At 43.4% G+C, this 57,671-nt stretch carries 59 protein-coding genes and 4 tRNA genes (1 of these 63 running past the window's edge); 31 read left to right on the top strand and 32 right to left on the bottom strand.

Features of this window, described 5'->3' with window-relative positions; all coding sequences use genetic code 11:
* On the bottom strand, positions 1-458 hold the 5' portion of the coding sequence (locus tag VXQ11_RS14330; protein WP_064096398.1) for a nitroreductase. Its footprint begins 250 nt before the window's first position; only the first 458 of its 708 coding nucleotides appear in the window; it begins with the start codon at positions 456-458; its stop codon lies off the left edge, out of view.
* Positions 459-1,357: 899 nt separating this feature from the next.
* Between VXQ11_RS14330 and gltS the strand changes: the two genes are divergently transcribed.
* Both gltS and VXQ11_RS14320 read left to right on the top strand, forming a co-directional pair.
* Positions 1,358-2,596 (top strand): sodium/glutamate symporter, encoded by a 1,239-nt coding sequence (gene gltS, locus VXQ11_RS14325; RefSeq protein WP_416706322.1) that lies wholly within the window; start codon positions 1,358-1,360, stop codon positions 2,594-2,596.
* Positions 2,597-2,641: 45 nt separating this feature from the next.
* Positions 2,642-4,117: an alanine/glycine:cation symporter family protein gene (locus VXQ11_RS14320; protein WP_191730547.1), complete on the top strand. Its 1,476-nt coding sequence runs from the start codon at positions 2,642-2,644 to the stop codon at positions 4,115-4,117.
* Between the two features lie 54 nt (positions 4,118-4,171).
* Here the strand turns inward: VXQ11_RS14320 and chrA are convergent, their stop codons facing one another.
* Entirely contained in the window at positions 4,172-5,377 is a 1,206-nt protein-coding gene (chrA, locus tag VXQ11_RS14315) for a chromate efflux transporter (protein WP_416706321.1), read from the bottom strand.
* A gap of 123 nt (positions 5,378-5,500) precedes the next feature.
* Here chrA and VXQ11_RS14310 point away from each other — a divergent pair, with 123 nt between their 5' ends.
* The 7 genes from VXQ11_RS14310 to VXQ11_RS14280 all read left to right on the top strand — a co-directional run bounded on the left by VXQ11_RS14310 (position 5,501) and on the right by VXQ11_RS14280 (position 11,819).
* Positions 5,501-6,505 (top strand): patatin-like phospholipase family protein, encoded by a 1,005-nt coding sequence (locus VXQ11_RS14310; protein WP_416706320.1) that lies wholly within the window; start codon positions 5,501-5,503, stop codon positions 6,503-6,505.
* Positions 6,506-6,853: 348 nt separating this feature from the next.
* The gene (locus tag VXQ11_RS14305; RefSeq protein ID WP_171254955.1) at positions 6,854-7,030 is read left to right on the top strand and encodes a hypothetical protein; all 177 of its coding nucleotides are present in this window, start codon (positions 6,854-6,856) and stop codon (positions 7,028-7,030) included.
* Between the two features lie 285 nt (positions 7,031-7,315).
* A complete protein-coding gene (locus VXQ11_RS14300; protein WP_064096393.1) occupies positions 7,316-7,837 on the top strand; it encodes an acyl-CoA thioesterase in 522 nt (173 codons plus the stop codon).
* A 453-nt stretch (positions 7,838-8,290) separates the two neighbouring features.
* Entirely contained in the window at positions 8,291-8,854 is a 564-nt protein-coding gene (locus VXQ11_RS14295; RefSeq protein WP_416706319.1) for a TetR/AcrR family transcriptional regulator, read from the top strand.
* A 31-nt stretch (positions 8,855-8,885) separates the two neighbouring features.
* Positions 8,886-10,085, top strand: coding sequence for an MFS transporter (locus VXQ11_RS14290; RefSeq protein ID WP_416706318.1), 1,200 nt, complete (start codon positions 8,886-8,888; stop codon positions 10,083-10,085).
* Position 10,086: 1 nt separating this feature from the next.
* Positions 10,087-10,980, top strand: a complete 894-nt coding sequence (gene hcaR, locus VXQ11_RS14285; protein ID WP_064096390.1) for a DNA-binding transcriptional regulator HcaR — start codon at positions 10,087-10,089, stop codon at positions 10,978-10,980.
* A 224-nt stretch (positions 10,981-11,204) separates the two neighbouring features.
* The gene (locus VXQ11_RS14280) at positions 11,205-11,819 is read left to right on the top strand and encodes a glutathione S-transferase family protein (RefSeq protein WP_064102548.1); all 615 of its coding nucleotides are present in this window, start codon (positions 11,205-11,207) and stop codon (positions 11,817-11,819) included.
* A 193-nt stretch (positions 11,820-12,012) separates the two neighbouring features.
* Here VXQ11_RS14280 and VXQ11_RS14275 read toward each other — a convergent pair whose 3' ends face one another.
* On the bottom strand, positions 12,013-13,617 hold the full coding sequence (locus VXQ11_RS14275) for a bifunctional 3-(3-hydroxy-phenyl)propionate/3-hydroxycinnamic acid hydroxylase (protein WP_416706317.1): 1,605 nt from the start codon (positions 13,615-13,617) through the stop codon (positions 12,013-12,015).
* A 347-nt stretch (positions 13,618-13,964) separates the two neighbouring features.
* On the bottom strand, positions 13,965-14,210 hold the full coding sequence (locus VXQ11_RS14270; protein ID WP_064102455.1) for a hypothetical protein: 246 nt from the start codon (positions 14,208-14,210) through the stop codon (positions 13,965-13,967).
* 389 nt (positions 14,211-14,599) lie between these two features.
* On the opposite strand from VXQ11_RS14270, the gene VXQ11_RS14265 reads away from it, so the two are divergent.
* From VXQ11_RS14265 to VXQ11_RS14245, 5 genes are all read left to right on the top strand, one after another.
* Entirely contained in the window at positions 14,600-15,607 is a 1,008-nt protein-coding gene (locus tag VXQ11_RS14265) for a CobW family GTP-binding protein (RefSeq protein WP_416706316.1), read from the top strand.
* Between the two features lie 101 nt (positions 15,608-15,708).
* Complete coding sequence (locus tag VXQ11_RS14260) at positions 15,709-16,239, top strand: YaeQ family protein (RefSeq protein WP_064096386.1); 531 nt, start codon at positions 15,709-15,711, stop codon at positions 16,237-16,239.
* A gap of 87 nt (positions 16,240-16,326) precedes the next feature.
* On the top strand, positions 16,327-16,950 hold the full coding sequence (locus VXQ11_RS14255; protein WP_064096385.1) for an MgtC/SapB family protein: 624 nt from the start codon (positions 16,327-16,329) through the stop codon (positions 16,948-16,950).
* A gap of 85 nt (positions 16,951-17,035) precedes the next feature.
* Positions 17,036-17,374, top strand: coding sequence for an FKBP-type peptidyl-prolyl cis-trans isomerase (locus VXQ11_RS14250; RefSeq protein WP_004280661.1), 339 nt, complete (start codon positions 17,036-17,038; stop codon positions 17,372-17,374).
* Between the two features lie 231 nt (positions 17,375-17,605).
* Positions 17,606-19,417: a diguanylate cyclase domain-containing protein gene (locus VXQ11_RS14245; protein WP_416706326.1), complete on the top strand. Its 1,812-nt coding sequence runs from the start codon at positions 17,606-17,608 to the stop codon at positions 19,415-19,417.
* On the opposite strand, the gene VXQ11_RS14240 is transcribed toward VXQ11_RS14245, so the two are convergent.
* A complete protein-coding gene (locus tag VXQ11_RS14240; RefSeq protein ID WP_171486365.1) occupies positions 19,414-19,881 on the bottom strand; it encodes a GNAT family N-acetyltransferase in 468 nt (155 codons plus the stop codon). The genes VXQ11_RS14245 and VXQ11_RS14240 overlap by 4 nt on opposite strands.
* A 384-nt stretch (positions 19,882-20,265) precedes the next feature.
* Between VXQ11_RS14240 and VXQ11_RS14235 the strand changes: the two genes are divergently transcribed.
* The 3 genes from VXQ11_RS14235 to VXQ11_RS14225 all read left to right on the top strand — a co-directional run bounded on the left by VXQ11_RS14235 (position 20,266) and on the right by VXQ11_RS14225 (position 21,919).
* Positions 20,266-20,751 (top strand): hypothetical protein, encoded by a 486-nt coding sequence (locus VXQ11_RS14235; protein ID WP_416706315.1) that lies wholly within the window; start codon positions 20,266-20,268, stop codon positions 20,749-20,751.
* Positions 20,752-20,997: 246 nt separating this feature from the next.
* The gene (locus tag VXQ11_RS14230) at positions 20,998-21,273 is read left to right on the top strand and encodes a hypothetical protein (protein ID WP_416706314.1); all 276 of its coding nucleotides are present in this window, start codon (positions 20,998-21,000) and stop codon (positions 21,271-21,273) included.
* 148 nt (positions 21,274-21,421) lie between these two features.
* A complete protein-coding gene (locus VXQ11_RS14225; RefSeq protein WP_064096381.1) occupies positions 21,422-21,919 on the top strand; it encodes a DUF2505 family protein in 498 nt (165 codons plus the stop codon).
* Positions 21,920-22,033: 114 nt separating this feature from the next.
* On the opposite strand, the gene VXQ11_RS14220 is transcribed toward VXQ11_RS14225, so the two are convergent.
* The 9 genes from VXQ11_RS14220 to sdsA all read right to left on the bottom strand — a co-directional run bounded on the left by VXQ11_RS14220 (position 22,034) and on the right by sdsA (position 33,592).
* Positions 22,034-22,708 carry a DUF1345 domain-containing protein gene (locus VXQ11_RS14220; RefSeq protein ID WP_064096380.1) on the bottom strand — a complete coding sequence of 225 codons (675 nt, stop codon included), beginning with the start codon at positions 22,706-22,708 and terminating at the stop codon, positions 22,034-22,036.
* Between the two features lie 218 nt (positions 22,709-22,926).
* Positions 22,927-23,367: a YbjQ family protein gene (locus VXQ11_RS14215; protein WP_064102450.1), complete on the bottom strand. Its 441-nt coding sequence runs from the start codon at positions 23,365-23,367 to the stop codon at positions 22,927-22,929.
* 3 nt (positions 23,368-23,370) lie between these two features.
* A complete protein-coding gene (locus VXQ11_RS14210; RefSeq protein WP_416706313.1) occupies positions 23,371-23,727 on the bottom strand; it encodes a YbjQ family protein in 357 nt (118 codons plus the stop codon).
* Positions 23,728-23,833: 106 nt separating this feature from the next.
* Positions 23,834-25,306, bottom strand: coding sequence for a multidrug efflux RND transporter AdeIJK outer membrane channel subunit AdeK (adeK, locus tag VXQ11_RS14205; RefSeq protein WP_416706312.1), 1,473 nt, complete (start codon positions 25,304-25,306; stop codon positions 23,834-23,836).
* Entirely contained in the window at positions 25,306-28,482 is a 3,177-nt protein-coding gene (locus VXQ11_RS14200) for an efflux RND transporter permease subunit (protein WP_064096376.1), read from the bottom strand. The genes adeK and VXQ11_RS14200 overlap by 1 nt, the downstream gene beginning before the upstream one ends.
* Before the next feature lie 13 nt (positions 28,483-28,495).
* Complete coding sequence (locus tag VXQ11_RS14195; RefSeq protein WP_416706311.1) at positions 28,496-29,758, bottom strand: efflux RND transporter periplasmic adaptor subunit; 1,263 nt, start codon at positions 29,756-29,758, stop codon at positions 28,496-28,498.
* A 37-nt stretch (positions 29,759-29,795) separates the two neighbouring features.
* Positions 29,796-30,398, bottom strand: a complete 603-nt coding sequence (locus VXQ11_RS14190; protein ID WP_416681955.1) for a phosphatase PAP2 family protein — start codon at positions 30,396-30,398, stop codon at positions 29,796-29,798.
* Positions 30,399-30,556: 158 nt separating this feature from the next.
* Positions 30,557-32,599 (bottom strand): site-specific recombinase, encoded by a 2,043-nt coding sequence (locus VXQ11_RS14185; RefSeq protein WP_416706310.1) that lies wholly within the window; start codon positions 32,597-32,599, stop codon positions 30,557-30,559.
* A gap of 15 nt (positions 32,600-32,614) precedes the next feature.
* Positions 32,615-33,592: an All-trans-nonaprenyl-diphosphate synthase gene (gene sdsA / locus VXQ11_RS14180; protein WP_064096372.1), complete on the bottom strand. Its 978-nt coding sequence runs from the start codon at positions 33,590-33,592 to the stop codon at positions 32,615-32,617.
* 444 nt (positions 33,593-34,036) lie between these two features.
* Here sdsA and rplU point away from each other — a divergent pair, with 444 nt between their 5' ends.
* The 8 genes from rplU to VXQ11_RS14140 all read left to right on the top strand — a co-directional run bounded on the left by rplU (position 34,037) and on the right by VXQ11_RS14140 (position 40,387).
* Positions 34,037-34,348 carry a 50S ribosomal protein L21 gene (gene rplU, locus VXQ11_RS14175; protein ID WP_004651211.1) on the top strand — a complete coding sequence of 104 codons (312 nt, stop codon included), beginning with the start codon at positions 34,037-34,039 and terminating at the stop codon, positions 34,346-34,348.
* A gap of 19 nt (positions 34,349-34,367) precedes the next feature.
* Entirely contained in the window at positions 34,368-34,622 is a 255-nt protein-coding gene (gene rpmA / locus VXQ11_RS14170) for a 50S ribosomal protein L27 (RefSeq protein WP_004280639.1), read from the top strand.
* Between the two features lie 247 nt (positions 34,623-34,869).
* A complete protein-coding gene (gene lolA, locus VXQ11_RS14165; protein ID WP_416706309.1) occupies positions 34,870-35,565 on the top strand; it encodes an outer membrane lipoprotein chaperone LolA in 696 nt (231 codons plus the stop codon).
* 166 nt (positions 35,566-35,731) lie between these two features.
* Complete coding sequence (locus VXQ11_RS14160; protein WP_416681962.1) at positions 35,732-36,490, top strand: RsiV family protein; 759 nt, start codon at positions 35,732-35,734, stop codon at positions 36,488-36,490.
* A 100-nt stretch (positions 36,491-36,590) separates the two neighbouring features.
* Complete coding sequence (gene serS, locus VXQ11_RS14155) at positions 36,591-37,862, top strand: serine--tRNA ligase (RefSeq protein ID WP_064096369.1); 1,272 nt, start codon at positions 36,591-36,593, stop codon at positions 37,860-37,862.
* 75 nt (positions 37,863-37,937) lie between these two features.
* Positions 37,938-39,311: a siroheme synthase CysG gene (cysG, locus tag VXQ11_RS14150; protein ID WP_416706308.1), complete on the top strand. Its 1,374-nt coding sequence runs from the start codon at positions 37,938-37,940 to the stop codon at positions 39,309-39,311.
* A gap of 31 nt (positions 39,312-39,342) precedes the next feature.
* Complete coding sequence (locus VXQ11_RS14145; protein WP_064096367.1) at positions 39,343-39,819, top strand: tRNA (cytidine(34)-2'-O)-methyltransferase; 477 nt, start codon at positions 39,343-39,345, stop codon at positions 39,817-39,819.
* Positions 39,820-39,907: 88 nt separating this feature from the next.
* Complete coding sequence (locus VXQ11_RS14140) at positions 39,908-40,387, top strand: hypothetical protein (RefSeq protein ID WP_416706307.1); 480 nt, start codon at positions 39,908-39,910, stop codon at positions 40,385-40,387.
* Positions 40,388-40,455: 68 nt separating this feature from the next.
* Here the strand turns inward: VXQ11_RS14140 and VXQ11_RS14135 are convergent, their stop codons facing one another.
* The 6 genes from VXQ11_RS14135 to rpoD form a co-directional block, all read right to left on the bottom strand.
* Positions 40,456-41,844 (bottom strand): APC family permease, encoded by a 1,389-nt coding sequence (locus tag VXQ11_RS14135; RefSeq protein ID WP_064096365.1) that lies wholly within the window; start codon positions 41,842-41,844, stop codon positions 40,456-40,458.
* Positions 41,845-42,108: 264 nt separating this feature from the next.
* Entirely contained in the window at positions 42,109-43,293 is a 1,185-nt protein-coding gene (locus VXQ11_RS14130) for an iron-containing alcohol dehydrogenase (RefSeq protein WP_064096364.1), read from the bottom strand.
* Between the two features lies 1 nt (position 43,294).
* Positions 43,295-43,828 (bottom strand): hypothetical protein, encoded by a 534-nt coding sequence (locus VXQ11_RS14125; RefSeq protein ID WP_416681967.1) that lies wholly within the window; start codon positions 43,826-43,828, stop codon positions 43,295-43,297.
* A gap of 74 nt (positions 43,829-43,902) precedes the next feature.
* Positions 43,903-44,562, bottom strand: coding sequence for a lipoyl(octanoyl) transferase LipB (gene lipB, locus VXQ11_RS14120; protein ID WP_064096362.1), 660 nt, complete (start codon positions 44,560-44,562; stop codon positions 43,903-43,905).
* A gap of 149 nt (positions 44,563-44,711) precedes the next feature.
* Positions 44,712-44,999 carry a YbeD family protein gene (locus VXQ11_RS14115; protein ID WP_064096361.1) on the bottom strand — a complete coding sequence of 96 codons (288 nt, stop codon included), beginning with the start codon at positions 44,997-44,999 and terminating at the stop codon, positions 44,712-44,714.
* A gap of 114 nt (positions 45,000-45,113) precedes the next feature.
* Positions 45,114-47,027 carry an RNA polymerase sigma factor RpoD gene (gene rpoD / locus VXQ11_RS14110; protein ID WP_264753795.1) on the bottom strand — a complete coding sequence of 638 codons (1,914 nt, stop codon included), beginning with the start codon at positions 47,025-47,027 and terminating at the stop codon, positions 45,114-45,116.
* Positions 47,028-47,401: 374 nt separating this feature from the next.
* On the opposite strand from rpoD, the gene VXQ11_RS14105 reads away from it, so the two are divergent.
* Together VXQ11_RS14105 and VXQ11_RS14100 are read left to right on the top strand one after the other, a co-directional pair.
* Positions 47,402-47,608, top strand: a complete 207-nt coding sequence (locus tag VXQ11_RS14105; RefSeq protein WP_064096359.1) for a PA3496 family putative envelope integrity protein — start codon at positions 47,402-47,404, stop codon at positions 47,606-47,608.
* Positions 47,609-47,679: 71 nt separating this feature from the next.
* Entirely contained in the window at positions 47,680-48,204 is a 525-nt protein-coding gene (locus VXQ11_RS14100; protein ID WP_064096358.1) for a YecA family protein, read from the top strand.
* A 63-nt stretch (positions 48,205-48,267) separates the two neighbouring features.
* Here VXQ11_RS14100 and VXQ11_RS14095 read toward each other — a convergent pair whose 3' ends face one another.
* The 4 genes from VXQ11_RS14095 to VXQ11_RS14080 all read right to left on the bottom strand — a co-directional run bounded on the left by VXQ11_RS14095 (position 48,268) and on the right by VXQ11_RS14080 (position 50,852).
* The gene (locus VXQ11_RS14095) at positions 48,268-48,699 is read right to left on the bottom strand and encodes an ABZJ_00895 family protein (protein ID WP_144724353.1); all 432 of its coding nucleotides are present in this window, start codon (positions 48,697-48,699) and stop codon (positions 48,268-48,270) included.
* A gap of 29 nt (positions 48,700-48,728) precedes the next feature.
* Positions 48,729-49,346, bottom strand: coding sequence for a DedA family protein (locus VXQ11_RS14090; protein ID WP_064102442.1), 618 nt, complete (start codon positions 49,344-49,346; stop codon positions 48,729-48,731).
* A gap of 87 nt (positions 49,347-49,433) precedes the next feature.
* Positions 49,434-49,712, bottom strand: a complete 279-nt coding sequence (locus VXQ11_RS14085; RefSeq protein WP_416706306.1) for an FUSC family protein — start codon at positions 49,710-49,712, stop codon at positions 49,434-49,436.
* A gap of 207 nt (positions 49,713-49,919) precedes the next feature.
* A complete protein-coding gene (locus VXQ11_RS14080) occupies positions 49,920-50,852 on the bottom strand; it encodes a rhodanese-related sulfurtransferase (protein ID WP_005265894.1) in 933 nt (310 codons plus the stop codon).
* 188 nt (positions 50,853-51,040) lie between these two features.
* Between VXQ11_RS14080 and VXQ11_RS14075 the strand changes: the two genes are divergently transcribed.
* The 4 genes from VXQ11_RS14075 (at position 51,041) to VXQ11_RS14060 (ending at position 54,654) form a co-directional block, all read left to right on the top strand.
* A complete protein-coding gene (locus tag VXQ11_RS14075) occupies positions 51,041-51,526 on the top strand; it encodes a DUF1289 domain-containing protein (protein ID WP_416706325.1) in 486 nt (161 codons plus the stop codon).
* 45 nt (positions 51,527-51,571) lie between these two features.
* On the top strand, positions 51,572-52,183 hold the full coding sequence (locus VXQ11_RS14070) for a LysE family translocator (RefSeq protein ID WP_416706305.1): 612 nt from the start codon (positions 51,572-51,574) through the stop codon (positions 52,181-52,183).
* Positions 52,184-52,297: 114 nt separating this feature from the next.
* Positions 52,298-54,091 (top strand): DUF2157 domain-containing protein, encoded by a 1,794-nt coding sequence (locus VXQ11_RS14065; protein WP_416706304.1) that lies wholly within the window; start codon positions 52,298-52,300, stop codon positions 54,089-54,091.
* Positions 54,088-54,654: a GDYXXLXY domain-containing protein gene (locus tag VXQ11_RS14060; RefSeq protein WP_416706303.1), complete on the top strand. Its 567-nt coding sequence runs from the start codon at positions 54,088-54,090 to the stop codon at positions 54,652-54,654. The genes VXQ11_RS14065 and VXQ11_RS14060 overlap by 4 nt, the downstream gene beginning before the upstream one ends.
* Before the next feature lie 66 nt (positions 54,655-54,720).
* Here the strand turns inward: VXQ11_RS14060 and panD are convergent, their stop codons facing one another.
* From panD to VXQ11_RS14020, 8 genes are all read right to left on the bottom strand, one after another.
* Positions 54,721-55,101 carry an aspartate 1-decarboxylase gene (gene panD, locus VXQ11_RS14055; RefSeq protein ID WP_008307603.1) on the bottom strand — a complete coding sequence of 127 codons (381 nt, stop codon included), beginning with the start codon at positions 55,099-55,101 and terminating at the stop codon, positions 54,721-54,723.
* Positions 55,102-55,245: 144 nt separating this feature from the next.
* The gene (gene pth / locus VXQ11_RS14050; protein WP_416706302.1) at positions 55,246-55,827 is read right to left on the bottom strand and encodes an aminoacyl-tRNA hydrolase; all 582 of its coding nucleotides are present in this window, start codon (positions 55,825-55,827) and stop codon (positions 55,246-55,248) included.
* A 19-nt stretch (positions 55,828-55,846) separates the two neighbouring features.
* Entirely contained in the window at positions 55,847-56,143 is a 297-nt protein-coding gene (rplY, locus tag VXQ11_RS14045) for a 50S ribosomal protein L25 (protein ID WP_004645781.1), read from the bottom strand.
* A 98-nt stretch (positions 56,144-56,241) separates the two neighbouring features.
* Positions 56,242-57,195 carry a ribose-phosphate pyrophosphokinase gene (locus VXQ11_RS14040; protein WP_064096350.1) on the bottom strand — a complete coding sequence of 318 codons (954 nt, stop codon included), beginning with the start codon at positions 57,193-57,195 and terminating at the stop codon, positions 56,242-56,244.
* Between the two features lie 36 nt (positions 57,196-57,231).
* Positions 57,232-57,306: transfer RNA gene (locus tag VXQ11_RS14035), tRNA-Gln, on the bottom strand.
* 92 nt (positions 57,307-57,398) lie between these two features.
* Positions 57,399-57,473 (bottom strand) — tRNA-Gln (locus VXQ11_RS14030).
* Between the two features lie 19 nt (positions 57,474-57,492).
* Positions 57,493-57,567, bottom strand: a tRNA-Gln gene (locus tag VXQ11_RS14025).
* 26 nt (positions 57,568-57,593) lie between these two features.
* Positions 57,594-57,668: transfer RNA gene (locus VXQ11_RS14020), tRNA-Gln, on the bottom strand.
* Between the last annotated feature and the right edge of the window lie 3 nt (positions 57,669-57,671).

Genomic DNA, 57,671 nt, shown 5'->3' with positions numbered 1-57,671 from the left:
CCAATCGCCAAAGAACGATGGACAGTAAAGAACAGGCCGACAGGCGCATCAAATAGTTCAAAATTGCGTAACTGCTGACGTGCCATTTTTTCCTTTTCGCCTTTTTGAATGTTAAGCAAGCCATATAAACCCCAGCCATTTTCACGACGACGTTCAATAAATGGCGAGATCCATTGTTCAGGATAATAGGCAAAAGTTTCCTGATACTGCTGTGACAATTCCGGATTTGCATAGATTTGCATTTGTGCCTGACAGACACGTTGCACGATTTCATCGCGCTTTTTGCCAGTTACCACATACACTTTCCAGGGTTGGGTATTGGTGCCTGAAGGGGCACGGCTGGCAACGGCCAAAATCTCTTTTAAGGTGTCGGTATTCACGGGTGTATTTAAAAAAGCACGTACTGAATGACGAGAGGTAATGGTGTGATCTACCGCATGAACAAAATTTTGATCCATTGTAAAGTCCAGTCAAATATCCTTATTGAGTTGGCAATGACTATAAACTAAACAAACAGAAGGGGGGATAGGAAAAATTCATTGTTTACCGGCTGATAAAAATGATTTATCCAAAAAATAGCCAAAGAGCACTTATTTGGCCTTCCAAAATACGAGTTTAGTCCTCTAAATGATCAGAATAAAGATCGTTATGAAAATTGTCTTTAAGTGAAAAAAATAGCTTAAATCCCAAGTGTTTGAACAATTTAACAATAACAATTTCACACAGAGAACACATTTATTTTGCCTGAAAATCGAGTTAATTTAATTTCAGGATTCCGGTGTTATTCTGTTTTGAGTAAGAGACTAATATTTTTTTTGAATTAAAAGATAGTTTAATCTTCATATAAAAAATGAGAACTTATAATTATTTTTTATAGTTTTATTAACTATTGCTAATAAAAAACAATATAACGTTATACAAAGAAACAGCATAATGTACGACTTTTCATCTTAATTCATGCTTTGCATGATCAAGATCTGTTTGAAATAACGCTATTCCAGATGGCTTGAATGAAGCCTTTAGGTTGAAAGCACTCATCAATCAGTGAATGTTTTTTGAGCTTAAAACACAGTTTTTTTATTAGCATGTACGTCTGTTTGAAGATTGTCTGCAATTTTCCAAAAGACTGAGTATCGGAATAGAAATGGTGTTGCTTTTATAAATCTCTCATTTGTTGAATATGATCGTGACGATGATATTCATAAGTTTGAAAGAGATGATAAACGTTTTGTTTTCTAAAGGTCATAGATTAAATCCGGATGTAACGGATGCATATCTAATGAGAGAGCTAGACATATAGTCAACTCTACGACTTTTAGAATAATAAAAAATTCAGAATCATCTTGGGCAAAAAATTATGGATTTTACTTTTAACGCATTTTATACCCTGATTGCCGCAGTGATTGTTTTATTACTTGGGCGGTTCCTGGTTAATAAAATCGATTTTTTAAAGCGCTACAACATTCCTGAGCCGGTTGCAGGCGGTTTGGTTGCGGCGATCATCTCATTGCTGGTGCATTCACTGTGGGGATACAGCATCACCACCAGTGCAGAATTACAAACCAGTTTTATGCTGATTTTCTTTGCTTCGATTGGTCTGAGTGCCAACTTTTCCAAGTTGCGTGAAGGCGGGATCGGTCTGGTTATTTTCCTGTTTGCTGTTTCGGCTTTCATTATTTTGCAAAATGCGGTCGGCATGAGTCTGGCAACATTACTGGGTATTGACCCGTTGATTGGCCTGATTGCCGGTTCGATTACCTTAACCGGTGGTCATGGTACTGCAGGCGCATGGGGGGAGATTTTTGAAGTTGAACATGGCATTCAGGGTGCTTTGGCACTGGGGATGGCAAGTGCGACCTTTGGTTTGATTATCGGCGGTATTATTGGCGGACCATTGGCCAAATTACTGATCAATCGTCATAACCTGGCTACTGCACGTACCGATCAGCAGATCGAAAAGCGTGACAACACCCCAATGGATAGCACTTCAGAGGAATACGTACAATTTGAATATCCACATCGTCTGCGTCTGATCACTGCCGATAATGCTATTACCACATTGGGCCTGTTTGCAGGCTGTTTGGCTTTTGCAGAGTTTATGACAGGTTTCAGTAAAGGTACTGCTTTTGAACTGCCAACATTTGTCTGGGCATTGGGCGGCGGTGTACTCCTGCGTAATGTACTGGAAGGCATTTTCAAGGTTCAGATTTTTGATCGCGCGATTGATGTGTTTGGTAATGCGTCATTGTCACTGTATTTGGCGATGGCATTATTGTCGTTAAAGTTATGGCAATTGGCTGACCTTGCAGGACCACTCATGGTGATTCTGGGTGCGCAAACCATCACGATGGCTTTGTATGCAGCTTTCGTCACTTTCCGTATCATGGGCAAAAACTATGATGCTGCGGTACTTGCAGCGGGTCATTGTGGTTTTGGTATGGGTGCAACGCCAACAGCGGTTGCCAATATGCAGGCAATTACCAATATGTACGGTGCATCGCATAAAGCCTTCCTGATCGTGCCATTATGTGGCGCATTCTTTGTTGATTTGATCAATGCCACTGTTATTCAGATGATTTTGAAGTTTTTTGCATGATTTTTATGCTTGATACGATGAGTCATAGGCTCATAAGGACGTGACATGAATGATCAGTTAAATGAAACCTTGCTGGGCTGGATTAATGCCCTGAATGGCCCTTTATGGGACTTTTTGGTTGTGTTTCTGGTCGCAGTCGGTATTTTCTATACTGTAGCGACAGGTGCAGTTCAAATTCGCTTGTTCTGGCACAGTATGAAAGTGATGAAGGGCAGCCGTGGCAAGGTCAGAGATGCGCATGGTATTACGCCATTCCAGGCCTTTGTTACTGGTCTTGCTAGCCGGGTCGGGGTAGGTAATGTCGCGGGTGTTGCAATTGCAATTGCGATTGGCGGGCCGGGTGCCGTGTTCTGGATGTGGTTTACTGCCTTTCTGGGCATGAGCTCTGCTTTAGTTGAATCCTCACTGGCACAGCTGTTTAAAGTCAGGGATAGTAAGACCCAGCAATTCCGTGGTGGGCCTGCCTATTATATTACCCAAGGTTTGAAGCAGAAATGGCTGGGGATTGTCTTTGCGATTGCATTGATCACCACTTATGGCTTTGTATTCAATGCCGTTCAGGCCAATGCGATTATTGGGGCAACCTCTCATGCCTGGGGCTGGAATCAGGCCAATGTCATTTTACCATTGGGCGGATTTGATTTTGAAATTTCCTGGATTGGATTGGTTCTGGTCGTAATGACAGCCCTGATCATTTTTGGTGGAATCAAACGGATTGCTAAAGTCGCTGAACGCTTTGTACCGCTCATGGCGGTACTCTATCTGGCAGTGGCCCTGTATATTGCAGTAATCAATTACGATATCTTGCCATCGATTTTCCAGCTTATTTTCACTAAAGCCTTTGAGTTTGAAGCTGCTGCTGGCGGTTTCTTTGGTGCTATGGTATCTATGGCGATGATGATGGGCATTAAGCGTGGTCTGTTCTCTAACGAAGCCGGTATGGGTTCAGCACCGAATGCTGCTGCGGCATCTGATGCCAAGCATCCAGTGAATCAGGGTCTGATCCAAATGCTGGGTGTATTTGTTGATACCTTTGTGGTCTGCACATGTACCGCCATTATTATTCTGGTTTCAGGTGTATATGAAAATGCAGGCTTTGAAGGGGTGACTTTGACCCAGATGGCACTTGAAAGCCAGATTGGTGCCTGGGGTGATGATTTCCTGGCACTAATTCTGTTCCTGTTTGCCTATTCTTCGATTATTGGTAACTATGCTTATGCCGAAGGCAACGTTCAGTTCATCAATAACAATAGTTGGGTCATGTTGATTTTCCGCTTATTTGTATTGGTGATGGTGTATTTCGGTTCGATCGCGAGTGTGCCATTGATCTGGAATATGGCAGATCTGTTTATGGGCGTGATGGCAAGTATCAACCTGATCTCAATCCTGTTGCTGATGCCATTCCTGTTGATGCTTCTCAAAGACTATACCGGTCAGCTGAAGCGTGGTGTGAAGGAACCTGAATTTAAACTGGATAACCATCCTAAATTTAAAGACAAGGTTAAATCAGATATCTGGTAAGACTTGAAGCAAAAAGCCCCGAACATTCGGGGCTTTTTTATGCCAAAGTTTTATTTAGAAGAAATTTAAGTAACTTTGATAAAGCACGAAGCCGAAAATCAGGCTGAACCAGACTGGTAGTTTTGAACGTAGCAGGGTAATCATCACCGCGACAAAGACCAGATCGGAGCCATAACTAAAATAACGTTGTGAAAGATCCAGCAATAAATACAGTAACAGCCCCACCACTGCAGCATTGATGCCCATCACCGCCTGATGAATATGGCGCTGCTGCATCAGCCATGACCAGTAGGGTAAGGTGGCAAAAATCAGAAAAAATGAAGGTAAGAATATTGCACAGGTCGCTAGTACTGCATTCAGCCAGACATAAGGCGTCCAAGGCAGCAAAGCGCCAATATAACTGGCAAAACTGAATAAAGGCCCCGGCATCAGCTGGGCAAATGCGTAGCCAAGATCAAAAGATTGTGCACTGACTAAACCGGTTGTGACAAAGTCCTGATATAGCAAAGGCAGAATCACATGACCACCACCAAATACCAATGAACCGGTTTGATAGAAATTGGAAAAAAATAGCAGGTCTGATTCACCCCATAATTTTCCAGCTAAGGGGAGCAGAAAAAACGGCAAGATAAATGCCAGTAACCAATAGGGTGCAGCGGCAGATCGAATATATGGCGAGCTGATTGCCATTTTATTGATTTCTTTGGGTTTCAAATCTGATTGAAAAAAATGTCCCGCCAAGATTCCAGAGATCGCGCCCAATATAATCACCAGAATCTGGTTGAAACTCGTTGAGACCACCATCAGTAATACCACCGAGAGGATTAAGACCGCATATTGCCAGGTCGTTTTACAGAAGCTTCTTAGCATTTGCCAGAAAGCCCAGGCGATTACAGAAAATACAATTAACTGGATGGTATGAAAGCTGTTTGAGTTTAAAATATGAAAATAGCTTTGACCCAAGAGCGCTACCAAGGCCATCAGAATCATAGAGGGCAGGGTAAAACCCAGCCATGCAATCACGGCACCGCTATAGCCACGTTGCAGATAACCGATCGACAGCCCTACCTGACTGCTGCTCGGCCCAGGTAAAAGTTGCGCCAAAGCGACCAGTTGACTGTATTGGGTGTCATTCAGCCATTGCAGCTGGGTCACAAATTTTCGGTGAAAAAATATCAAATGTGCCGCTGGACCACCAAACGAAATGCAGCCCAGTTGCAGGAAAATCAGGAAAATCCGGTACAGCGAGGTCGAAGGCATATGGCTATAGGAAAAATGAAGATAAAGTAGCTGAACTGCATGACAGTTTAACGAAATTCTACAGACTATTTATGCATGTGTTTATACACTATGCTGCTTTAGATTAATGAGGACATTCTCTGCATGCAGAAATATGTGTTGAGTATGGTAATACTGGGTGTATTTGGCCTAAGTGGTTGCCAAACGACCCAAATGCCCGCCCCGTCGGCTACCAGTTCTCTGCAAGCTGCTGCGCAACGTGGAGAAGCACAGGCACGTCCAAATCAAATTGATTTTCAAAAGATCAAGCAGACCCAACAACGTCCAGTGATTGCTTTGGTTCTGGGCAGTGGCGGTGCGCGTGGTTATGCACATATTGGTGTGCTGGAAGTACTGGAACAAGCAGGTATTCAACCCGATTTTATTGTCGGAACCAGTGCGGGCAGCATCGTGGGCTCCCTTTATGCGAGTGGCAAGCCGGCGATTGAACTGCGCAATATTGCCTTAACGATGCGACCCAATGATGTCCGTGATATTAAACTGGCTAAAAAAGGCTTTTTTGATGGCAAAAAAGTTGAAGACTATGTCAATTTACAGGTCGATCAGATCCCGCTTGAAGCCATGAAAATCCCGATGTTTGTCGTAGCCACGGCACTTAAAGAAGGTAAAAAAGTGGTCTTTAACTATGGCAATACCGGACAGGCAGTACGGGCTTCAGTCTCGATTCCAAGTATGTTTATTCCAACCGTTATTCAAGGTAAAGAATATGTAGATGGTGGGCTGGTCAGCCCGGTACCGGTAGATGTGGCGCGTGATCTGGGAGCCGATATTGTGATTGCGGTGGATATTCTAGCACAGCCGATTCATACCGAAACCAGCAATGTCTGGGGGCTGTTTAATCAGAACATCAATATTATGCAGCAACATCTGGCGCATGAAGAATTAAAGCATGCAGATGTGGTGATTCAGCCAGATCTGCGTGAAAAAGGCCATATTTTTGATGTGCGTGGCAGAGAGTTGACCATGCAGGCGGGTATTGAGGCAGCTCAATTAAAGCTGATGGAAATTTCACAAGCCTATCAAAAACATGACTATGCCCGAGGGCACCGTATTCCGCAGTTTGTGGTTAAGGATCATTACTCCCAATAAAAATCTCTTACAAGAATTTTCTGAATATTGCCATTTTATCAAAGGAGAAGGTGGTGATATTCAGTACTAGGATTAAACATCATCAGCTTTAATAGCTTAGTAATTGTTATGAAAGATGAGATAAGTGCTGATGTCTATAAGTAGCTTTAACTTTTTATCAAATACAAAACTAATTTGAAATATAAGCTATTGAATTATAAATTTATTACTTTAAGATATAAGCTTTATTAATCCTGATTTCTAATTTTAACATTATTATTCGTATACTTAAGTTGATCAAAGATTCAAAAATTCCCCCGTTCATGCCAGAATGGAGTTAAAACAGAACACTCAGCAGATGTAGACAGCATGACACATATAGAAATTGGACATCAGGTCAAACTGGCACAATTCGAACATTATATTTTTACAGTAACAGCTGCCCATCAGGACGGTTCTTTCACTGTTGAAACCATCTTGGATGGCCAACAAATTTTGAGTTATCAAAATGTAGTTCAGGAAATGCTCAGACCACTAAAGCTTTAAATTTCTAATAATTTCCCTCTATTTTTTAAGTATTTGGTTTGATGGAGGGATAGTATGGATGATTCAATTACAGGCCTGTCAGCCCTTGGTTAAACAGGTATTGAATAATTTATACTTTGTTTTTAATTCACATTTTAAGCAATTAAATATATTTTTTTCTGTATGAACACATTTTCTATATCAATAATTATGATGCCCGATTTGCCGAATTGAACATTTTATTCACGTTAAAAACGCTATAATAATAAATGATAACCTTATCATTCAAAGAGTTCAAAGAAAACGATGGCCCCTTTAGATCAAATTGCAGCATTAGCAGATGACCAGTCAGAGTTAACGATGTCAGTTCTCATGACGCCAGATATGGCAAATTTTTCAGGTAATGTTCATGGTGGAACCATTCTGAAATTATTGGATCAGGTGGCGTATGCGTGTGCAAGTCGCTATTCGGGTAGTTATGTTGTGACCTTATCTGTAGACAAGGTGAATTTTAAAGAGCCAATTCATGTCGGTGAACTGGTAACATTTTTGGCCAGTGTTAACCATGTTGGTCGTACCTCAATGGAAATTGGTATTCGTGTAGAAGCACAGAATATTCAAAAGAGAACCGTGCGTCATACCAATAGCTGTTATTTCACGATGGTGGCAGTAGATGAGCATGGTAAACCCAAACAGATTCCAGCTTTAAACTTGAACAATGACTGGAAGCGTTGCCGTTTTGAGGCAGCCGAACAGCGCAAAATAGCGCGTTTACAAGAGAACCATCATCCCTCATGCAGCATTTATAAAAAGACCGCACAAAGTTAAATATAGAAATAACCTCTTAATCATTTATAGTGAATAACGTTGTTTTTCTTTTCAAATTCAATTGATGCAGTCTAGATGCTACTTTTGTTTCGGCAAAATAAAAAATGGAGCTTCGCAAGAAACCTGTCTTGCGGAGCAATACTCTTCGCTAAAAAACTGGTTTGCTAACATTCAGTTTTTTTAATCTGTCGTGAAAACCTCTATTTTCTGATTAAGTCCTGTCTCAAACACGGAAATGACGTTTCCATATATCTAATTTCTATCAGCAATTAAAATAATAAAAATCAGTCAATTTCTTTTCTTTTCTTTTCTTTTCTTTTCTTCCTTCTTCCTTTGAAGCTCTTTTTTTGCATCAATTTTAGTTTATGGCTGGAGCTTTATAACATTTTGCTCTAGTATAAAACGATACGTATCGTTTCGTTTTTTAAGGTTTTAAGGCTTAAGCAGAAAAATATGAGCAATGACGAGAGAAGTTCCCGACGACAGCAATGCATTTTACAGGCAGTCGCAGATGCACTGGCAGAATGTGAATATCATCAGCTGACCATTGAAGATGTGGCTGCACGCGCTGGCGTAGGCAAGTCCACGATTTATCGCTGGTGGAAGCATAAATCGGAACTGGTATTGGATACTTTCAAGCAACATACCGCTTCAGTATTTGAACTGGATACCTCCAAAAGTTTGAAAAGCAATCTTATTCAACAACTCGTTTTTTTATCAGAGGCACTGAATCATCCAGTAGGGCGGGCTTTACTGGTGGTCATTGCCAATCACCGGGAACTGGCAGGTGGATTTTTTCAGCAATATCTTTTACCTCGGCGACAACAGATTCATCAACTGATTCAGCAAGCGATTGAACGCGGAGAAATCCGTGCGGATTATCCTTTTGATTTGATGCTGGATACCTTGTACGGCCCGATTCATTACCAGATCATTTTTTTCAACCGCATTCCAGATGAACACTATATCCAGAATCTGGTCGAGTTGGTGCTGAATCCTGCTGCTGTTCAAGCCTGAGTTTGATCTTATTTCTTAAAAGTTGGTGATTATGTCAGTTAATGCTGAGCGTTTATGGAATCGCTCATTTATCCTGTGTTTATTTAATAATTTTTTCCTGTTCGTTTATTACTTTGCCTTGCTGACGGTTTTACCGATTTACATCATGAAAGATCTGGGTGGCTCAGTAAAAGAAGCTGGTCTGGCACTGACGCTATTCCTGGCTTCATCGATTGCCATTCGGCCATTTTCCGGCATGATCATTGAAAAGTTCGGAAAAAAAATCACCATGCGTAGTGCAGGCATAGTTTTTGCCTTATTTGCCTTTAGCTATTTACTGGTGGACAGCATGTGGTCGCTGTTAGTGGTGCGTTTTTTACATGGCATCTGGTTCAGTATTCTGACTACGGTAGCAGTACCCGTCGCCAATGAGTTTATTCCTGATCAGCGCAAAGGTGAGGGCATGGGTTATTTCGTCATGTCGACCAATCTGGGTGTAGTGTTTGGGCCCTTGCTGGCATTGACTGTCATTCAGATCACCAGTTTCAAGGTGTTATTTGGAGTTCTCGCCGTTATTATTTCTCTCGGGCTTATTTTCTGCTGGATGCTGAAAATTACAGAGTTACCTAAACGTGATGCCATAAGTAAAGAAAAGAATAGCCTGAGCTTGAAGGATATTCTGGAAGTCAAAGTTCTGGCAGTGAGTTTTGTCGCCTTGCTGACGGCTTTTGCCTACTCAGGTATCATGAGCTTTATTACCGCATTTAGTGAAACCAAGCAGCTGTTGGATTATACCAGTGTATTCTTTATTGTCTTTGCTGCCTCTATGCTGCTGGTTAGACCTTGGGTCGGGAAGATTTATGATCGTAAGGGACCAAGTGCTGTTATTTATCCTTCTTTTGTGTTTTTTGCTATTGGTCTGGTGATCGTCAGTCTGATTTCCAATCAATGGATATTGTGGTTGTCGGCAGTATTTATCGGCATTGGTTACGGTTCGCTGTTCCCATGTCTGCAGACGCTAGCGATTCAGTCGGTTGATACGCAGCGTATGGGACATGCAATTTCAACTTTCTTTACCCTGTTTGATCTGGGTTTGGCGATTGGTTCAGTAGTCATTGGAATATTGATTGCTTCTTGGGGCTTTGAAACCACCTATATATTAAGTGCTGTACTCGTCATGATGACAATATGGGTATATCGTCAGTATGTTGCCAAAAAGCGACATAAGCGCCCGGCAAGCTTGGAGTTATAAGATGGAATTAAGACATTTACGCTATTTCGTGACCGTGGCACAGGAGCTGAACTTTACCCGTGCTGCGGAAAAATTAAATACGGTACAGCCTTCGCTCAGCCAGCAAATCAAGGATCTGGAACGTGAGGTAGGCGTACAGTTGCTAGAGCGCAATAACCGTAAGGTGGGGCTGACTGAGGCTGGGCAGGCATTTTTAACAGAAGCCTTATTGAGTATTGAACATGCAGAGCGTGCTATACAGAGCGCTAGACAGATCGCAAATGCACAGCAGGATCAGTTGAATATCGGTTTCGTGCCGGTCGCTGAAATGAAAATCTTCCCCTATATCATGCCGAATATACGCGCACATTTCCCGAATATTAAAATTCATTTTCATAGCCTGACCGATGCCAGCCAGTTAAAGGCCTTAAAAAAAGGCGAGATTGATATTGCCTTTACCCGCTATGTCGATGAGTCTGATGAGCTGGAACATGTGCAAATTTTTAGTGAGCCGCTGGCCTTGATTATGCCCAAGGATTCACCGCTTGCCGAGCAGCGCCATGTGAGTATCAAGAGCTTTAATCATCAGGATTTTGTAATTAGTGATGAAGATGCTTCACCACAACTCCATAAAATCATCACTGACTTTTTCAAGCAATCCAAACTGAATGTGAATGTGGTCCAGCACTCAACCAATATCCTGCTCAATGTCAATCTGGTCGGGATGGGCGTGGGCTGGAGCCTGGTTCCGGCTTATGTGATCCCGTTATTGGGGGATAAAATTATCGTCAAAAATACCATTGAACCCTTGCCGATGATTAATCTGTATGCCAGTTATCGTAAAGGGCAGAAAAACGAGCTGCTTGAACTCATTTTAAAAATCCTGAAAGAACAGTTTTATATGGGTTTCTTTTAAAAAAGAAAGACCTGATAGCACAGCATGTTTTTAAACAGCAAAAAGGCTTCGGCAGATAAATCTGTCACATAATCGTTCTTCACAGGCTATCGAAGCACTTTATACTAGATTTTTTTTTTAACATGATATCTTTGATTTTTCTTGCATTGAGAGAAATCAAAGGCAGCCAATAAAAAAAAGTTGCATTAAAAAATTAAAATAACAGCAGAGGGTGAATAAAAATGATGAAGTTATATAGCAATCCCCAGTCCCGTGGCATGACTGTAATGCTTTTATTACAGGAGTTGGGCATTACAGACCAGGTTGAAATTATAAACGTACCTTATGAAAACATGCATCAGGCCGAATATTTAGCGATTAATCCCATGGGCAAAGTACCTTGTCTGGTCGATCAGGACGTGATAATTACTGAAGTTGCGGCCATCTTTACCTATCTGGCCGATAAATATATAGAAAAAGGTTTGGCACCGACTCTGGACGATCCCAAGCGCGGCGCTTATCTGAAATGGATGTTCTTTACTCATGGCCCTTTAACGGAATTTATGGATTTAAAAGGATTGGGCGTACCGGATGAACAGATTGAGCAAAGAACACGGAGCTTGAGCTTTGGTCATGCACAGAGCCTATTAGCCTTTCTCAAAAAAGGTATGCAAGAAGCCAATCCATATCTGCTGGGTGAGAAAATTTCAGCTGCAGATGTATTTCTGGGGTACTGGCTGATTTTTGCCATTTCTTTGAAAATATTGCCCTATCTGGATGAGTTCAAGCCCTTTATTCAGTTGCTGGCGCAGCGTGACTCAATGAAAGATATACCCTGGTTACAGAAAATCAATGCCTAAGTTCAATAAAAAAAAGTGTGGTTCATATATTTTCTGACAGACATGCTCTTTTTCTTGAATAATGAGACATTGACCTTAAAGAAAGCAACTTATAAACCAGCCCTATGCAAGAAAAATACACATAAAAAAAGACCACGCTTTCACGTGGTCAGACCTCTGAATATAATTCAGTAAATGTATTTTATGCTCGTAATTATTTTACATGTAGCTTTTTAAACAGCTGCTGGCTGATATGATCCAGTGTTTGTGGAATCGCCAAGGCTGCCACAAAACGGTCAGGTCGTAAAATAACGACTGACTCAGTGGTTCTACCGAACCAGCTGCGAATATCAGTGCCGATGTCACCAACGGTAATCACGCCTTCAAATTGCTTGCGGTTTTTATTGTCCAGTTGAACTTCGGGAATGACCTGAATAAATTTGACGTCTAATTTTTTCCAGACTTGCATGGTGGCATCCGAAATACCCCATTGCGGGTCTACACCCCAAGCAATAATTGCAAAATCATTAGCAATTACGTCATCCAGTAAAACTTTTTCACCTGACTCAAGTCTAACCTGTGGCTGGATAAACATCTTGCCGACTGGAGAGTTCTTGGCACCGTTACTCAAAAGTGCGCCGTCATGATATTTAGGCATCGGTTTAAAGCGCATTTCCAGCAGGTACTGTTTGATGGGTTTGATATAGTTCAGGGCATAGGCAATACCGTCACGGACAAAACCCTGCCATTTTTTCGGTGGTGCCAGTACATGGCCGGCCATAACGGAGAGATCAATCATGGCTTTGGCATGGTCTTTCCTCTCGATCTGGTAAGAATCCAACAGTTCAGCTGTCGCTTTGCCCTGAATGACCATTGCCATTTTCCAGGCCAGGTTAAAGGCATCACGCATACCGCTATTATAACCCTGTCCTTGCCATACCGGCATAATGTGCGCAGCATCACCGGCAAGCAAAATACGGTCGACACGGAATTTGTCAGCAATACGGGCATTATGGGTATAAACACGCTGACGGATCACTTCAATACCATCCGTGCTTGGTAAAACCTTGGACAGAAGTTTGGCAATATTTTCCGGTTTGCTCAGTTCTGCCTGAGTTTCACCTGGCATGACCATAAATTCAAAACGTCGAATACTGTGTGGCAATGCTGCCGATACATAAGGACGTACCGGATCACAACATAAATAGATATGCGGTGTAGCGAGAGGGTCATTCTCAAGGTCGATTACAATCCATTGATTCGGTGCAGTCTCACCTTCAAATGCAATACCCAGGTTACGGCGTATATAAGAATTACCGCCATCACAGGCAATCAGGTATTGAGCGCGTACGGTTTCTGCAACGCCATCTTTATTTTGCAGATTGAGTGTCACGCCTTCAGCATCCTGACTAAAATGGGTCAATTGACGTGAGAATAGCACTTGGGTGTTTTTATATTGTTTCAAGCCCTGCAGCAGCACGTTGTCGACTTGTGGCTGAATAAAAGCATTACGGCGCGGGAAGCCAAACTCACGCGTTAAAGGCTGAATATCAGCAAAACAGCGTCCTTTCGGAGTCAAGAAGCGCATTGCATGATTTGGGGTGGTATGTGGTAAAACTTGTTCGACTAAACCTAAAGACTGAATAGTACGCAAGGATTCATCATCGATTCCAATCGCACGTGGGTAATCAATCAAACTATCCAGTTGCTCGACAATCGTGACAACTACGCCTTGTTTGCTTAGATAGTTGGCAAGGGTTAAGCCTACGGGGCCGGCACCCAGGATTGCCACTTCAGTAGTGTAATTGGTATTGCTCATAGCGAATGTCCATTCAATCGACTTGCATTTAAGGCTATTAAGGAACAGCTGAACACCAGAAACAAGTTATGCGATAGTAGCTGAAGGATATGATTAATATTGAATTTGATAGATTATTTTTAGTTAATCAATTGAATTTAAAAATAAAATTAATATAAATTTGATAGCTGCTATTAATTCTGTGATCAGTTTTGACTATGGCTCTAAATAGATTCTGTGCAATAAAAATGCTGAACCAGCATCAAGCGTGATTCAGCATCGAAAAATATCGGACAGCCTAGGACACAGCCTACTGGAGAAATACTGTCACGAATATCCTTATAGGGTTAAACGAGTCATCTAATAACTTAACGTGCAGCAGGTTTTGCTGGTGTTGTACTGTCTGCAGTAGCTTCAGATGCAGCTGCTTCAGAGGCAGCAGGCTGCTCTGCAGATGCACCTGCAACCGGCGCATTTGATTCAGGTAATTCTTGGGTGCTCACGACCACTTTTTCTTCAGTGGTGGTTTTTGCATCTGTGGTTTTGCTGTCTGCAAAACTGGTAGCTGCAGCAGCAGTAAGAGTCGTGGCGAGTAAGATTTGTGCATAGTTCATTTTTGGCATCCTTTTATTCAGGTTATTAATCTGCGGAATTGACCATCACATCAATTCGACAGATGCTCATCCTAAGCACTGAAATTTTACGAGGCAAACCAATTAACAAAAGCGACACGTAGGCAATAACCAAAGCAATACAAAACTGAGAAAGTTGTTTTATTTCTGTTAATTATGCAGAGTTTTATTCAATAAAAATGTGTATGAATATTTCAAAAATTATATTGGCAATAAAAGTTAACATAGCAAATTGAAGATTCTGGATGATTCCATGAATTTTGGAATCTGTAATTTCATCATGTGTTTATTAAGAAGACGCATTTTATAATCTGGGTGTGCTTTATAATGCAGAGCATTGCTATTTCTATTCAATCTCTTGAGAGCCGATTTTGAAAATTCTGTCAGCATCACAGGCTATTCCTGTCCATATCATTTCCGGATTTTTAGGTGCAGGTAAAACCACACTACTCAAACATTTACTACAGCAGAAACCGGAACAGGAAATCTGGGCAGTGCTGATGAATGAGTTTGGCCAGATTGGGGTAGACCAGCAGTTATTGCCGCAAGATCAGGGTTATGCAGTCAAAGAGCTACTAGGCGGGTGTCTATGTTGCAGTAGTCAATTGCCGATGCAGATCGCCTTATCGCGCTTGCTGTCAGAAGTGAAACCGGATCGCCTGTTTATCGAACCTACCGGGCTGGGACACCCGGGACAATTACTGGAACAGCTGACCGAACCGCACTGGCATAGCCATTTGAACATGCAGGCTTTAGTCACCGTGGTGGATGGGTCGCGTTTGCATGACCGGGACTGGACCCAACAAAACCTGTATGCAGATCAACTCAAGGCAGCGCAGATCGTGGTGATTTCACATGCTGACTTGATGACAGCCGAAGATAACGCAGCGCTCACGCAACTTCAGGCAGAATATCAACCTTATGCGCAACAGTGGCTGTTCACCGAGCACGGACAACTCGATATCGAACAGATCAAGCAGAAGTATCAGGGTTCGGCCCGTAAGATCCAGCCCTTGTTAAAACAGCAACAGACGATCTCGTCCGCAGACACTTCCGTAGTCATTCAACAGATGCCTTATCATTATGTAGAAAGTGCCCAGGGATATCAGGTCGCAGGCTGGAAATTGCCAAAACGCTGGCAGTTTAATTTTTATGATCTGCTGGATCTGCTGTGTGAACAAAAAGACTGGCTTAGAATCAAGGGGATTTTCCATACCGATCAGGGCTGGAAAAGTTTTAATTTCAATCCGGAACAGTTCAATTATCAGTCGGCAGATGAAGGTATTGATAACCGGGTGGAAGTGATTTATCAACAGTCATGCGATTGGCTGGCATTTGAAACTGCCTTGATGCAATGTCGTATTGATCCGGAAAAATAATGGCACTGTTTCTAGTGCGCTGAATGAATCTTTGACCTAAATCTGTTCAGCAAAATTGTGCTAAATCTTATATGCTAAGCGCCAAATTTGAGGATTGTGTGATGGCGTTAAAAGCGACGATTTATAAAGTTGATTTGAATATTGCGGATATGGATACGCATCGTTATGAAGACTATCAACTGACGATGGCGCTGCATCCTTCGGAAACCATTGAACGCTTGATGGTGCGTATTCTGGCCTATGCGCGCTATGCCGATGAAGCACTGGAATTTACCAAGGATCTGTTCGAAACGGATGAACCGGCACTCTGGGAGAAAGATCTGACCGGTCAACTGGTCAAATGGATTGAAGTGGGCAGTCCGGACGAAGATAAAGTCAAAAAGGCCAGTGCGCGTTGCAAGCAGGTCGCAGTCGTGACCTATGGTTCTGCGGTAGATGAATGGTATAAGCGTAGCAGCAAGTTAAAAACCTTAAAAAATGTGGAAGTATGGAAATTATCCACTGCAACCACTGATGCATTACCACAATTGTGTGCACGCACCATGCAGTTACAGTTAAATGTGATGGATGGGGAATGGACCTTGATTGGTGATCAGGGTCAAGTGATTGTAGAGTGGGAACAGTTACAATAAGAATTCACAAGGATGCAAGTTTCAACTTGTATCCTTGCCTCACTATTTCGTATATCTGGAGAGAAAAATAAGTTCTCTGGACGAAGCATGTATCATGAACTTTATGAGTTGCTATTAGCAGTCGTGATTGGTGCAATCATTGGGGCAGAACGGGAATATCACAGTAAATCTGCCGGACTGCGCACCATGATCATAGTCAGTCTGAGTTCCTGTCTGTTTACCATTATTTCTTTAAAAATCGGCGTGGACAACCCTGACCGTCTGGCAGCCAATGTTTTAACCGGTTTGGGTTTTCTGGGAGCCGGAGTAATTTTAAAAGATGATAACCGGGTTTCTGGTATTACCACTGCAACCACGATCTGGATGACAGCGGCACTGGGCATGGCAGTCGGTGCGGGTTATGAACTGTTAAGTATTTGGACAACGGTGATCGTGTTGATCGTACTGGTCCTATTGGTCTATGTGCAACGTGGTATCGAGCATCTGAATCATGAACGTAACTACGAAATTGTCTGTCCTTTCGAGCAGCATGAGCCGGAACATTATGAAAAACTGTTTAAACGATACAAATTAAAAGTGATTCATTCCAGCCAGCAAAAAATCGACCAGCAGATTACAAGCCGCTGGATCCTGATGGGGTCAGCTAAAAATCATCAGAAATTAACCCAGTATTTATTACAGGATAAGAAGATTCAGAAACTCAGCTTTTGACCTATTGAAGCTAAAGGCCAAGGAATTTAGCTCAATCCAGTTTATACTGAACTCTAAATTTAGTGCTAATCTCAGGTAAATGACGATGATAAACGAACTTGAAATTATTGATTTAAAAGTAGGTGAAGGGAAAGAAGCGGTAAAAGGCGCTTTAATTACCACGCATTACACTGGATGGCTGGAAGATGGAACCAAGTTTGATTCATCCATTGACCGAGGCAATTATTTTGAAACTGTCATTGGTACAGGGCGTGTGATTAAAGGCTGGGATCAGGGCATTCTGGGAATGAAAGTTGGTGGTAAACGTAAACTGATGGTACCTGCACATTTGGCTTATGGCGAACGTAAAATGGGGAAGGTCATTCCAGCCAATTCCAACCTGATTTTTGAAATTGAATTGTTTGATGTAAAAACACGTGATTAAAACAATATAATTAGCGAGACATAAATAGTTTTCTCTAATTAAAATATTTGAGCTTTTCCGGTGCAGTCAACCCAATACAGGTTGTACCGGACTAAATACAAAAAACATTTGAAATCATAAATATTCCTTGTAAATTATAAGAATAATAAACAATTATCTTGAGATATAACGTATTTGCATAAATTGATAAGGAATGTCTTTTTTATCGTATTTATCTGGACCTTTAGCTGGCTGACTTGCATAACTAGTCCAGCGATCGCTCAGAACGAACTCACATCGCCATCATTTCAGCAGCAATCTCAAAATGAGGTTACAGAAGTCCATTTTACCGAACATAGCAGTAGTTCTTTGCAGGGAAAATGGTGGTTCTACCCAAACCAGTTTATAATCCAGCCCAGCTCCATACTCCAGTCAAAAACCGTTCAATTGCCAGCTTCTTTTAAAACTTTGGCAGGCTCAAATGCGGGTTATGGGACTTTCATTGGTCATTTTAAAATTCCAAAAGAATTTCTCGGACGACGGATCGCGATCCGTATTCCAACCCAGTACGGCGCCTATCGAATGTATGTCAATGGACAGTTTATTGTTCGACTCGGAGAAATCAGTACCACACCTGAAAAACAGGTGACTGAAAAAGCACCGCGGATTGGCTATTTTGTTCCAGACACTGAATATATTACCTTAAGTATTCAGGCTTCGAATTATACCCATTTGCATGGCGGCCTCGAACGACCAATGCAGATCGGCATTGCGGCGACAAGCAATCGCCAATTCCAGCAGCTCATGATGAGTATTGCCATGGTGTGCGGTGCAGTATTTGGGGTAGGGGTGTTTACCATTCTGTTTTCGATATTCAGAGGATCTCGAGAACGCAACAGTAAAAGTATCTTTGTTTTTGGCTGGTTTATTGTCTTTTTGGCCATGCATAACCTGTTTTCCGCACCTTATGCTTATTCAGTGTTTACCAATATCAACTGGTTGTGGGGAAGCCGATTAGAGTATTTGTTTACTTTTTTTGCGGCATTCTTTTTTCTCAGCTATATGCATCTGTTTAACCGGCGCTATTTGAATCCGGTGATTTATTATATTGCAGTTATATTGTTGGTCTTTAATATTATTATCACTCTTTTTTCATCTCCGGAAATATTTGAGCGTCTGGCTCTGTTTAGTGCGATCTATGCTTTAGTCATCCTTGCCAATTTTATGTACGGCTTTTATCAGACTCTACGCTATAAAGAACATTATTCGCGTTTGAATCTGATTGCGATTATTTTCCTCTGTCTGACGTTTTTGAATGATTATCTATTGCTGATCAATGTAATTAAAACGACGCATCTGTTCTTTATCTCAACCAGTATCTACGCGCTATTAATCATGTTCCGGCAGTCGAGGCATTATGCGCATCAAACTTATGAGACTGAACAGTTGAACCTGAATCTGATAGCACTCAACAATTCACTCGATCAAAAAGTCAAAGAACGTACCCAGCAACTGCATGAACTGAATGCTAAATTAGAGCAACAGATGAATACTGATGCACTGACAGGTGCCTTTAACCGGCGCGCTTTAAATCATGAAATCCAGCAGCAGTTTTTGCAGACCCGGCAGCAGCCGCAACATACGCTGGTTTTTGCCATGCTCGATGTCGACTATTTCAAAAACTATAATGACTATTATGGCCATTTAAAGGGGGATGACGTCCTGAAAAATCTGGTCAGGATTATTCAGCAAGCCTTGCCGCCGTCGGGTTATCTGGCACGTTATGGTGGCGAAGAGTTTGCGATTCTGCTCACAGGTATGCCAGTTCAAACTGCCTTGAAAAATCTGGAAAATGTATTAGAGCAGATTCGGGAACAACGTATGGAACATCTGAACCGGCCAGATGCAAAAAAATATATTACGGTCAGTATGGGGGCAGCATGGACTGCACAAACACATGTATATGCAGATATTCATGAACTGATGAAAGCTGCAGATGTGCAACTCTATGCCGCCAAGCAGGCAGGGCGTGATCAGTTAAAAATTAAGAAAGAGACTGATTAAAAAACATATTTATAAAGAAGGCATGCCTCCTCTTCTGACTCGGCAGAATGCAGATGAAAGCCACAGCGTTGATAATAACTTAAAGCAGTCTGGGTGGACTGTATTTCAATCTGATGAATTTTTTTCTTTAATAAGGTGTGATGCATCTGGTGAAACAACTGGGTACCAAATCCCAGTCTCTGGTAGTTAGGGGCGATATAATGCATCCGGATTTCTCCAGTATCACTGACCAATAAGAACCCGACCACCTTGTCATGTACAAGGTAAACCCAGCAATCGTTATAAAGCATGTCGACAATCAGGCTGGCATGATCAAATTTTTCTAGCCAGGTTTGAATTTTGCTGACTTCACGCTGATGATCCAGAACACAGGACTGAATACTGTCATGAATCACCTGAATAATCTGAGGTATATCTTCGATCTTCCCTTCCCGAATCATAATCTTATTCATTTTCTCAAATATTTATAGGAAGGGTTTATTTGATAAAAAAACACTAGGTAAAAAACAGAACAATATTGTAGTGATTTTGAGAATTTTTGCTGATATCCATACGCCTGAAGAACAGGTCTGTTATGGATTTGTCCTTTTTTATTATCTCAAGTGCCTAAGTTTCATGATGAAGCTAAAGATAAAAATCAAAGTAAATTAAATCTTAAAATAAAAATGAAGCTCGAGAAGGGGGTGAAAATGCTCCAGAAAAGAAGATAAATTATAAAAATAAGCCTTAAATTTGCACTGTCTAAAAAATAGACGTATTCTGGATCCACGTGGGCTATTCCAGTAAATGCTGCGCCTGCTGCGATAAAAATAAAATAAAAAAGAATCAGTCACATGAGATGATCAATTATGCTGAAATTACTCCTCCTGTTATGTGTTTTATTCATTTTGAATGCTGCCTGGATTGTGGGCAGGAAAATGTATAAGGCTCAGCGTCATCTGGCTCATAAGTGCCTAAAAAAACAGGTACAGATTTCCAGCATTACAGAGCAAGAAGTCATCGAGCAAGAGCAGCAGGTGTATCTAGTGGATGCATATGAGCTGGAACTGTTTGATGATGTGGCACAGCTATTCTTTCAACGGCAGGTGCATATTGGGAATCGAGCACAGGCTGAACAGTTACAGCAGGAAGTATTACAAAAGATGCCAATGCACTGTAGCACCCAGATCCGTCAGATGGATTTAGGGGAATGGTCAATTTTTTGGAATTTCTATGATCAATCAATAGAATATTATGTCGGCCGCTATGGAATATTTTACGTGCATGTTGACCGTTTTGCAGAAGAGCACCGGCAGGAAATCCGTACTGACCTTTTGCATCCAGACTGTGCCTAGGTAGACAACTTTTATTCGCTCTCTAATATTAAAGATCTCAAGCCGTGTACCTCAGTCGATTTAACTTGATGAAATCAGATGGAACTTTTTACCAGCTTTGTCTTTATCTGGGCGAGAATATCCCATATAACCCATTTCTTTTATGCCATGGTGCTAGAGAAAAAAACCGCAAAACTTTCTGTCTTTTTCATGCATAGCCGTGGCACAGTTATTTAAGAACAATCTGGGGAGTGAAGCAGGAAGTTCATGATTATTGATTTTCATCAAGCACAATTACAGAAATTTATGGCTCTGGCGATGAAAATCGAGGCTGAGCCTGAATTGTATTTGCAGTTTGAATCAGTTGCAGATTTTTATAAGGCTGACTGGTTGCAGGCTTTTCCCTCTGGTACTGAATATTTTGCTTCAGGTCTGGACGATGGTGCCGAAGAGTTTTATGCAGTGATCTGTTATGGCGAAATGCAGCTACGGATCAGCTGTGTTCAGGCACAGTTCTTTGCAAAACTATGTTGCAAACATTGACCGGATTGCCGCTATTTCCCGATAAAAGAATAATGACATCTATTATAGAGTTGATATAAATTGCAGAGTCATCTCTGTGTTTGGTTTTTATTCGCCGCTGTCAAAAGTGGTGTTAGTAAATAACTTAATAAAAATAAGGAAAAATAGCATGGCACATCAGTTTACCGTAAAAGCAATTATCAATGGCGTGTCCATTGATGAGTTTAAGCGTTTAGCCAATGATATCCGTTTACATGAGGCAGTCTGCCATCGAATTCCTGCTCAAAATCTGGAGATTCTGGTTTCGGAAAAGCAGGGGCATATGTATACCCTGAAACGTGCTTATAACCTGGATGTCAATATTCCGGATATGGCAAAAAAACTACTTAAAGATGCATTCCGTTTGCAGCGTACCGATGTCAGTAATCTGGATGAAATGACCTCGACGGTACAACTTGGGGCCAATTTGCCGATCGAGGCTACCTGTCAGCGTGCAGTCACTGGGGATGAAGACCAGATCCAGTTTCAGTTAAACTGGACGGTGAAAGTTAAAGTGCCTTTGCTGGGTGGAATGTTAGAAAAGCATGCCGAAGGTGAGATTCGTAAATTTAGTGAAATTGAACTTAGCATTGTTGAAGATGAATTGCGTAAAAACCTGACTGCCTGAAATTATGAAGCAAGATAATTAACTTTAAAACCGGTCATATAGAGACTAGAGAATGCTAGTAGATGGAGGCAGTAGATGGCTATTTTCAGTGTACTGCCTCTTTCAGGACACTTTTTAATTGCTGATAAAGTTTGCCGTGACGTTAATACTGATAGCCAGAATGGTGGTATTAAATCCATAAGCCAAAAGTAGATGTAGGGTGTTTAACACTCGCATAGATTGGCAAGTAATGGAGACGTCTGCCGTTTGCGCAGAAGTTCCGATGATATAGCTAAAATATAGAAAGTCCGGATAAGTCGGATTCGCGGTGTTGGGAAAATCCAGTCCGCCTTGTTGCTGTTTTTCCAGAGCCAAATAAAAATCATGTGCATAGTGAATGGCAAAAATCGTATGCATCAGGAACCAGGCTGAGATAATAGTGATAACAGACAGGATTAAATGGCCGGTTCGAATCAGGGGAGTTTTGGGTAAATGGTTAATTTCAATAATAATTGCAATAAAACAAATGACCAGCGTAATGATCACCAGAAATAGAATGATCCATTTACCGGCATCCTGTTGCATGGCACGTTGCAGAATATGAGCATGGTCAATGTGCCAAAGCTTTTTTATAGTAAAAAACAAATAAGCATAGATCGCGATATTCCAGCTGCTTAATAGGCAGCTGGACCAGCTTAAAGGAGTGAGGGTCTGTAAGATCAGATAAAATACCAAGATGGCTGGGAAAATAATAAAGAAATACAGATGGAATTGAAGTGTAGTTTTTATATAGTCGAGAAACTGCATCATCTTATTTATATTTATTCTGCTGATTACTTAATATCCTAGCACAGAATAATAGGGAATAAAGATGATTCCAGCGGCTTGAAGTCGAACTCAATGACTGCCTATCGCTCTATTTCCTCTTTAAAGCGGTATGTCTATTCAGGTTTAGTCATTTGAGTACCAGAATCGTGTAGCAGGGCTGGATCAGCTCGGCAGAGTTTCTGGGTAGACATTCAGTTTGGTCAAGAAGGCTGTTTTAGTGCAGTACCATAAGCAAAGACTTCCACCATACCGCCTTGCATGCCGAGTTCAGTGGTGCTGAGACGGATTCCCATAATCTGGGTCGCCCCGATTTTTTCAGCCTCAAGTTTTAAACGTACAATTGCTTCGCGTCGTGCACGCTCTACCACGCTTTCATAGCTGGTCAGACGGCCACCCAGCATATTCTGGACACTGGCAATGGCATATTTAAAATAATCATGGGAAATAACCACATTGCTACTGATCATTTGTCCAGAATATTCAGACATGATAAAGCGACTACTGTTCATCTGAATATATGCCAGACGTTGTTCCTGTTCATCCAGATAGCGAAAATGTTTACGTTCGTTATAACGGCCAAATCCAAACCCGACACTAAACAGGATGGCAAAAATGATGACCTGGAAAATTAAACCGTCCATGCTTTAATCTGCCTGCGGAAAAGGATCGGGTAATTTTGGCATGACCGGATCAACCACTACGGCTGTACCATAAACAAAGAGCTCAGAAGCACCCTGGGCAATATTAGAAGTCGAGAAGCGAATGCCGACAACTGCATTGGCCCCCATACTGCGAGCTTTTTCAGTCATACGGTTCATCGCTTCCTGACGGGATTCTTCCAGTAGTTCGGTATAGGCAGTAAGTTCACCACCCACAATATTTTTTAGCCCGGCCAGTAGGTCACGTCCGACATGCTTGCTGCGTACGGTACTTCCATAAACGACATCTATTTGCTGGCGAATGGTATGTCCCGGTACAGATTCCAGATTGCTAAGTAACATGTGTATGTTTTCTAAATAAATCGCTAGCCTATGACAATAGGAAAACTGCCTTGAAAATGCAATAAAAAAGCCCACCGAAGTGAGCTTTTCTTGATCTGTCTGGAATTTATTGCGCTTGCTGTTCGGCCGCGCGGCGTTGTTCAGACACAGACGGTGGGTTTGGCACGATGTCGGTCGTATTGACTTTTAAGCCGCCACCCAGGGTTTTATAGACTTCAACCTGATTGTTCAGATTGGCCTGTTCAAGTAATAATAAACCCTGTTCTGCAGCATAAGAAGCACGCTGTGCATCCAGTACGCTCAGATAGCTGTCAATCCCGGCACGGAAACGTGCAAGTGACAAACGATAGGTCGTATTGGTTGCTTCAACCAGACGGCGCTGAGCTGCAAGACGATCACCAATATTCTGGCGAACTGCCAGGGCATCACTGACTTCACGGAAAGCAGTTTGAATCGACTTTTCATAATCTGACAGGGCAATTTGCTGATCAGTTTCAGAAATGCGGATATTGGCCTCACGGGTACCCCAATCAAAAATTGGAATATCCAGACTTGGGCCTACTGACCAGACAAAGCTACCAGACTTAAACAGATCACCCAGATCAGTTGACGCCAGACCTGCAGAGCCGGTCAGGCTGATGGTCGGGTACAGACGTGCGCGAGCTGCCGCAATATTGGCACCTGCTGCAGACAGACGATATTCTGCTGCACGGATATCCGGACGGTTAATCAACAGATCACTTGGCAATCCCGCACCTAGTGCAGTATTGGAAGTAATACGGGTAACACGTTGTGCCGGTAATAAGCTGGTTGGCACTGGCTCGCCCACCAGAAGATTTAACAGGTTTTGCGCCTGTGCCACCTGAGTCCGGTAGTTGGCAACATCGTTACGCGCTGTTTCTACTGAAATTTGTGCCTGACGTACAGGAAGCTCACTGTCGATCCCAACGTCAAAACGTTTCCTGTTCAGATTGTATGACTCAAGTTGGGTTTGCAGCGTCTGTTGCGCTAATGCCAGATTGGCATTGGCAAATGAATAGCTGAGCCATGCTTGTGCAACCTGACCAATCAGGGAGATCTGGGTCGCATCACGTGCACTCTGGGTCGCAAAGAATGTATCAAGCGCATTATCACGCAGACTACGGACACGGCCCCAGAAATCCAGTTCGTATGCGGTTACGCCTAGTCCTACGTTATAACTGGTGATAGGACCGCGGTTCTGGGCACTGTTATTTAAAGTGTCCTGACGCAGTACACTGCCACTGGCACCAATCGTAGGTAACTGGTTATTTTCGCTAATCTGATACTGCTGCTGCGCACGTTGAATATTGAGTGCTGCAGTACGCAGGTCGCGGTTATTGTTCAGCGCTAAATCCAACACCTGCAGTAAACGCGGGTCAGCAAAAAACTCTTTATAACCCTGTTCTGCTACAGAAGTACCAGACGCATTGGTATAGCTGCTCGGGATATTTGCCTGCGCAACGGGTTCTGGACTGCGCATGCTTTGACAGGCAGTCAAAGCCAGCGCAAGGGCAGATACCGCAATGCTACGACCTGTAATAGACCATAGATTTTGCATTACGACTTATACTCCTGATTTTGTGTTTTTGGTTTGTATTTAAAGACACTTCGAATCCATACATAGAATACCGGGATAAAGAAGATACCTAATAAGGTCGAGCTGATAACACCACCGAGTACACCATAACCTACCGAGTGCTGGCTACCAGCACCAGCACCTGAAGACAGGGCAAGCGGTAATACACCAAAACCAAAGGCTAAAGTGGTCATGATAATCGGGCGTAAACGCATTTTTGCCGCATGCAAGGTAGCATCAAATAATTCTTCACCTTGTTCTTGCAGCTCTTTAGCGAATTCGACAATCAAGATGGCATTTTTCGCAGAAAGACCAATGACTGCAATAAGCGCTACCTGGAAGTAGATGTTATTGGACAGGTTTGGATTCTGGAACAGCATCATCCCACCAAAGGTCAGTAATAACGCACCCACAATACCTAATGGCACCACCAGCAGCACCGAGAACGGAATTGACCAGCTTTCATACAAGGCTGCCAGACACAGGAATACAATCAATAACGACAGGGCATACAGGAATGGAGCCTGATCACCAGATTCACGTTCTTCCAGCGACAAACCTGTCCATTCATAGTCGAAACCTGGCAAGCCCATCTCTGGTAACTTCGCGATAATTTCTTCCATGGCCTGCATGGCTGCACCCGAGCTGACACCTGGCGCCGGAGTACCCTGGATGTTCATAGACGATACGCCATTGTAACGTTCTAGTCGTGGCGAACCATAAGTCCATTCGCCTGTTGCAAATGCCGAGAAAGGAACCATTTCACCGCGATTATTACGGACATACCATTTATCCAGATCTTGCGGCATCATGCGCGCATCTGCTTCACCCTGTACATAGACTTTCTTGACACGACCGCGATCTACGAAATCGTTGATATACGAACCGCCCCACGCCATGCCCATGGTGGTGTTAATTTCAGCGATGCTCACGCCCATAGCACCCGCTTGTGCCTGATCGATAATCACATGGTACTGAGGTGTATCTTCCTGACCATTCGGACGTACACCCGCCAGACGTGGATCTTTTGCTGCCATGCCCAAAATTGCATTACGGGCTGCAAGAAGCTGTTCATGAGTCTGGCCACCTGCTGCCTGGAGCTGCAGGTTAAAGCCAGCGGATACACCCAGTTCTGGCATTGCAGGTAACTGTAGCGGCATGATGTAAGAAGCATCCTGCACAATCATGTTTAATGCCATACCCCGTTGAATGATGGCACCGACCTGAGCTTCCGGATTGGTACGTTCAGACCAGTCTTTCAGTTTAATGAAAGCCAGACCTGCGTTTTGACCTACGCCGGTAAAGGAGAAACCTGCCACACTAAATACGGACTGAACTGTATCTTTCTCGTTTTCCAGGAAATAGTTAGTCATGGTATTGACTACACTATCAGTTCTTTGCAGCGTTGCGTTCGGTGGTAGTTGTACCAGTGCAATTACTACACCCTGATCTTCATCCGGCAGGAACGAAGAAGGCAGTTTCTGGAAAATAAGAACAATAATACCCAGTACTACAGCGTAAATGATGCCCGAAAAAATTTTGCTGTGAGTCATGCGGTTAACGCCGCCCTGATATTTCACCGACATCTTTTCAAAGCTGCTGTTAAACCAGCGGAAGAAGCGTGCAAACACACCATTACTTTCCGGTTTGTTAGGATCATGCTGTTTCAGCAGGGTCGCACACAGGGCAGGGGTAAAGGTGAGCGCCACAATGAGTGATAAAACCATTGCAGTCACAAGGGTAATCGAGAACTGGCGATAAATAACCCCGGTCGTACCACCGAAGAATGCCATAGGCACGAATACTGCAGAAAGTACCGAAGTAATACCAATCAATGCACCAGAAATCTGTTTCATTGACTTTTCAGTTGCAGAAACCGGATCGAGGTGTTCCTCCGTCATTACCCGTTCCACGTTTTCGACTACGACAATCGCATCATCGACCAGAAGACCAATCGCCAATACCATGGCAAACATGGTCAGGGTGTTAATCGAGAAGCCGAAGACATTAATAACAGCAAAGGTCCCCAATACCACGACTGGAACCGCCATGGTTGGAATGATGGTCGCACGCCAGTTCTGCAAGAACAGGAACATGACGATGAAGACCAGAATAATCGCTTCAATGAGGGTATGAACCACAGATTCAATCGATAACTGAATGAAAGGCGTGGTATCGAAAGCCAGCGTATCCACCATCCCTTCAGGATAATTTGGACGTAACTGTTTTAAGCGCTCTTCAACTGCTTTTGCAGTATCTAGGGCATTGGCGCCTGTAGCTAGCTTAATGGCTACACCACCGGCCGGTTTACCATTAAATTTGGAATCAAACTGGTAGTTGTCCGCACCTAGTTCTACACGTGCTACATCGCCCAGGCGAACCTGTGCACCTGACGTGGTATTTTTCAGGAAAATATTGCTGAACTGTTCCGGGGTTTGTAACAGGCTTTGTGCTGTGACTGTCGCATTCAGTACTTGACCTTTTACTGCAGGTGCTCCACCGAGCTGACCCACGGCAACCTGTGCATTCTGGGTACGAATTGCGGTGGCAATATCACTTGGAGTGACTTGCAGACTTGCCATTTTGGCTGGATCGAGCCAGATACGCATGGCATATGAACCACCAAAGACCTGAACTTCACCAACGCCTTCGACACGGCTTAAAGGTTCAGAAATATTGGAGTTCACATAGTCTTTAATGTCATCGGCAGTCAGGGTGCCATCTGGCGAATAGAAAGCCAGTACCTGTAAGAAGCTGGCACCAGACTTGGTAACACGCACACCCTGACGCTGTACATCTTCAGGAAGTAGTGCGGTAGCAGACTGTAATTTGTTTTGAACCTGAACTTGCGCCAGGTCAGGGTCTATACCCTGTTCAAAGTTTACAGCAATAGACGAAGAGCCATTACCCGCACTGGTGGACGAAATATAACGTAATCCGTCCATACCATTCATCTGCTGCTCAATGATCTGGGTTACTGTATTTTCAACAGTTTCAGCAGATGCACCTGGATAAGTTGCAGAAATGGTGATGGTTGGCGGAGCGATAGTCGGATATTGCGCAATCGGCATTTTGCTGATGGTTAAAATACCCGCCAGCATAATTACCAATGCGATCACCCATGCAAAAATCGGGCGATGAATAAAGAATTGAGCCATGAACCATTACTCCTTATGCATTTGCAGCAGGTTTTTGTTCAGGTTTCTCTTTAACATCATCTGCCTTTTTCTCGCTCGCTGCAGGCTGTTTCGGTGCAGCACCTTGTGGAGCAGCAGCTTGAGGTTGATAAGGTTTAGCAATGACTTGTTGTTCAGGCTTAACTTTCGCAATACCGTCTACAATCACTCTATCACCTGGGTTTAGACCTTCTGTCACAATCCAGTCAGCGCCTTGAGTGCCGACTGTAGTCACTGGACGCGATGCCACTTTACCATCAGCACCGACCAGCATTGCCATCGCCTGACCTGTAGGGGTACGAGTGAGGGCTGCCAGAGGGATGAGGTAAGCATTCGGGATTTCACCCTGCACAATTTGTGCAGTTGCAAACATGCCAGGAAGAAGCAGGTGGTTTTTATTCGGGAATACTGCACGTAAGGTGACTGTACCTGTTTCAGGATTCACGCTGGCATCCGAGAATGCAAGACGGCCTTCTACCGGGTAGGTGCTGCCATCTTCAAGCTTTAGCTTGACTTTGGTATTGTTTGAACTGTTCAGGTCGCCTTTACTCAATTGCTGACGTAAACGCAAAAGTTCAGTACTGGACTGGTTAATATCGACATAGATCGGATCCAGACGCTGAATTGTCACTAACGGATCTGGCTGGTTGGCCGTGACTAATGCGCCTGCAGTCACAGACGAACGGTTGGTCTGACCCGAGATCGGGGCACGTACCGTTGAATAACCCAGGTTGATTTCAGCATTACGCAGGCTGGCACGATTAGCATTCAACTCGGCTTCAGCTAGTTTTACCTGTGCTACGATGTCATCATATTCTTGCTTCGAAATGGCATTTGTACCGACCAGTTGACGGTAGCGTCCTTCTTTGACCCGCAATACACCCAGATTTGCTTCAGCACTGGCAATCGCTGCACGGGCGTTGTCTACTGTAGTACGGCTGGAGCTTGAATCGATTTCATACAGCGCCTGACCTTCACGTACATAACTGCCTTCAGTGAACAAGCGTTTTAGAACGACGCCACTGGCTTGCGGGCGTACTTCTGAAATTTCAAATGCAGTTGTACGACCCGAGAGCTCTACAGACTGCTCTACACTTTGCGGTTGTGCAACAAGAACACCGACTTCAGTCGGTGGCATTTTTTGTTGAGCGCCAGCTTGCTGGCCCTCTTTGGGATCTTTGCTACAACCAACAAGTGCAAGACTTGTTGCTAATGCGCAAGCAGTCAGGGCCGGTGCCCAAAGCTTTGCAGACATCATTATTCCACCTCAATTAGATTTTTATCTAAATATTTTTTTATTTGTGCGCCGTGCAATATTTGATCCACACCATATACCACAACGAAATCCAAATAAAACTGATACTCCAGCCAGAAATGACATCTGAAGGAAAATGTACGCCCAGATAAACTCTTGAAATTCCCATCATCAGCATCCATAACACTGCGCCCATCACAATAATGTAATACCGGGAATGTTGCCGATAGATATAAATTGCCAGACATCCCAGACAGGCTGCATACAGACTATGGGCACTTGGAAAAGAACTTCCAAAGCTTTCCACCAGATGGAGGGATGCTGATGGTCTTGGTCGGGCAATCGCAAATTTCAACAGCCAAGCTAGGAGTATTCCTCCGATAATTCCGATACATATAAAAGTTATGTTTGTACGCTTTTTATACCACAGTAAATAAATACACCATAGTATGGATAAAAATAATACAAATGGCATGCCACCTATTGCTGATAAGTATGTTGCAATCTGATTTAAAGTTCCGGTGCGATGCTCGCTCATCCACTGTACACTGAGCAAGTCAAACTGGCTCAAGACTGGAAGGTTAAGAAATAAAACACTGAAAAATAAAAGCAAAATTCCGACAAAAAGCAACAAGTAAGGCATACCGAGAATCTCTGTCCCTCTCACCGATAAAGGATCGGCTCATTGTCTGAAGTGAAGTGTACTTGTCAGTACACTTTTTTTCAAGTGTGTGTATTTTATGCGAATTCCATTATCTTAGTAAGGAATTTGGAAGCAAATATGTCGAAATTATCACAGTTTTAGGACTTTGTAGATGTATGATTTTCGTCAATTTCAAGTGTTTGCTTAGGGGGCCAGAAGAAATCACTGGGGCGAGTCAGAAAGTGAGTCATGACCAGTTTTGCTAGCGGTTTCCACTGTTCAAAACGAACCCGTCGCGCACGCAATGCTACAATAATAGTCAGGCTGAAGCTGACAAAGAGGTTGGTCAGGCCAATCAGCAAGACACCGAGGAAAGATACGACAATCAAGCCGACATCAGGACCATTAATATTGATCAGACCCTGAATAAAGTTAGCTGATGCAAAGGCAATGTGACGAATATCCAGTGGTAGACCCAAAATGAAACCGAGTGTCCCCATGCTTCCCAGCATAATACCAAACAGAAAATTACCCGCCAGTGCCCCCAGATTACGCTCGATATAGTCAGCAAAGCGCAGCAGGCGTTGCTGCCCCATAAGCTGGGCTAAACGCACATCTGCTTTCAGGCGAGGTCCTACCTTGCGATAAACTGCCATATTGTCAAAGTAACCTGCTAATAATCCGGACAGGAACAGACAGACTCCAGCAATTGCAGCATGCGGAATAGCTAAAGAAGTAAAGGGGTTCAGGTCATGGAGGGTTTTGGCTGCCTTGGCATGGCTCATTAAGGGTTCATGCAGGGCATAATCCCAAGTTAAGGCAATCAGAGCGGCTACCGGAATCGCGATCGAAATATTGCCTAAAATGGCAACAAACTGGGTGCGGATAATGTTCACAATCAGCGCCGCAAGCTCGGCAATCTGAGCCATTTTTGTGCCTTTGCGCTGTTGTACTGTCGCAGCCAGCGCGGCAGCCGTCATCGCCGGCTGTTTTGTCGCAACGGTAAAATGCAGGACATGAATCAGCATAAAGCCTAGCGAATAATTCATGCTGTAGCTAAAGGCCTGCATCAGGGGTGCCATAGAAACACGAGCCATTAATGTTTTTAGCGTGGCCATAATGGCAATGATTACGCCTGCACCTGCGGCCGACTTATACATGGCGAGAAAGCCCTGCTTGTCCGTACTGACATAATGCTCACCGGTCTTGCTGGCATTTTCGGTGACCTGCAAAGCTAAAAGTTCACTATTGGTTGCCAGTAAGGCACGGACACTGCGTTCACTGTAAATTGCTTCAGTGATATCCGCAATAAAAAGGCCAATGGACTTATAACGAAGGTCATCATCATCCATAACCATATTCAGCAGGATTTCGACTCGTTCCAGACACTGTTCCAGCAGAGCCAACATATAGGTCAGACTGACACTGACCCCAATCCGTCTGGTAGAACGGCGCACCTTGGCCGCTACATCATGACATTGCTCCAGCATCACCAGCGCTTGTGAGGCATCCGGCGGGGTAATCGAATCGACCAGTGCTACCGTGTTATAGCGTTTCTTGTATTCCTGAATAAATTCGTTGATCTCACGGTTCTGTACCAGAAATGGAGATTCATATTCCATCAGTTCAGGTTGGGCGTTAATAAATTCGGGATGCAGACCGATACCGCTGATCCGGTAAGACAGAATAGTCAGGGCCTTGATCAGCTCATCCTTAATCCGGGTTTTTTCAGGCTGGTTGGAATGTCCCTGATTCAGGATCGAAAACAAACGCTGCCAGTCTGCTGCATCAAAATAATCCAGCCAGTATTTATCGGTACGATGATAAAAAACCTTGCGGAACAATTCCTGTAGCTGCTGAGGGTCAGGAATAAGCGGCAAAATATGCGCGCCAATACGCTGGTTCAGCTGGTTCCAGAAACCATCCAGGGATAAAATGCCAGTATCGGAAAACAGTCCCGTCTGTTTATAACGATTAATAATCCGAAGGGTAAAGGTCTGAAGCGTCGCAACAGCATTCGGGGTAAGTAATAAAGCCCGAATAAATGCATTGAATTTTGCTTCGATCTCCTCGGTATTTCTGCTGTCTTCCGGTCTGATTCTTTCAACCAGCTCAATCAGAAGATTTTCATCCAGAACTGCCTGAGGTTGTTCAAGCTGATGCTGCATGTTTTGGAAAAGATCAAGAAAATTGATATGCATAGGCAAATTTAAAGATTACTGAATTCGGTGTAGGGCCAGTTTGGCCAGATTAATCAGGGCTTGACGGTATTCAGAATCAGGTAAGGCCTGCAGGGCATTGATTGCGATTTCAGTTTCTTCAGTCGCACGTTGACGGCAATAATCCAGTGCACCAGATTCATTAACAATATGAATGACCTGCTCCAGATGTTCTGTGCCACCGGTTGCAATACTGCGACGGATAATTTCATGTTGCTCACCGGTGGTGTTTTTCAGTGCCGCAATCAATGGCAGGGTGGGCTTGCCCTCCATCAGATCATCACCGATATTTTTACCGAGCGTGTCCGCATCGGAGGTGTAGTCCAAAATGTCATCTATAATCTGGAAAGCATTACCGAAATGTCCGGCAAAGGTTTTTAAAGGCTGACGGAATTCACTTTTATCCGACAAAATGGCAGCCCCTTCGGTGGCCAGCTCAAACAGACGCGAGGTCTTGCCATGAATAATATTCAAATAAGTTGCTTCAGTGGTTTCCGGTTGATGCTGGGATTGCAGTTGCAGCACTTCACCCTCAGCAATTTCACAGGTCCCGGTCGAGAAATCCTTGAGCAATACCATATTGTTCAGATCGACCAGCAAATCAAAAGCACGTGAAATCAGAAAGTCACCGACTAGAACAGCAGTCTGGTTATTCCAGGTTGCATTTGCAGTGGGGCGGCCGCGACGCAGACCTGATTCATCGACGACATCATCATGCACCAGTGTTGCGGTATGCAGCATTTCAATGATTGCAGCAAGTTTACGGTGCGGTTCCAAATTTTCAGCACCACACGCCTTGGCAGCCAGAAGACACATAATCGGGCGCATGCGTTTGCCACCGGCTTCTACCACGTGTTTGCTGACGGCCATCACCAACGCAACTTTTGAGGTAATTCCTTCATTAATGAATGTGTCCATCGCAGCAAAGTCGTTAGCAACAGGAGCGAGAATGTCTTGCTTAAAGTCGATGGTCATGTGAAAGAAAACCTCTGGTCTGGTAAATCGCTGGACGTAGTTTAACAATTTATAACATGAGTGAAACCTAAGAAATGCATAAACTCCACTAAAAATCAGCTTTTTATAGATATTAAGAGAAATTGCTCCCTATTTCGAGCCATAAAAAATCACAAAAGGTCAGGACGCACCCCCTTCATCCGGCTGAGTATATTAATCAAATGCGCCAGATTTCTGCTGTAGTATTTTGTTGCTGAATATATCTTGAGTGCTTGATTTGATAGGAAATATTTAATAGTTAAATAATTAGCGTAAACGGGTCATTATTATTTCAGTAAAATGGCTTGTTGTTTTTTTGAATATCCCTTAAAATCCTCGCCCTTAGATATCCCCCCAGTGGCGTACGTCTTAAGTTCGATATATTCCTTTATCGGCACGACGACACGGGTTAGTTTGGAGTACATTATGTACGCAGTAATCCAAAGCGGTGGTAAACAGCACCGTGTAGTTGAGGGTGAAACCCTTAAAGTAGAATTATTGAAAGCTGAAACTGGCGCGACTATTACGTTCGATGACGTATTGATGCTTGTTAACGGTGAAAGCATTCAAATCGGTGCTCCAGTTGTTGCTGGTGCTACTGTAACTGCTGAAGTAGTTAGCCATGGTCGTCACGACAAAATCCGTATTGTTAAAATGCGTCGTCGTAAACACTACCGTAAACAACAAGGTCACCGTCAATGGTTCACTGAGTTGAAAATTACAGCTATTTCAGGCTAATTACGAGGAGTAAATAGACATGGCAACTAAAAAAGCCGGTGGTTCGACTAAGAACGGTCGTGATTCGAATCCTAAGATGTTAGGTGTTAAAGTTTACGGTGGTCAAACTGTAACTGCAGGTAACATCATCGTTCGTCAACGTGGTACTGAATTCCACGCTGGTCAAAACGTAGGTATGGGCCGTGACCATACATTATTTGCTACTGCTGATGGCGTAGTAAAATTCGAAGTGAAAGGTCAATTTGGCCGTCGCTACGTATCTGTTGACGCGTAATCCGCTGAGATAGAAAAAAAGCCCACAATTTTTGTGGGTTTTTTTATGCCTGAAAATTAATGTTCAGGTTAAGTGACATTCCATAATGTAAAAATTGTTCTGAAATCTTCATGATGATGAACAAAAAAACCGGTTTCGAATTAATAACAATACAAAAGTTCTTATTTTCTATCATTTTAGCTTTTAATTTTCGTTTAAGATGAGTTATCAAATAAATTGCGATGACGCAAAATATAAGGGTGAAATTATGAATATGCTTCGTAAAACCGTCTGTGCGATGGCGCTGGGTGCAGTGACTTTAGCTCCGGTGATGAGTACAACCGTGTTTGCTGCCCCTGTAGCAGCTTCGGAGCAGCAGGCAACTGCAAGTCTGGTGAAACAGCTTAATCATGTACGTAGTATGACGGCAAACTTCGAACAAAGCTCCAAGGTGACTAACCCGAGAGCAACTCAGAAGAAAGGTCTGACTGCACAGCATATGAATCAAACCTTTAAAGGGGTGATGAAAGTCGAGCGTCCGGGTAAATTCTATTGGGAAACGACAGCACCATCCAAGCAGGTAATTGCATCTACAGGTAAAACTGTGTGGATTTATGATCCTGACCTGCAGCAGGCGGTTCGTCAAAGTCTAGATGAGCAAGTTGCCAACACACCGGCATTATTGCTGTCAGGTAATACTGGACAGATTATGCAGTCTTACCGGGTCACTCAGCCAAATAAGGGTAAAACCTATTACACGCTTTATCCTAAAAATACCGATGGTGTATTTGAAAGCCTGACTATCAGTTTTGGAACGAATAAAGCACCAAATTTGATGATTTTGCAGGATTCATTGGGGCAAACCACCACAATCAAATTTAACAATGTAAAAGTGAATAGCAGTATTCCTGCTTCTACTTTTAACTTCACCCCACCCAAGGGTACAGACATCATTGATCAATAAACTTTAAAATGAACCGATAAAAGCAACCTACTTAGGTTGCTTTTTTATTGCCAGAGATCAGGATACGGTTGGACTGGATACAAGGTTTAGCTATATCTGGATGGCAGCGCATCTTAAAATAAATAAAAGTCGAGTCAATGAAATTGCAAAATTTTAGGAGCTCAGTATGAAGATCAATCGGTTTAAAATTTCCAGGGTGTACCTAGTGTTCTTGATTGGTCTGGGCATACTGGGTTGTCAGCCTCAATCCAGTTCAGTTGCTATTCCTGAAACAGACCAGAATGTGCAGATTGAAACTAAAGCAGTTCCACTCAAGGGGGCGGCCAAAGTGGTGTGTGAAATAGAGGGGTGTATACGCTTTGATTTGCAGACGGTAGACACCAATATTGACTGGATTAATCAATATTTTGTTGAGCGCATTCAGCATACCGAACCTGTTGCATTCATTAAAGTTATCCAGAAAAATCCTAAAAAAGCCCATGAACCGCATTATCTGGATCAGCGGTCGATCAAGGTGGAATTTATGGCTCAGCGCGCTCATCTGGCCACTTTTGCCTTAAAAAGTTCCAATTTACCTCGGAATCATGTTCAACCGATGACTCATACTGAATATATCAATTTTGATTTACAGCAGAAAAAACGTCTGGCTTTACATCAATTTTTGTTCAATGGCAGCGAACAGAAACTGCTTGAGGTGATGTATCGTGCCAATGCCCCATGGTTGAATAAACAAGGGATTCAACGGCAACAGTTAAAGCTGAGTGATAACTATTATTTTGACAGCTCTGGTCTGGTGATAGTGTATCCGGCGGGTGAGTTGGCTCCGACAGCCGCAGGCATGCCTGAATTAAAAGTACCCTATGCAGATTTAAAAAAAGTGATTCGGCCAGAATATTGGGCCATTTTGCAGCAGACAACTTCCTAAATATTGTGCTAATAGGGCGAAGCTTGGGTTCTGGTCGCTGTATTTTTTGACGTTAAGAGCTTACACTATAGCCAGTTTTTTTCTTAACAAAAGATTGGCTATGATCGACCCGAAATTACTCAGAAATAATATTGAGGCTGTAAATTTAGCCTTGGCAAAACGTGGTGTTCAACTGAATGTCGAAGAGTGGGCTGCACTTGAAGCTCGCCGCAAAGAAATTCAATCCAAAACTGAATCGCTACAAGCTGAGCGTAATGCGGGTGCGAAACAAGTTGGTCAAATTAAAAAAGCCGGCGGTGACGCATCTGAAATCATGGCACGTATGTCAGCGATTGGTGATGAAATCAAAGCTGCTGAAGCTGCACTGGCTGAACTGCAAGCTGAGCTTGAAGAGAAATCATTGTCTATTCCAAACTTGCCAGACGAATCTGTACCGGCAGGTAAAGATGAAAGCGATAACGTGGAAATCCTGAAATGGGGTACGCCACGTGAATTTGATTTCGAAATCAAAGACCATACTGATCTTGGCGAAATGATGGGCGGTCTGGAATTTGAAACCGCTACCAAATTGACCGGTTCACGTTTTAGCGTACTGAAAGGTCCATTGGCACGTTTACAGCGTGCTCTTACCCAGTTCATGCTGAATACACACACAGACCAAAATGGCTATACCGAAGCCTATGTGCCTTATCTGGTCAATGCAGATTCATTGCGTGGGACTGGTCAGCTGCCAAAATTTGAAGAAGATCTGTTTAAACTGCAGGGCGAAAAAGAATTTTATCTGATTCCGACTGCTGAAGTGCCAGTAACGAATTTTGTGCGTGATGAAATTATTGATGCAGACCGTCTGCCACTGAAATATGCGGCGCATACGCCATGTTTCCGCAGTGAAGCTGGTTCTTATGGTCGTGATACGCGTGGTTTAATCCGTCAGCATCAATTTGACAAAGTGGAAATGGTTCAGATTGTAAAACCTGAAACCTCGATGCAGGCACTAGAAGAATTAACTGGTCATGCAGAAGGTATTTTGCAGGCATTAGGTCTTCCATACCGTAAGATCATCCTGTGTGGTGGTGATATGGGCTTTGGCGCGACCAAGACTTATGACCTAGAAGTTTGGGTACCAAGCCAAAGTACCTATCGTGAAATTTCTTCATGCTCAAACATGGGGGACTTCCAGGCGCGTCGCATGAAAGCGCGTTACCGTGCTGATCAGAAGAAAACTGAATTTGTGCATACCTTGAATGGTTCAGGTCTGGCCGTGGGTCGTACTTTACTTGCAGTGATGGAAAACTATCAGCGCGCCGATGGCTCGATTGAGATTCCTGAAGTATTACGTCCATATATGGGTGGTGCGACTTATATCGACTAATTGTCGATCTTTGCATCCCTATAAATGTGCATGAAAATTGCATAGACAGTCAGATTTAAAATTTTGAGGTAGTTCGTGGATATTTTTCCAATCTCGTTAAAGTTGCAGCAGCAACCTTGTCTGATTGTCGGTGGTGGGCATATTGCATACCGTAAAGCACTTTTACTTCAAAAAGCAGGTGCGATCATTCATGTGATTGCACCTGAAATCGAAGAGAGTCTGCTGCGAATTGTGCAAAATAGCCAAGGACACTATGTGCAGGCAGCTTTTTATCCTGAAGTTGCATTACGCCAATATCGACTGGTGATTGCGGCGACTGATGATGCCGAGACCAATCGTCAGGTCTTTGAACTGTGTGAAGCGGAAAATGTCCTAGTCAATAGCGTCGATGATCCACCGCATTGCCGGTTTATGGTGCCAGCGATTATTGACCGTTCACCTTTGGTAATTTCAGTCGCATCGAATGGTACGTCGCCCGTGTTGTCGCGGCAGATCCGTACTCAACTGGAAACCACTATTCCGCATGAAATGGGCAAGCTAGCCGAGTTTTCAGGAAAATGGCGCAGTGCGGTTAAGGCTAAAATTGTCAATCCGGATGAACGCCGTATTTTTTGGGAAGACTTATATGCCAGTCCACTGAAAGAACAGGTGTTTAACGACAATATTGCAGAAGCAGATCGCCTGATCGAGCAAGCATTACAGGAATGGCAACAACCAAAAGGTGAAGTCTATCTGGTGGGCGCCGGTCCTGGTGATCCAGAACTGCTGACCTTAAAAGCCTTACGTTTGATGCAGCAAGCCGATGTGGTGATTTACGACCGTCTGGTTTCAGCACCCATCATGGATCTATGTCGTCGTGATGCGGAAAAGATCTATGTCGGTAAGGCGCGTTCCAACCATGCGGTGCCGCAGGATGGGATTAATGCCTTGTTGGTCAAATATGCCAGTGAAGGAAAGCGGGTTTGCCGTCTGAAAGGCGGTGATCCCTTTATCTTCGGGCGCGGTGGTGAAGAGATTGAAGAACTGTTCGCTGCAGGCATTACTTTTCAGGTGGTTCCGGGTATTACTGCAGCTTCAGGCTGTTCAGCCTATGCCGGTATTCCATTGACCCATCGTAATTATGCGCAAAGTGTACGTTTCCTGACCGGTCACTTAAAAGAAGGTTCGCCTGAACTGCCTTGGAGTGAGCTGGTCTATGAAAACCAGACCTTGGTGCTGTATATGGGTTTGGTGGGACTGGAAAAAATCTGTGCGCAGTTGATTGCTCATGGTCAACGCACCGATATGCCGGTAGCGCTAATTTCTAAAGGTACGACCCCTGAGCAAAAAGTCGTAGTGGGCACCCTGACGGACATTGCATCCAAGGTGGCCGAACATCAGATTCAAGCTCCGACTTTGACCATTATTGGTGAAGTTGTGCGTTTGCGTGAACAATTAAAGTGGCAATAAGCTGTCACTTAAACCCAAGTAGAGAAATTCTGTGATCCACGTTGTTTTATATGAGCCTGAAATTCCTGCAAATACAGGCAATATCATTCGTCTGTGTGCCAATACCGGAGCGCAGTTGCATCTGGTCAAGCCGCTGGGTTTTGAACTGGATGACAAAAAGCTGAAACGTGCCGGCCTTGATTATCACGAATATGCCAATATGCAGATTTGGGAAAATATCGAAGACTGTCTGGCTGATCTGGCAAGTAAAGGCATTGGTCCGGATGCAGTCTATCCACTCACTACTAAAGGTTCTGCAACGCCACATACCTCGGACTTAAACCGTCCTGTGGCCTTGTTAATGGGGCCGGAAACTCGTGGCCTACCGGAGCAGGTGCGTATGCTGTTCCCGCAAAAGCAATGGATTCGTTTACCCATGGCAGAGAACTCGCGCAGTCTGAACCTTTCAAATGCGACTGCAGTGATTGTGTATGAGGCTTGGCGTCAACAGGGTTTTAAAGCGCTTTAACTGAAATCTACAATAATTTAAAAAGCCACCTTCGGGTGGCTTTTTTATTTTGTGTAACAAATAGATAAAAGGTTTTGCACTTCATTGTATGCTTAGGTTTGAAACGTCATCAAATATAGCAAAAGGTACTGCCTTGAAGCCTCTAGTAAAACTTGTCATCACATGTTGCTTTAGCATCATTGCTGCTTCTGTGAGTGCGGAAGACGGTAGTGCTGCAACCCTGACAACTGAAAATCGGCCTATTACTCAAGCGGAAATCCAGCAGAGCCTTCGCGACATGCAGAAACGCTTGGATGCCCGTATTGAAAAATGGGGACAGAGCCTGGATGCAGATGATTTTCAATGGACCTGGCAGGGACGTAAACTAAAACAGGCCAAGCGCCAAGAAGTTTGTGATATCTTCCAGGGTGTTGTGGATGAAATGTATCAACTGGCTGTCCAGAATAAAGCCCGTTTAGCTCCGGAAGAGCAGAAGATGTTGTCTAACCGTCGCCTGTTTATTGAAAAACTGGGCTATAAAAATAATCGGGTCGATACTCAAATGGGTTTTGATTGTCTTCTGCATTAGTCAGCTTGAAAAAAGCAAAAAATAAAAAAGGCGCATGAAGCGCCTTTTTTAAGGATGAACAATACCGATTATTCAAATTCGTTATGTTGTGGAGCAGGGTGCTTAAAGCCCTTGGTTTTGTAGCCCAAGTACAGAATACCGAACATCGCCCACCATAAACCGTATTTCAGCGCAGTTTCTTCAATTTCCAGCCACATTGCAAAGATACTGAAAAAACCAAGCATTGGAATGACCACGAAGCTGAAAATGTCTTTCGCAGTTTTAGTGCGGCCATCTCGCAGTGCATAACGTGAAATCACCGACAGGTTAACGAAAGTAAACGCTGTCAAGGCACCGAAGCTGATCATTGAAATGACGATATCCAGATCCATGAAGCCTGCCGTTAAGGCCACAGCACCGACAATCAGAATATTGTAGTTTGGCGTGTAGCTTTTCGGGCTAATATGACCAAAGATCTTCTTATTGATCACGCCATCACGACCCATTACATACATCAGACGAGATACCCCTGCATGTGCTGAGATCCCTGATGCCATTACTGTAATGATTGCAAAAGTCAGAACATAAGACTGGAACAATGAACCGCCTACGAGTAACAGGATTTCTGGCTGAGTTTCAGCAATATTCTTAAAATAAGAACCTGGATTAGAAGGGAAGTACAGCTGCATGAAATACGTGCTAATAATGAAAATAATCCCGGCGATTAAAGCAGTCAGGAAAATTGCTTTAGGCAAAGTTTTTTCAGTGTCTTTGGTTTCTTCTGCCAGAGAACTTAAAGAGTCAAAACCAGTGAATGAGAAGCACAGTAAAGTTGCACCGGTAATCAGTGCACCGACTGATGTCAGTTCATTCCAGAAAGGCTCGAGACTCCAAAGCTGGTAACGCTGTTCAGCCGTGATCGGACCATCGGCATTGAAGCCTGCCTGCAGTTTGGTAAACACCATCCAGGTAAAGATGCCGATAACCAGTAACTGTACCAGTACGATCAGACTGTTAAAGTTGGCCACGAAGCGTGCACCGCGCAAGTTTACCCCGGTCATGAAGGCAGTCAATACGACGACCCAGACCCAGTGGTTGACATCCGGGAACAAAGCCTCAAGATAGATCACCGCCAAGATAATGTTGACCATTGGTGATAACAGATAATCAAGCCATGAAGACCATCCCACCATAAAGCCAATATTCGGGTGAATCGATTTTTGCGCATAGGTATAGGCCGAACCCGAAGAAGGATAGCGACGAATCATGTGACCATAGCTGATCGATGTAAACAAAATTGCAATGAGGGCAATGATGTAAGAAGTAGGAACATGCAAATGACTTTCTTCAGATACCAAACCAAAGGTATCAAATAAGGTCATGGGTTGAATGTAAGCTAAACCAATAATAATGATGTGCCAGAGTCCTAGCGTTTTTTGCAGTTTAGCTGCCGATTGAGTCCCAGAGAAATTTGTCAACGGCGTTATCCTCTTAATCGTTGATCAAGGATCAGTCATATTTAATAAGGATCGTTTGAGACGAACGATCCCCCCTACAATTTTCTATAAAAGCGCGCCAATCTACTTTAAAATTACGGCTTTTGCTAGCTATTTTTTAAATTTAGATTTGCACGAAGTGTGCCATTCGTAGCAAAAAATGGCTATTTCCTGCAAGATAAAAGCCCGATGTCTAAAAAAACATCAGGCTTTAAATTTTTGCTATATTGGCTTATTTTTCAGTAATTACCAAGCCTTTTTTAAGATTGATTTTAAATCTTCCAAGTTGGCTTCTTTCGGGTTGTAAATGATGGAACCATCATTTAGTGCTTTTTCAGCAACTTCATCGAGCTGGGCTTCAGAAATCTTACCGGTTTCACGTAATGTACGTGGTAATTTGGTCAGACTGTAAATCCGGTCACGCATGGTCATAATCGTTGCAATGGTTTTGTCAGCACGTAGATGCGCCGGTGTTTGTGCATAAATATCTGCACCAGCCAAAGGTAAGAGTAGATCTGCAATTTTGTCACCATTGACATCTTTGTTGTATTCCAGCACATAAGGCAGGAATAGGTTCATGCATAAACCATGCGGCAAGTGAGCCACTGCACCTAATGAGTGACCGAGAGAATGTACAATGCCCACCATTGAGTTGGAAAATGCAATGCCCGCCATGGTCGATGCCTGAGCCAGTTCCAGACGGCCTTGTGCATCGGTAGGATTGTCCAATACATTAAATAGGTGGGTACTGATCTTCTTGACGGCAGCGGTCGCATAGGCATCCGAAATCGGATTGGCTGCCATACAAGTATAAGCTTCGACTGCATGGGTCATGGCGTCCATCGCAGTCATGGCAGTTAAATGCGGCGGCAAGGTCTGGGTCATGCGTGGATCTAGAATCGCGGCATGCGGCATCAGATAATAAGAAGCGAACGGCATTTTGACATTCTTTTCAGTATCCGACACGACAGCGACCATGGTCACTTCTGAACCTGTACCTGAAGTGGTTGGAATTACAAAGAACGGTTTCAGCGGTTTGGGCAGGTTATGTGCACCTGAGTATTTCAGCAGATCATCACCCCCTTCAGAGACCAGAATATTGGTCGCTTTGGAGGTGTCAATAACTGAACCACCGCCCACGGCAATGATCGCATCACAGTAATTTTCACGGTATAGCTTTGCCGCACTGCGAACTGTACCCAAACTGGAGTCGGGTGGTACATCATCAAAAATGGCGACAATTGCAGCATCTGCCATTTCAAATGCAGCTTCAATCGGTGCCAGCAGATTGTTGGCGCGCACACCTTTATCAGTAATGATCAGCGGACGTTTTGCTCCCAAGGTTGCAAGTTCAAACGGAATATGTTCTAACGCGGCATGGCCGGCAATTATTTTGACCGGACAGAAAAATTCATAATAAGGTTTAGCCATGTTATACACTCCGTTTCAAATAGGATTGAGCGATTTTCAGATAAATGCTGCTCGCTTCACTTAGTTTTTCTTTTAGGCTCAGATTGTTTGGATATTCTTTAACAGCCAGTTGAGCCACCATTTTCGGCAAAATCAGGGCTTCCATTTTATTCAGGCAGCGAACCAGACGAATGGCATTGGAAATATCGCCATCAGCAATCATGCGGTCATTGGCAAAAGCTTGAGAGGTACTTTCCTGAAAAGAAAATACTAAAAAGGCATGGTGCAGGTGCTTAAAGGTAATGGTCAGATCGGGCGCTTTTTCCAGATTTTTCACCAGTTCCAGTTGTTTATCCTGAGTGACCCGCGCCACAAAGGCCGGGCCGTGCGGAAAAACTTTCATGGAAAGACTAAAATTCACTGGAAAATGAGCCACTTCCTGTTTTATTTCTTCATCCACCTGACTTGCCATGACCAGACCTCGGCCAATCACATCCATCATGAGTTTGACATAGGCAAGCTGCAAAGCGGGTTTTACGGATTTAGTTGCAATCACGTGATGATCCCTATCTCAATATTATTGGTTTAGAGTAAATACTCTAATTTATTTAAGGGTGAAATGCAAAGGCTTTATCTTTGCTCGACAGTTACCTGATTAAAGTAACCGCTGTGGTGCAAAGTTTCAATAATTTCAGTGCACAACTGATTGAATTGGGGTGGCTGGTCTAGGAGGTCACTCATGCGTACCATTTCTAGTCCTGCATATCCACAAGGATTAATGGTATTGAATCCGCTCAGGTCACAATCCAGATTCAAGGAAAGACCATGATAACTGCGGCCTTTACGAATTTTAAAACCGAGAGAACCTATTTTGCGCTCAGCCACATATACCCCGGGTGCATCTGGTTTGGCATAGGCATCGATGCCATATTTTTTTAGTAGATCAATCATCAGGTTTTCAGCATAAGACACTAGTGTGCGCACATTCCAGCCCAGGCGATTCAGGTCAAACATGAAATAAGCCACCAACTGGCCTGGACCATGCCAAGTGACCTGACCACCACGATCGGTCTGAATTACCGGAATACTGCTAGGTATTAGAATATGTTCTGGTTTACCTGCCTGACCCTGGGTAAGGACATCATGATGTTGCAGAATCCACAATTGATCAGGGCTATTTTCGTCACGCGTTTCCGTAAATGCTTTCATTTCCAGAAAACGATCTTCATACAGGGTAAGATCATGATATTGACGAATGATCAGCTCGGGCTTTTGCAGCGCATCAGTCACAGGGAGGGTCCTTGATAATGAAAAATACTGCCAATAATTATAATGATTTCGGCATGAAATAGGGGTGAGATCAACAATATTTAAGCCATAGCTCAGCTTTGAATGGGCATAAATAAACACGCCCGGAAGCGTGTCTTTTGTGTTTTTGATTAAAGTGCTGTTTTAATCAACGGACATGCTGCCAAGTCAGCATATACTGCATGAACCTGTTCTAGTTCCAGGAAGCGCAGCTGGGCAGTGATCGAATGATATTTACCAGTACGTGAAGGCGTTACAGTCATTTGGCTGCCATCAAAGTCAGGAAAATGCTTTACAAAAATATCATTCACGGCCTGATGGAGTTCTTCGCCAGCCAAACCAATTAATTTAATTGGATAGTCCATTGGGAACACCCAAAGATGTTCTTGAAGTTCGCGAGATGGTGTACGGTCTAACATGGTAGTCCCCCTGATTTGAAACGCCTGCAATGATGCAGGCGTTTGGGTCTGTCTTAGCTACTTAAAATGGAGACTGATGATTAAATTTCAAGTCTCCACATCACGTATCAAATCTTAATCATTCTCAAGGAATGAACGTAAGTGTTCAGAACGCGATGGATGACGAAGCTTGCGTAACGCCTTCGCTTCAATCTGACGAATACGTTCACGTGTCACGTCAAACTGTTTACCTACCTCTTCCAAAGTATGGTCGGTCGGCATGTCGATACCAAAACGCATTTTCAGGACTTTGGCTTCACGTTCAGTGAGGTTTTCCAGAACTTCACGTGTTGCTTCTTTCAGGCCTTCAGATGTTGCCGCATCAATCGGTGAAGTGATATTGCTGTCTTCAATGAAGTCACCCAGATGCGAATCTTCATCATCACCGATTGGGGTTTCCATCGAAATTGGTTCTTTCGCAATCTTCAGAACTTTACGTACTTTGACCTCGTCCATTTCCAGACGTTCACCCAGTTCTTCAGGAGTCGGTTCACGTCCCATTTCCTGTAGAAGCTGACGAGATACACGGTTGATCTTGTTAATCGTTTCGATCATATGGACCGGAATACGAATGGTACGTGCCTGATCCGCAATCGAACGGGTAATTGCCTGACGAATCCACCAAGTGGCATAGGTCGAGAACTTATAACCACGACGGTATTCAAACTTGTCTACCGCTTTCATCAGACCGATGTTACCTTCCTGAATCAGATCCAGGAACTGCAAACCACGGTTGGTGTATTTCTTGGCAATCGAAATTACCAGACGCAAGTTTGCTTCAACCATTTCCTTCTTGGCACGACGTGCTTTTGCTTCCCCCACAGCCATGCGTTTGGCAATGTCTTTAATGCCTTTCACATCAAGACCTAGCTCTTTCTCGATATCGGCAATCTTTTGCTGAAAGGCCAATACGTCTGGACGTACTTTTTCCAGATAGGCTCTCTGGTCTGCTGGTGTTTTCGCGATCTGTTCGTCTAACCAGGCCGGATTCGATTCCTGACCAGGGAAGCTGGTACGGAACTGGGTACGGTCCATGCGGCCACGGCGTACCGCATAACGCATCACTTCACGTTCTGCACCACGAATCTGGTCATGCGTGCCACGAATCATTTCAGAAATGATATCAAATAGACGCGGAGTGAATTTGAACATCATAAATACGGTGGCAAGGGCCTGCAAGGCTTCTTCAGCCTGTTTGCTGTCACGACCATATTTTTCAATGGCTGATTTGGTATTCAGCCACGCATTTTCGAGTTCAGTGAAACGCGCTTTGGCAATTTCAGGATCTGGTCCAGAATCTGCTTCTGATTCGTCATCTGACTCAGCTTCTTCTTCCTCTTCATCATCGTCCAGTTTTACGTCTTTGGTCGATTTGGTCGAGTCAGTCTCATCAGCAATAACGGCTTCTTCTTCTAGAACTTCAGGAATTTCTTCATCTGACTCGGGATCTAAATAACCGGATAAAAGGTCAGCAAGACGGCGTTCACCCGCTTCATAATCTTTGTATTCTTGCAGTACTACTTCAACCGCATTTGGCCAGTAAGCAATTGAATGCAAAACATCACGAATACCTTCTTCGATGCGTTTTGCAATGCTAATTTCGCCTTCACGTGTTAAAAGCTCTACGGTACCCATTTCACGCATATACATACGCACTGGGTCAGTTGTACGACCTGGCTCATTTTCTACAGATGCAAGTACTGCTGCAGCTTCTTCCTCCGCAACTTCATCGGCAGCTTCTGCAGTGTCCTCGAACATCGTATCATCAGATTCAGGCGCGCGATCATGTACAGGAATACCCACATCATTCAGCATCTGAATAATGTCTTCAATCTGCTCGCTTTCTGTGATGGAGTCCGGCAGATGATCGTTAACCTCAGCGAAGGTTAAGTAACCTTGTTCTTTGCCTCGGCTAATCAGAGCCGCTACTTGAGAAGTAGGGGAAGTCATATCGCTCATCTTTTGCTTACTCTTCGTTGAATCTGTGATAGTAAAAAAATCGTACAATTATGTATGCACGATTTAAGCTCATTAAATTTAGTGAATAGCCTACTTATTTCATCAGGGTAATTAGCATTAAAGCTCACTGATAAAATATTTAAAATGAAATTCAGTAATTTAAGGTGGGGATGAATTTGTTATTTTCAAGTCCAACCCATGCATATGTATATTTGACCAAAAAAATGTGTAGTCAAAAAACATAAGGACGCAGGGTGGATTATATCATGCCACACAATGGAGCTAGAAAAAAAGCCCTATTTACAATTTTAACATAGGAAAATTTAAATAAAACTTGACTTGTGATTATAGGCAAGATAAATAGCGCTAAAACCATTTACATTTTTCACTATGAGGAAGTTTTAGTGTCTTCTACAGATTTTGAACTAGATGATAACTTCGGTGAGGATGATGTTAATTTCGATGAGGCTTCCAGTAAGCTGAGTGCCAAAGAGTCGTTGGAAAAACGTCGTCTGATTGATGATTTACTTTCACAGCGTCGCTTGGAACGCGAACTCAAAGATTTTGACTACGACTTCGACGATGACGATGACTTTGATGACGAAGATTAACGAATTCGGATTTAGCATCGCCTGAATAAATGCTATGCTAAACCTTTCGGTTTTCTAAGTTTGGATGTTAGATGAGTGCTTTAGATTTAGACCTGTTGAGTGAGTATCTAGATGGTGACCAGAATGAACACGGTCTAGATTTCGCAGCAACCCATGGTTTCTTATGTGCTATTGCAGTAGGCCCAAAATTTGACAAATGGTTAGACGAACTTTTTGATAACAATCAAAAGAAAGTGCCTGCAGAAATCATCAGTCAGGTGAAAGCATGGTTAGAGTCTATTCGTCAAAGCTTAGCCAATGAAGAAGGAATTACATTCCCGTTTGAAATTGAAGAAGCAGATACCGAATCAAGCTTGGGTGACTGGAGCGTGGGCTTTGTAGATGCCATGTTCCTGAACGAAGAGGCTTGGTTTACTGAAGAGTTTGAAGAACAACTGGTTGATTTAACCTTGCCAATCATGGTCTTCAGCGGCATCGATGATGAAGATCCACAAATGGAAACTTTCCGTCGTAACGGCCAGTTAATGGATGAGCTTGCAGAAGAAATTCCAGAAAACCTGAATGAATTGTATCTGATGTACCACACGCCAGAATAATTCATAAAAAAAGCACCGTACGGTGCTTTTTTTAGCTTTGGACTTTTACATGGGTAAAGATATTCAATCCCGGTTTTTCTCCAGACCTGCGCGTTTGGACAGACTATAGCGGGCATAACCATTGTAGGCGATATGGAACAGCAAGGCATGTAAGGCAATGCTGGCAGCCACCAGAAATGAGTTAGGTCCTCTTCCTGTATAGGCGATGGTTCTATAAATTTCATCTGTCTGAGGGGACATCCAGATCAGCACAAATAAAAATATAAACTCAAAGGTCATGGCAATAATCGTAGAACCCCAGATGAGTGGTTTTTTCTCCTCCTGGGTTGGTAAGCGGTGTTGGTGTTTAACGAAGTACCGGGCACTGAGAAAGGCAGAAGCAATCAGGGCAGGAATCAGGAGAATAGCGCCCAGACCAAATAAATAGACGAATAGGCCCACCAATAGAACCAAGATCAGATAAACGGTGGCAAAATATTTCAGATAATGCGACATCGTTTTGACCTCCTTATGCTGAGGTCTATTCAGGATGGACGATTTTTACGCTGCTGTCTACGGTAGAAAGCCCAGGCAATAATTACGATAACAATCGCAATAATCACATAACTGACTTTACTGAAAATCTGATGCATCAACTGCTGGTTTTCGCCAAAATAAAACCCGACACAGGCCAGAAATGTGGTCCAGATGATGGTTCCAAGTGCGCTATAGAACATGAATTTCCAGAAAGGCATATGACTCATACCTGCAGGAATGCTGATCAAGGAGCGAACAGCAGGAATCATGCGGCCAAAAAACACAATCCGGTGACCGTACTGCTCAAACCAACTCAATGATTTTTTTACATCTTCTGATTTAATAAATAAATATTTGCCATAACGATCGACAAATTTAAAAATAGAGTCATGGTTGAATTTATAGCCAATCCAGTACAGCAAAGCAGCTGCTAGTAAGGAGCCGATACAGCCAGCTATGATTACTCCAACCAGTACCAGCTCACCTTGAGAGGCTGAATAGCCCGCAGAAGGCATAATGATTTCAGACGGGATGGGCGGGAAGACATTGTCCAGGAACATGAGCAGGGCGATGCCCCAGTAGCCCAGTTGCTCCATGATGGAAATAATCCATTCGGTCAGATTCATATGATTGGCAAAATAAAAAATACTGCCTGTATCCTAAGCAGTATTTTTGGTGCGGTAAAGTCTTGGAATATAAATGCTCAGACAGAATCAGCTATGCGTCAGCGTATAAATATAAACTTTACGTAAGAAATAGGCCAAGCACACCGGCAAAATACTCAGCAGGATAAAATGTATGATACCGGTATTGATATGGTAACCAATGAACAGCGCCAAAATCGCGCCAATAACCGTTCCCAGAATAACGACAAATAAATGTGACTGATGTTCAAGCTCCTCAGTAATTTGATGAAGTCGTTGCAGCTTTATATTTTCTTGAGGTTGGAAATGAACCAGATTTTCTGAATCTTGAGCAAGTGAGTCTGGCATTTTATATTCCTTTTCATTTAAAAATTTCAGTTAATAATGAAAGACTTAGCATGTAAATCACCGTATCATTAGACTAACAATCTTGTTTGAAAAAAAATGAGGTTCTTGGTAAAGGATTGGTAAGAGTTTTATTACAGTTGTAATTTTTATGTAAACAAAAAACCCTCCGAAGAGGGTTTTTATATGATTTTATTACAAAAGATAGAATTAAAGACGTTTACGTTTCGCCGCTAAAATTTGTGACTGACGCATACGGAAACCCTCTTTTTGTTTCTCCGTGGTCTTATCAATACAGTACACACAAGAGACGCCATGTTCATAACTTGGTAAGGCCACTTCTTCTGGAAGTAAAGGCCAGCCACAAGCATGACATTTGGTATTTTGACCTTCTTCAACACCATGTGTTACAGCAGTACGCCCGTCAAAAACGAAGCATTCACCTTCCCACATGCTTTCTTCAGCCGGGGTTTCTTCCAGGTATTTTAGAATGCCACCTTTCAGGTGATACACTTCTGTAAAGCCTTCTTGCAGTAGAAGTGAAGTAGATTTTTCACAACGAATACCACCAGTACAGAACATGGCAATTTTCTTGTCTTTGTGCTGTTCCAGATTATTTTTCACATATTCAGGGAATTCGCGGAAGCTTTCAGTTTTCGGATCAATCGCACCTTTGAAAGTCCCTGCCTTGTATTCGTAATCGTTACGGGTATCAACTAGAATCACGTCATCACGTGCAATCAGCTCATTCCATTCTTTCGGATCAAGATAGTGGCCCACCAGATCACGCGGTTTCACTTCCACACCCAAAGTCACGATTTCTTTTTTTAATTTAATTTTCATTTTACGGAATGGCTTTTCAGAACTGTCAGATTCTTTGTATTCCATTTCGTTAAAACCTTCATTTAGAAGGAACTGGTGAATTTGATCAATCGATGCACGGTCGCCTGCAACTGTACCGTTGATGCCTTCACCTGCCACAATTAGAGTACCGCAAAGGTTGATGGATTTTACCAGGTCCAAAAGACGTTGCTGAAGATCGGCAGGATCTTGAACTTCTTTGAATTGATAAAGTGCGGCAACAACCCAACCAGTCGTCGCTTGCTGTTCTACAGGTGCAAGCTGTTCTACAGTAGCGTTCATGGAATACTCCAACGTAGCATGATATTTGAAAGGCGCACATTTTAGCTTGATTCGAGTGAATAAGCGAGTAAAACACGAGTCTTTTAGCAGGCTTCAATTCAGGGAGGAGAGCGTGTATAGTCATGCCCGACCCAGGATTTTGTGAAGTAATGCAGATACTGAAAGTTGCAGTATCTTTGGAGTATGTTTTGAGTTCAGATCGTCGTATTGCGTCATTAACCCCATGTGCAGGGCGTTGCTCGACCGTATTTGGTGATGCGGTATGTCGTGGTTGTCGCCGTTTTAATCATGAAGTAATTCACTGGAATACGTATAGTGCCGAGCAGCATCGTGCCGTGTGGCAGCGTCTGGATGCGCAACTGGACCAGATTCTGGTACCACTGTTGCCGCATGCCGATCTTGCCAGAGTACAGGCTTTTGTGCTCTCAAAACGGGTACGTTTGCGTAATGATGCTTCCAAAGGGCGCAAGCTGTATCACGCGTTAAAGCTGTGTGAGAAAAACCGGCATTTTACTGACGATAGTGGATTGGGTATTCATTATAAGCAGGTGCGCCCACTTTGGGATGAGTTCGAACGCCGTATTTTGGCGTTGGCTACCGCCAGCTATGATCTGGCTTTTCTACGGGCAGACGGCATCAGTCAACATCTGATGCATATGCAAGAGGAGGACTAAGTCCTCTTTTTTATGCGGCAAAATAATAACAGCTGAGGGAATGGCGTGAATATCAGTGAATATATCCTGTATTGTCTGGCCGTCGTCCTGATGATTGCCACACCGGGACCGGTGATGCTGCTGGTTGCTAGCACAGGATTAAAAGGTGGCTATGCTGCGGCTTTAAGAACCATTTTCGGCACCAATTTCGCCTCTCTGGTTTTAATTGCTTTATCTATATTAAGTTTGAAAGGTTTGCTGGTTATCAATGCGCATTGGCTAGATGCCATCAAGCTGCTGGGTTGTCTCTATATCGGCTATCTGGGGCTGCAGATATTCCGGGAGGTTTTCTTTGAGCAAGCAGAGTCAATTCAAGAAAAGTTATCTCCGGTACGTGGCGGCTTTCAGCAAGGTTTTCTGGTCGGAATTTCTAATCCGAAAGACATTATTTTCTTTGCGGCTTTTTTCCCACAATTTATCGGGATTACACCCACTCTGGATTTAAGTTTAATAATTCTAACCCTGAGCTGGATCGTACTGGATTTTATGACTTTATCTTTGGTTTATTTGGGCTTTAACCGTTTGCATCACTCTCGTCTATATCCACACTTGCTGGCATTGTGCGGTATGGTCCTGATCATTATTGCCGTTTATGGGATATATCAGGTTCTTATTTAATTAAAAAAATTAAGATTGATACACAGAATGATAAGACAGGTTCTATGGCCTAGGCTGGAATTACCGCCAAAAATCATGTTAAGGTAAAATCAAATAAAAAGTGCACAGATTAGAATGTCTAAAATATTGCATAAGTCAGACAATCCATTTTCACCGTTGTTATTCATTCAACCTGTTGTCATTCAATACCTGCAGATCATTGGCATTGCGCTAATCGCCATCAGTATCATATATCTGCTGGCAGCAAACTGGTGGATGTTGCCGAAATTTGTGCAGCTGTTTATTCCTCAGATTTTACTGCTTGCTTCAGCGATACTGAGTATACGCTTGGATACCCAGGCTGTCTTGCGGCAAAGTCTGGATGCTGTTTCTGCTCTGATGCTGGGGCTGAGTCTGGCTGTCATTGGACAGATTTATCAGACGGGTGCTGACAGCTATCAGTTATTTCTACTTTGGGCTGTGTTGCTATTGCCTTGGTTGTATCGGCCTAATATTGGTGTATTTGTCTTATTTTGTCTGGTGAGCCAGCTAGCGCTGTATTTTTATTTCAAACAAAGCTTTTGGCTGATACGTGCTGAAACAGCTTATTTTTTGATGTTTAATATTTTTACAGGATTAAGCTTTCTCTTTGCTCTGCGCTATTATCCGGTCTTACGTTATCTGTTTATTCTGCTTATTGTATTCATTTCAATATTGAGTATGTTCCGGTTTATCGACTCGGATTCGATCTGGTATTTGAGCTCGGTACTGGTTCTGCCGATTTTATTCAGTGTTTATTTCTATACCCGAAAGCAACAGCTCGAAACCAGCTTACTCGTTGCAGGAATGGCACTGAGTTTTAGTATTTTGATTTTTGATCTCACTGAGCAATACCTGCAAGAGTCGGCCTTGAGTTTACTTGTGCTGGCGATTCTCATTTTCGGCTGGTTTGCAGGAATCAGTACTGTGCTGATGAAACTGTTACCTAAGAGCAAATTTTCTGTCATCCCAATGGCATTAGGTGCCTGGATTGCCGGCGTGATCCTGGCAGTTCTACTGCTGACTTATTGGGAAAGTTTTTCCATTTTTATGGGGATTATCTTCATTGGGGTTGCATGGTGGCTGATTCATGTCAAAAGTTCTATTTTTCTGCGCCAGTTTGCATATTGTCTATGGGTATGTGGCCAGGCGGCTATCCTGATTCATGGCGAATTACTAACCGAAAGTTGGCCGCTGATCTGGCTGATTCAGCTGGGAATCATGTTAGTCACGATCTTAAGCCGCATGCACTGGTGGATCGTCTTTCTGCAATTACTATTGACACATGTTCTGACCATTATAGCTTTATATTCAGTGCTTCATAATGATCATCTGATGACCATTGCCATGTCAATCAACTGGCTGGTTCTGATTGTGGTTTTGCTCACTGCTGGGTACTGGTTGCAGTCTCACTATAGCCGAAGTATCCAGTTATGGAGCATTTGCGTACTGGCAGTCATGGCAGTGTTTCAAACTCTATTCCACTTGGATCATCGGCAGATAACTGAACAGGGTGCTGAAAATGTCATGGTCTTCTATATTCTGCCAATAATCTGGTTATTCAGCTTTATACTTGTGCAGCGACATCAATTTACTCGGCATGATTTATGGCTGATTCCAGTCTTGGGCACAATCCTGATCTGGCTCGGCTATTTTGAGATTCTGGTTATTTTGATGTTGATGGCTTGGGCAATTGCCTATCGGCAGTCTTTGATTCAGGCCTTATCCATCTTGCTGCTGATCTTCTGGTTATGGATGCTGTATTATAATCTGGGTTTAAGTTTCCTGTTTAAAAGCATCAGCATTTTTGCCTCAGGAATATTAGTCTTGGGGCTGGCCCATATTTTAAAACAGCCAAAACTACAACATGCTCAAGGAAAGACAATATGAAAAAGTTGCTTCCTTTGCATTTGGCTATTTTTAGCATCGCCTTATTTTGTGGGTTGATTCTGCAACATGAATGGCATTTACGTCATAGCCAGAGTATTTATGTAGAGCTGGCTCCTGTAGATCCGCGATCAATTCTGCAGGGGGATTATATGGCTTTAAACTATAATCTGCACTTTAGTGCGACAGCACCTGAAGATGCTACACAACAGCCTGTACCTGAAATCAGTATCAAGGATTTTAACAATCAATCGCATGTGATGAGCTATGTACAGCTGGATCGGCAGCGCAGAGTTATTAAAACCAGTTTTGATCGAACTGAGCTGGAGCAGTCTAAAAATTTAGCCCGATTAGTTCTGAAAAATCCGCGCAATACATTTGACGGGCTTTATCCGGCTGCCAACAGTTTTATGTTTGCCGAAGGCCTTGAGCCTTGTTATCGCAATGCCAAATTTGCCGAATTAAAAGTACAAGCTGATGGCAAGGCTTTGCTGGCAGATCTGGTTGATGATCAGCTTAAATCCTTAAATTGTGAAAGCCGTAAAAACTGGTGGCAGGGGAGTTAATTCTATTTTTATTCGTCCATAAAAAAGTCCGCTTTTCGCGGACTTTTTAGAATCTTATCTAAAACCTCAGGCAACTTGTACCGGAATGCAGTTTGCTGTGTGATTCACGGTATTGTCTGGATTTGCATAGACTAAGCGTGGCTTGTGAGCATTTGCTTCAGCTTCAGTGAAATCACCGAACGTAGCAATAATGACGATATCACCAACATCAGCCTGATGCGCAGCACCACCATTCACTGAAATGATGCCTGAATTGTCTTCGCCACGAATTGCATAAGTTGCAAAACGTTTACCATTGGTCACGTTCCACACATGAATTTCTTCGTATTCACGAATGCCAGCCAAATCCATCAAAACGCCATCAATTGCACATGAACCTTCATAATGTAGTTCTGCATGTGTAACGTGAGCGCGGTGAATTTTGCATTTTAATAAACGAGATAGCATGGCTAGCGTCCCCTGAGTTGACCTAAGAGTTTGATCATTTGGTTAAATCAATCTTGCTTGCTGTATGGTGAACAATCGAGCAAACGCATTTTGCGCTTAAATAAACTTTCTGGCAAGCGGAATTGTCCAGCAATTTTTGAATGTTCAGTTCGGCCTATATGCGTTGATTTGATTCATGGCTTGCTGTACTTCACCGTTCACCAGCATTTTTGTGCGGGCGAGGGCATGGGAAATCGCATCATCCATTAAACTCTGTTCGCTGCTAGGCGCTTTACTGAGCACATGACCGGAAACACGGTCTTTGGCACCAGGATGACCAATGCCAATGCGAAGGCGATGGAAGTTTGGACCGATATGCGGCACGATATCGCGTAGACCATTATGACCCCCGTGACCACCGCCAGTTTTCAGGCGAATGATGCCAGGATTCATATCCAGTTCATCATGGGCAATCAGGATCGATTCAGGTGCGATATTGTAGAATTTGGCGAAAGGAACAACACTTTTACCGGAAAGATTCATAAAGGTTGTTGGGAGAAGGAGACGGACGTCTTGACCTTCAATATTGCCACGACCGCTAAATCCATTGAATTTTGGGTCTTTTTTGAGGGTAATGCCATATTGGTCTGCAAGGCGTTCTACGAACCAGAAGCCTGCATTATGGCGGGTTTGGGCATACTCAGAACCTGGGTTACCCAAACCTACAATCAGTGAAATATTTGACACTAATTTACACCATTAACACTTATGCGCGTTTGAAGTCAGCGTGCATTGGTGTGTTTTTAGCTGGGTGACGTTGTAACGCTTGGATTTTCACGCTTTCAACTTTGCCGTCTACATCAATTTCGATAACTTCTTCAAAGAATGAATTGTTTTCTAAGAATTTAACAAGCTGACGAAGCTCAACAGTAATTGCTACAGGAGCAGCTTCACCACCGTAGATGATTGCAGGAACTTTAGCTTGAAGACGAAGGCGGCGGCTCGCACCTTTCCCTTGAACTGCTTCTTCACGTGCTGCTGCGTTTAATACGAAGTTTGCCATGATAGACATCCTATTTAAGTTAAATGAACCAGACTTGCGACCAGTCTGGTGAGTAAAAGCCCTACCAAATGGCAGGGCTTTGAAAATTCAGCGCTCTATTATAGATAAGAATCGAACATTGCGCTAATAGATTCTTCGTTGTTGATACGACGAATTGTTTCGGCAACCATGCTGGCTACTGAAACCTGGCGAATCTTACCCAGTGCTAAAGCTTCATCTGAAAGAGGAATGGTATCAGTCACAACCAGTTCATCAATTACAGAATTCTTTAAGTTTTCAAGTGCTTTACCAGAAAGTACTGGATGTGTTGCATATGCAACCACCTTGCGAGCACCGAAGGTTTTCAATGCATCAGCAGCTTTGCATAGCGTACCAGCCGTATCTACCATGTCATCAACAATGACACAATCACGATCTTTAACATCACCAATCAAATGCATCACTTGTGATTCATTCGCTTTTTGACGACGTTTATCGATGATTGCAAGATCGATATCACCCATTTGTTTCGCAACAGCACGTGCGCGCACTACACCACCCACGTCAGGTGAAACCACCATCAGGTTGTGATGCGATTGCTGACGAAGATCAGCTAAAAGCGCAGGAGTACCGTAGATGTTGTCTACAGGGATATCGAAGAAGCCTTGGATCTGGTCAGCGTGCAAGTCGATCATCACAACGCGGTCAATCCCGACAGTAGTCAGCATGTCTGCAACGACTTTAGCGGTAATTGGCACACGGCTTGAACGTGGACGACGGTCTTGACGAGCATAACCAAAATAAGGAATCACGGCAGTAATACGACCAGCACTTGCACGACGCAAAGCATCAGCCATCACCAGGATTTCCATCAGGTTATCATTGGTTGGGGCACAAGTAGGCTGTACGATAAATACGTCTTTACCACGAACGTTTTCAGTAATCTCGACAGCAATTTCACCGTCAGAGAACTGACCTACAGAGGCAGCGCCTAGAGGAATATGTAAGTGACTTACGACTTTTTGAGCGAATTGTGGATGCGCAGATCCACTAAAAACGACAAGATTGGGCATGAAGCACCCTTGGCGGTTGGGATATATGGGAATAGATGGCAGGGGTAGCTGGATTCGAACCAACGGATGCCGAGATCAAAACCCGGTGCCTTACCACTTGGCGATACCCCTAATGCGGCAGAACTTTAATATTTTTGCGGTAAAGTGTCAAGGTAAATTAACAGTCTTACAGCAAATGAGTGCTCTGTCTTTTTTCGAGAAAATGGCAGGGGCGGCTGGATTCGAACCAACGGATGCCGAGATCAAAACCCGGTGCCTTACCACTTGGCGACGCCCCTAAATTGATGAACTGTAAGATGGCAGGGGTAGCTGGATTCGAACCAACGGATGCCGAGATCAAAACCCGGTGCCTTACCACTTGGCGATACCCCTAATACAGTACATCTACAGGTGAAGAATGGCAGGGGTAGCTGGATTCGAACCAACGGATGCCGAGATCAAAACCCGGTGCCTTACCACTTGGCGATACCCCTATT

It is taken from the genome of Acinetobacter sp. 197 (assembly GCF_048148385.1).
Taxonomy (GTDB): Bacteria; Pseudomonadota; Gammaproteobacteria; order Pseudomonadales; family Moraxellaceae; genus Acinetobacter; species Acinetobacter pecorum.
The sequence above is the reverse complement of the archived record's forward strand: the minus strand, read 5'-3'. Positions and strand labels throughout refer to the sequence as shown.

What these genes read in the sequence shown, in the direction of transcription:
- gltS (WP_416706322.1), top strand. Translation starts at nt 1,358, where the DNA reads ATGGATTTTACTTTTAACGCATTTTATACCCTGATTGCCGCAGTGATT.
- VXQ11_RS14320 (WP_191730547.1), top strand. Translation starts at nt 2,642, where the DNA reads ATGAATGATCAGTTAAATGAAACCTTGCTGGGCTGGATTAATGCCCTG.
- chrA (WP_416706321.1), bottom strand. Translation starts at nt 5,377, where the DNA reads ATGCCTTCGACCTCGCTGTACCGGATTTTCCTGATTTTCCTGCAACTG.
- VXQ11_RS14310 (WP_416706320.1), top strand. Translation starts at nt 5,501, where the DNA reads ATGCAGAAATATGTGTTGAGTATGGTAATACTGGGTGTATTTGGCCTA.
- VXQ11_RS14305 (WP_171254955.1), top strand. Translation starts at nt 6,854, where the DNA reads ATGACACATATAGAAATTGGACATCAGGTCAAACTGGCACAATTCGAA.
- VXQ11_RS14300 (WP_064096393.1), top strand. Translation starts at nt 7,316, where the DNA reads ATGGCCCCTTTAGATCAAATTGCAGCATTAGCAGATGACCAGTCAGAG.
- VXQ11_RS14295 (WP_416706319.1), top strand. Translation starts at nt 8,291, where the DNA reads ATGAGCAATGACGAGAGAAGTTCCCGACGACAGCAATGCATTTTACAG.
- VXQ11_RS14290 (WP_416706318.1), top strand. Translation starts at nt 8,886, where the DNA reads ATGTCAGTTAATGCTGAGCGTTTATGGAATCGCTCATTTATCCTGTGT.
- hcaR (WP_064096390.1), top strand. Translation starts at nt 10,087, where the DNA reads ATGGAATTAAGACATTTACGCTATTTCGTGACCGTGGCACAGGAGCTG.
- VXQ11_RS14280 (WP_064102548.1), top strand. Translation starts at nt 11,205, where the DNA reads ATGAAGTTATATAGCAATCCCCAGTCCCGTGGCATGACTGTAATGCTT.
- VXQ11_RS14275 (WP_416706317.1), bottom strand. Translation starts at nt 13,617, where the DNA reads ATGAGCAATACCAATTACACTACTGAAGTGGCAATCCTGGGTGCCGGC.
- VXQ11_RS14270 (WP_064102455.1), bottom strand. Translation starts at nt 14,210, where the DNA reads ATGAACTATGCACAAATCTTACTCGCCACGACTCTTACTGCTGCTGCA.
- VXQ11_RS14260 (WP_064096386.1), top strand. Translation starts at nt 15,709, where the DNA reads ATGGCGTTAAAAGCGACGATTTATAAAGTTGATTTGAATATTGCGGAT.
- VXQ11_RS14255 (WP_064096385.1), top strand. Translation starts at nt 16,327, where the DNA reads ATGTATCATGAACTTTATGAGTTGCTATTAGCAGTCGTGATTGGTGCA.
- VXQ11_RS14250 (WP_004280661.1), top strand. Translation starts at nt 17,036, where the DNA reads ATGATAAACGAACTTGAAATTATTGATTTAAAAGTAGGTGAAGGGAAA.
- VXQ11_RS14235 (WP_416706315.1), top strand. Translation starts at nt 20,266, where the DNA reads ATGCTGAAATTACTCCTCCTGTTATGTGTTTTATTCATTTTGAATGCT.
- VXQ11_RS14230 (WP_416706314.1), top strand. Translation starts at nt 20,998, where the DNA reads ATGATTATTGATTTTCATCAAGCACAATTACAGAAATTTATGGCTCTG.
- VXQ11_RS14225 (WP_064096381.1), top strand. Translation starts at nt 21,422, where the DNA reads ATGGCACATCAGTTTACCGTAAAAGCAATTATCAATGGCGTGTCCATT.
- VXQ11_RS14220 (WP_064096380.1), bottom strand. Translation starts at nt 22,708, where the DNA reads ATGATGCAGTTTCTCGACTATATAAAAACTACACTTCAATTCCATCTG.
- VXQ11_RS14215 (WP_064102450.1), bottom strand. Translation starts at nt 23,367, where the DNA reads ATGGACGGTTTAATTTTCCAGGTCATCATTTTTGCCATCCTGTTTAGT.
- VXQ11_RS14210 (WP_416706313.1), bottom strand. Translation starts at nt 23,727, where the DNA reads ATGTTACTTAGCAATCTGGAATCTGTACCGGGACATACCATTCGCCAG.
- adeK (WP_416706312.1), bottom strand. Translation starts at nt 25,306, where the DNA reads ATGCAAAATCTATGGTCTATTACAGGTCGTAGCATTGCGGTATCTGCC.
- VXQ11_RS14200 (WP_064096376.1), bottom strand. Translation starts at nt 28,482, where the DNA reads ATGGCTCAATTCTTTATTCATCGCCCGATTTTTGCATGGGTGATCGCA.
- VXQ11_RS14195 (WP_416706311.1), bottom strand. Translation starts at nt 29,758, where the DNA reads ATGATGTCTGCAAAGCTTTGGGCACCGGCCCTGACTGCTTGCGCATTA.
- VXQ11_RS14190 (WP_416681955.1), bottom strand. Translation starts at nt 30,398, where the DNA reads ATGCCTTACTTGTTGCTTTTTGTCGGAATTTTGCTTTTATTTTTCAGT.
- VXQ11_RS14185 (WP_416706310.1), bottom strand. Translation starts at nt 32,599, where the DNA reads ATGCATATCAATTTTCTTGATCTTTTCCAAAACATGCAGCATCAGCTT.
- sdsA (WP_064096372.1), bottom strand. Translation starts at nt 33,592, where the DNA reads ATGACCATCGACTTTAAGCAAGACATTCTCGCTCCTGTTGCTAACGAC.
- rplU (WP_004651211.1), top strand. Translation starts at nt 34,037, where the DNA reads ATGTACGCAGTAATCCAAAGCGGTGGTAAACAGCACCGTGTAGTTGAG.
- rpmA (WP_004280639.1), top strand. Translation starts at nt 34,368, where the DNA reads ATGGCAACTAAAAAAGCCGGTGGTTCGACTAAGAACGGTCGTGATTCG.
- lolA (WP_416706309.1), top strand. Translation starts at nt 34,870, where the DNA reads ATGAATATGCTTCGTAAAACCGTCTGTGCGATGGCGCTGGGTGCAGTG.
- VXQ11_RS14160 (WP_416681962.1), top strand. Translation starts at nt 35,732, where the DNA reads ATGAAGATCAATCGGTTTAAAATTTCCAGGGTGTACCTAGTGTTCTTG.
- serS (WP_064096369.1), top strand. Translation starts at nt 36,591, where the DNA reads ATGATCGACCCGAAATTACTCAGAAATAATATTGAGGCTGTAAATTTA.
- VXQ11_RS14140 (WP_416706307.1), top strand. Translation starts at nt 39,908, where the DNA reads ATGCTTAGGTTTGAAACGTCATCAAATATAGCAAAAGGTACTGCCTTG.
- VXQ11_RS14130 (WP_064096364.1), bottom strand. Translation starts at nt 43,293, where the DNA reads ATGGCTAAACCTTATTATGAATTTTTCTGTCCGGTCAAAATAATTGCC.
- VXQ11_RS14115 (WP_064096361.1), bottom strand. Translation starts at nt 44,999, where the DNA reads ATGTTAGACCGTACACCATCTCGCGAACTTCAAGAACATCTTTGGGTG.
- VXQ11_RS14100 (WP_064096358.1), top strand. Translation starts at nt 47,680, where the DNA reads ATGAGTGCTTTAGATTTAGACCTGTTGAGTGAGTATCTAGATGGTGAC.
- VXQ11_RS14095 (WP_144724353.1), bottom strand. Translation starts at nt 48,699, where the DNA reads ATGTCGCATTATCTGAAATATTTTGCCACCGTTTATCTGATCTTGGTT.
- VXQ11_RS14090 (WP_064102442.1), bottom strand. Translation starts at nt 49,346, where the DNA reads ATGAATCTGACCGAATGGATTATTTCCATCATGGAGCAACTGGGCTAC.
- VXQ11_RS14085 (WP_416706306.1), bottom strand. Translation starts at nt 49,712, where the DNA reads ATGCCAGACTCACTTGCTCAAGATTCAGAAAATCTGGTTCATTTCCAA.
- VXQ11_RS14080 (WP_005265894.1), bottom strand. Translation starts at nt 50,852, where the DNA reads ATGAACGCTACTGTAGAACAGCTTGCACCTGTAGAACAGCAAGCGACG.
- VXQ11_RS14065 (WP_416706304.1), top strand. Translation starts at nt 52,298, where the DNA reads ATGTCTAAAATATTGCATAAGTCAGACAATCCATTTTCACCGTTGTTA.
- VXQ11_RS14060 (WP_416706303.1), top strand. Translation starts at nt 54,088, where the DNA reads ATGAAAAAGTTGCTTCCTTTGCATTTGGCTATTTTTAGCATCGCCTTA.
- panD (WP_008307603.1), bottom strand. Translation starts at nt 55,101, where the DNA reads ATGCTATCTCGTTTATTAAAATGCAAAATTCACCGCGCTCACGTTACA.
- rplY (WP_004645781.1), bottom strand. Translation starts at nt 56,143, where the DNA reads ATGGCAAACTTCGTATTAAACGCAGCAGCACGTGAAGAAGCAGTTCAA.
- VXQ11_RS14040 (WP_064096350.1), bottom strand. Translation starts at nt 57,195, where the DNA reads ATGCCCAATCTTGTCGTTTTTAGTGGATCTGCGCATCCACAATTCGCT.